This is a genomic window from Halohasta sp. A2 (assembly GCF_056175805.1).
On sequence record NZ_JAQFWV010000009.1, the window covers coordinates 1 to 56240 of the forward strand.

At 62.7% G+C, this 56240-nt stretch carries 55 protein-coding genes, 1 tRNA gene and 1 pseudogene (1 of these 57 running past the window's edge); 26 read left to right on the forward strand and 31 right to left on the reverse strand.

Annotated elements, in window-relative coordinates; translation table 11 throughout:
• Positions 1-269: 269 nt before the first annotated feature.
• On the reverse strand, positions 270-1184 hold the full coding sequence (locus O2S87_RS04375; RefSeq protein ID WP_475407585.1) for a serine/threonine-protein kinase RIO2: 915 nt from the start codon (positions 1182-1184) through the stop codon (positions 270-272).
• 168 nt (positions 1185-1352) lie between these two features.
• On the opposite strand from O2S87_RS04375, the gene O2S87_RS04380 reads away from it, so the two are divergent.
• Positions 1353-1520, forward strand: coding sequence for a hypothetical protein (locus tag O2S87_RS04380; protein WP_475407586.1), 168 nt, complete (start codon positions 1353-1355; stop codon positions 1518-1520).
• Positions 1517-2510: pseudogene (gene corA, locus O2S87_RS04385) on the forward strand (magnesium/cobalt transporter CorA). The gene O2S87_RS04380 and the pseudogene corA overlap by 4 nt, the downstream one beginning before the upstream one ends.
• Positions 2511-2528: 18 nt before the next feature.
• Here the strand turns inward: corA and O2S87_RS04390 are convergent.
• Both O2S87_RS04390 and O2S87_RS04395 read right to left on the reverse strand, forming a co-directional pair.
• Entirely contained in the window at positions 2529-4010 is a 1482-nt protein-coding gene (locus O2S87_RS04390) for an HPP family protein (protein WP_475407587.1), read from the reverse strand.
• A 129-nt stretch (positions 4011-4139) separates the two neighbouring features.
• Complete coding sequence (locus O2S87_RS04395; protein WP_475407588.1) at positions 4140-4601, reverse strand: DUF7575 domain-containing protein; 462 nt, start codon at positions 4599-4601, stop codon at positions 4140-4142.
• Between the two features lie 99 nt (positions 4602-4700).
• On the opposite strand from O2S87_RS04395, the gene O2S87_RS04400 reads away from it, so the two are divergent.
• Positions 4701-6461, forward strand: a complete 1761-nt coding sequence (locus O2S87_RS04400) for a DNA mismatch repair protein (protein ID WP_475407589.1) — start codon at positions 4701-4703, stop codon at positions 6459-6461.
• A gap of 18 nt (positions 6462-6479) precedes the next feature.
• Here the strand turns inward: O2S87_RS04400 and ileS are convergent, their stop codons facing one another.
• The gene (gene ileS / locus O2S87_RS04405) at positions 6480-9635 is read right to left on the reverse strand and encodes an isoleucine--tRNA ligase (RefSeq protein ID WP_475407590.1); all 3156 of its coding nucleotides are present in this window, start codon (positions 9633-9635) and stop codon (positions 6480-6482) included.
• Positions 9636-9740: 105 nt separating this feature from the next.
• On the reverse strand, positions 9741-10469 hold the full coding sequence (coxB, locus tag O2S87_RS04410) for a cytochrome c oxidase subunit II (protein WP_475407591.1): 729 nt from the start codon (positions 10467-10469) through the stop codon (positions 9741-9743).
• A 195-nt stretch (positions 10470-10664) separates the two neighbouring features.
• On the opposite strand from coxB, the gene O2S87_RS04415 reads away from it, so the two are divergent.
• From O2S87_RS04415 to O2S87_RS04425, 3 genes are read left to right on the forward strand one after another with little or no spacing between them, the layout of a single operon-like run.
• Positions 10665-12011, forward strand: a complete 1347-nt coding sequence (locus O2S87_RS04415; RefSeq protein WP_475407652.1) for a heme o synthase — start codon at positions 10665-10667, stop codon at positions 12009-12011.
• Positions 12008-12682: a DUF7546 family protein gene (locus tag O2S87_RS04420; RefSeq protein ID WP_475407592.1), complete on the forward strand. Its 675-nt coding sequence runs from the start codon at positions 12008-12010 to the stop codon at positions 12680-12682. The genes O2S87_RS04415 and O2S87_RS04420 overlap by 4 nt, the downstream gene beginning before the upstream one ends.
• A 35-nt stretch (positions 12683-12717) precedes the next feature.
• Complete coding sequence (locus tag O2S87_RS04425; RefSeq protein WP_475407593.1) at positions 12718-12951, forward strand: SelT/SelW/SelH family protein; 234 nt, start codon at positions 12718-12720, stop codon at positions 12949-12951.
• Positions 12952-12975: 24 nt separating this feature from the next.
• Here the strand turns inward: O2S87_RS04425 and O2S87_RS04430 are convergent, their stop codons facing one another.
• A complete protein-coding gene (locus tag O2S87_RS04430; RefSeq protein ID WP_475407594.1) occupies positions 12976-14484 on the reverse strand; it encodes a TrkH family potassium uptake protein in 1509 nt (502 codons plus the stop codon).
• A gap of 64 nt (positions 14485-14548) precedes the next feature.
• Positions 14549-15847 carry a histidine--tRNA ligase gene (gene hisS, locus O2S87_RS04435; RefSeq protein ID WP_475407595.1) on the reverse strand — a complete coding sequence of 433 codons (1299 nt, stop codon included), beginning with the start codon at positions 15845-15847 and terminating at the stop codon, positions 14549-14551.
• Positions 15848-16078: 231 nt separating this feature from the next.
• Here hisS and O2S87_RS04440 point away from each other — a divergent pair, with 231 nt between their 5' ends.
• Positions 16079-16549 (forward strand): hypothetical protein, encoded by a 471-nt coding sequence (locus O2S87_RS04440; RefSeq protein WP_475407596.1) that lies wholly within the window; start codon positions 16079-16081, stop codon positions 16547-16549.
• Between the two features lies 1 nt (position 16550).
• On the opposite strand, the gene O2S87_RS04445 is transcribed toward O2S87_RS04440, so the two are convergent.
• The 4 genes from O2S87_RS04445 to O2S87_RS04460 form a co-directional block, all read right to left on the reverse strand.
• The gene (locus O2S87_RS04445; protein WP_475407597.1) at positions 16551-17429 is read right to left on the reverse strand and encodes an EamA family transporter; all 879 of its coding nucleotides are present in this window, start codon (positions 17427-17429) and stop codon (positions 16551-16553) included.
• A gap of 115 nt (positions 17430-17544) precedes the next feature.
• Entirely contained in the window at positions 17545-18135 is a 591-nt protein-coding gene (locus O2S87_RS04450) for a DUF7411 family protein (protein ID WP_475407598.1), read from the reverse strand.
• 4 nt (positions 18136-18139) lie between these two features.
• Positions 18140-18496 (reverse strand): DNA-binding protein, encoded by a 357-nt coding sequence (locus O2S87_RS04455; protein ID WP_475407599.1) that lies wholly within the window; start codon positions 18494-18496, stop codon positions 18140-18142.
• A gap of 51 nt (positions 18497-18547) precedes the next feature.
• Positions 18548-19003, reverse strand: a complete 456-nt coding sequence (locus tag O2S87_RS04460; protein ID WP_475407600.1) for a 30S ribosomal protein S19e — start codon at positions 19001-19003, stop codon at positions 18548-18550.
• A gap of 147 nt (positions 19004-19150) precedes the next feature.
• On the opposite strand from O2S87_RS04460, the gene thiL reads away from it, so the two are divergent.
• Positions 19151-20017 carry a thiamine-phosphate kinase gene (thiL, locus tag O2S87_RS04465; RefSeq protein WP_475407601.1) on the forward strand — a complete coding sequence of 289 codons (867 nt, stop codon included), beginning with the start codon at positions 19151-19153 and terminating at the stop codon, positions 20015-20017.
• Between the two features lie 36 nt (positions 20018-20053).
• Here the strand turns inward: thiL and O2S87_RS04470 are convergent, their stop codons facing one another.
• From O2S87_RS04470 to O2S87_RS04480, 3 genes are all read right to left on the reverse strand, one after another.
• Positions 20054-21199 (reverse strand): site-2 protease family protein, encoded by a 1146-nt coding sequence (locus O2S87_RS04470; RefSeq protein WP_475407602.1) that lies wholly within the window; start codon positions 21197-21199, stop codon positions 20054-20056.
• Positions 21200-21323: 124 nt separating this feature from the next.
• Positions 21324-21596 carry a DUF7123 family protein gene (locus O2S87_RS04475; RefSeq protein WP_475407603.1) on the reverse strand — a complete coding sequence of 91 codons (273 nt, stop codon included), beginning with the start codon at positions 21594-21596 and terminating at the stop codon, positions 21324-21326.
• Between the two features lie 398 nt (positions 21597-21994).
• Entirely contained in the window at positions 21995-22792 is a 798-nt protein-coding gene (locus O2S87_RS04480) for a molybdopterin synthase (RefSeq protein WP_475407604.1), read from the reverse strand.
• A 128-nt stretch (positions 22793-22920) separates the two neighbouring features.
• On the opposite strand from O2S87_RS04480, the gene pyrH reads away from it, so the two are divergent.
• Genes pyrH through O2S87_RS04495 form a run of 3 tightly spaced genes read left to right on the forward strand, consistent with a single transcriptional unit; the run spans position 22921 to position 25503 of the window.
• Positions 22921-23640: a UMP kinase gene (gene pyrH / locus O2S87_RS04485; RefSeq protein ID WP_475407605.1), complete on the forward strand. Its 720-nt coding sequence runs from the start codon at positions 22921-22923 to the stop codon at positions 23638-23640.
• Between the two features lie 14 nt (positions 23641-23654).
• Positions 23655-25319 (forward strand): lysine--tRNA ligase, encoded by a 1665-nt coding sequence (gene lysS, locus O2S87_RS04490; protein WP_475407654.1) that lies wholly within the window; start codon positions 23655-23657, stop codon positions 25317-25319.
• A gap of 40 nt (positions 25320-25359) precedes the next feature.
• Positions 25360-25503 carry a DUF7573 domain-containing protein gene (locus O2S87_RS04495; protein WP_475407606.1) on the forward strand — a complete coding sequence of 48 codons (144 nt, stop codon included), beginning with the start codon at positions 25360-25362 and terminating at the stop codon, positions 25501-25503.
• Between the two features lie 23 nt (positions 25504-25526).
• On the opposite strand, the gene mutL is transcribed toward O2S87_RS04495, so the two are convergent.
• Together mutL and mutS are read right to left on the reverse strand one after the other, a co-directional pair.
• Positions 25527-27185, reverse strand: a complete 1659-nt coding sequence (gene mutL / locus O2S87_RS04500) for a DNA mismatch repair endonuclease MutL (protein WP_475407607.1) — start codon at positions 27183-27185, stop codon at positions 25527-25529.
• 52 nt (positions 27186-27237) lie between these two features.
• Entirely contained in the window at positions 27238-30057 is a 2820-nt protein-coding gene (gene mutS / locus O2S87_RS04505) for a DNA mismatch repair protein MutS (protein WP_475407608.1), read from the reverse strand.
• Between the two features lie 249 nt (positions 30058-30306).
• Between mutS and yciH the strand changes: the two genes are divergently transcribed.
• Together yciH and O2S87_RS04515 are read left to right on the forward strand one after the other, a co-directional pair.
• A complete protein-coding gene (yciH, locus tag O2S87_RS04510; RefSeq protein ID WP_475407609.1) occupies positions 30307-30600 on the forward strand; it encodes a stress response translation initiation inhibitor YciH in 294 nt (97 codons plus the stop codon).
• A gap of 133 nt (positions 30601-30733) precedes the next feature.
• Positions 30734-32548: a hypothetical protein gene (locus O2S87_RS04515; RefSeq protein WP_475407610.1), complete on the forward strand. Its 1815-nt coding sequence runs from the start codon at positions 30734-30736 to the stop codon at positions 32546-32548.
• Here the strand turns inward: O2S87_RS04515 and O2S87_RS04520 are convergent.
• Positions 32545-32901: a rhodanese-like domain-containing protein gene (locus O2S87_RS04520; protein ID WP_475407611.1), complete on the reverse strand. Its 357-nt coding sequence runs from the start codon at positions 32899-32901 to the stop codon at positions 32545-32547. The two genes, O2S87_RS04515 and O2S87_RS04520, sit on opposite strands and share 4 nt — an antisense overlap.
• Positions 32902-33061: 160 nt before the next feature.
• Here O2S87_RS04520 and O2S87_RS04525 point away from each other — a divergent pair, with 160 nt between their 5' ends.
• Positions 33062-33592 (forward strand): universal stress protein, encoded by a 531-nt coding sequence (locus tag O2S87_RS04525; RefSeq protein WP_475407612.1) that lies wholly within the window; start codon positions 33062-33064, stop codon positions 33590-33592.
• Here the strand turns inward: O2S87_RS04525 and O2S87_RS04530 are convergent.
• On the reverse strand, positions 33584-34144 hold the full coding sequence (locus O2S87_RS04530) for an NUDIX hydrolase (RefSeq protein ID WP_475407613.1): 561 nt from the start codon (positions 34142-34144) through the stop codon (positions 33584-33586). The two genes, O2S87_RS04525 and O2S87_RS04530, sit on opposite strands and share 9 nt — an antisense overlap.
• A complete protein-coding gene (locus tag O2S87_RS04535) occupies positions 34137-34544 on the reverse strand; it encodes a hypothetical protein (RefSeq protein ID WP_475407614.1) in 408 nt (135 codons plus the stop codon). Before O2S87_RS04535 ends, O2S87_RS04530 begins: the two co-directional genes overlap by 8 nt.
• A gap of 79 nt (positions 34545-34623) precedes the next feature.
• On the opposite strand from O2S87_RS04535, the gene O2S87_RS04540 reads away from it, so the two are divergent.
• Entirely contained in the window at positions 34624-35580 is a 957-nt protein-coding gene (locus O2S87_RS04540) for a DUF5787 family protein (protein ID WP_475407615.1), read from the forward strand.
• Positions 35581-35649: 69 nt separating this feature from the next.
• Here the strand turns inward: O2S87_RS04540 and O2S87_RS04545 are convergent, their stop codons facing one another.
• A complete protein-coding gene (locus O2S87_RS04545) occupies positions 35650-36003 on the reverse strand; it encodes a DUF8062 family protein (RefSeq protein ID WP_475407655.1) in 354 nt (117 codons plus the stop codon).
• A 157-nt stretch (positions 36004-36160) separates the two neighbouring features.
• Between O2S87_RS04545 and O2S87_RS04550 the strand changes: the two genes are divergently transcribed.
• Complete coding sequence (locus tag O2S87_RS04550; RefSeq protein ID WP_475407616.1) at positions 36161-36505, forward strand: four-helix bundle copper-binding protein; 345 nt, start codon at positions 36161-36163, stop codon at positions 36503-36505.
• A 319-nt stretch (positions 36506-36824) separates the two neighbouring features.
• On the opposite strand, the gene O2S87_RS04555 is transcribed toward O2S87_RS04550, so the two are convergent.
• Positions 36825-36898, reverse strand: a tRNA-Ile gene (locus O2S87_RS04555).
• A 110-nt stretch (positions 36899-37008) separates the two neighbouring features.
• Positions 37009-37608, reverse strand: a complete 600-nt coding sequence (locus O2S87_RS04560) for an FxsA family protein (protein ID WP_475407656.1) — start codon at positions 37606-37608, stop codon at positions 37009-37011.
• Positions 37609-37768: 160 nt separating this feature from the next.
• Between O2S87_RS04560 and O2S87_RS04565 the strand changes: the two genes are divergently transcribed.
• Both O2S87_RS04565 and O2S87_RS04570 read left to right on the forward strand, forming a co-directional pair.
• Positions 37769-39409, forward strand: coding sequence for a DUF255 domain-containing protein (locus O2S87_RS04565; RefSeq protein ID WP_475407617.1), 1641 nt, complete (start codon positions 37769-37771; stop codon positions 39407-39409).
• Positions 39410-39471: 62 nt separating this feature from the next.
• Positions 39472-40275: a TrmB family transcriptional regulator gene (locus O2S87_RS04570; RefSeq protein ID WP_475407618.1), complete on the forward strand. Its 804-nt coding sequence runs from the start codon at positions 39472-39474 to the stop codon at positions 40273-40275.
• 21 nt (positions 40276-40296) lie between these two features.
• Here the strand turns inward: O2S87_RS04570 and mptA are convergent, their stop codons facing one another.
• From mptA to O2S87_RS04585, 3 genes are all read right to left on the reverse strand, one after another.
• Positions 40297-41229 carry a GTP cyclohydrolase MptA gene (gene mptA, locus O2S87_RS04575; RefSeq protein WP_475407619.1) on the reverse strand — a complete coding sequence of 311 codons (933 nt, stop codon included), beginning with the start codon at positions 41227-41229 and terminating at the stop codon, positions 40297-40299.
• 110 nt (positions 41230-41339) lie between these two features.
• Positions 41340-41732, reverse strand: a complete 393-nt coding sequence (locus O2S87_RS04580) for a DUF7124 domain-containing protein (protein WP_475407657.1) — start codon at positions 41730-41732, stop codon at positions 41340-41342.
• A 72-nt stretch (positions 41733-41804) separates the two neighbouring features.
• Positions 41805-43043, reverse strand: coding sequence for an NAD(P)/FAD-dependent oxidoreductase (locus O2S87_RS04585; RefSeq protein ID WP_475407620.1), 1239 nt, complete (start codon positions 43041-43043; stop codon positions 41805-41807).
• A 167-nt stretch (positions 43044-43210) separates the two neighbouring features.
• Here O2S87_RS04585 and O2S87_RS04590 point away from each other — a divergent pair, with 167 nt between their 5' ends.
• From O2S87_RS04590 to carB, 5 genes are all read left to right on the forward strand, one after another.
• Positions 43211-43807: a DUF6149 family protein gene (locus O2S87_RS04590; protein ID WP_475407621.1), complete on the forward strand. Its 597-nt coding sequence runs from the start codon at positions 43211-43213 to the stop codon at positions 43805-43807.
• Between the two features lie 48 nt (positions 43808-43855).
• Positions 43856-44386: a DUF5815 family protein gene (locus O2S87_RS04595; protein WP_475407622.1), complete on the forward strand. Its 531-nt coding sequence runs from the start codon at positions 43856-43858 to the stop codon at positions 44384-44386.
• Positions 44387-44561: 175 nt separating this feature from the next.
• A complete protein-coding gene (locus O2S87_RS04600) occupies positions 44562-44786 on the forward strand; it encodes a hypothetical protein (RefSeq protein ID WP_475407623.1) in 225 nt (74 codons plus the stop codon).
• Positions 44787-45029: 243 nt separating this feature from the next.
• Positions 45030-45413 carry a hypothetical protein gene (locus tag O2S87_RS04605; RefSeq protein WP_475407624.1) on the forward strand — a complete coding sequence of 128 codons (384 nt, stop codon included), beginning with the start codon at positions 45030-45032 and terminating at the stop codon, positions 45411-45413.
• 123 nt (positions 45414-45536) lie between these two features.
• Positions 45537-48770, forward strand: a complete 3234-nt coding sequence (gene carB / locus O2S87_RS04610) for a carbamoyl-phosphate synthase large subunit (protein WP_475407625.1) — start codon at positions 45537-45539, stop codon at positions 48768-48770.
• A 69-nt stretch (positions 48771-48839) separates the two neighbouring features.
• On the opposite strand, the gene O2S87_RS04615 is transcribed toward carB, so the two are convergent.
• Positions 48840-49667: an NAD(+)/NADH kinase gene (locus tag O2S87_RS04615; protein ID WP_475407626.1), complete on the reverse strand. Its 828-nt coding sequence runs from the start codon at positions 49665-49667 to the stop codon at positions 48840-48842.
• 174 nt (positions 49668-49841) lie between these two features.
• On the opposite strand from O2S87_RS04615, the gene O2S87_RS04620 reads away from it, so the two are divergent.
• Entirely contained in the window at positions 49842-51335 is a 1494-nt protein-coding gene (locus tag O2S87_RS04620; RefSeq protein ID WP_475407627.1) for a KaiC domain-containing protein, read from the forward strand.
• A gap of 10 nt (positions 51336-51345) precedes the next feature.
• On the opposite strand, the gene O2S87_RS04625 is transcribed toward O2S87_RS04620, so the two are convergent.
• Positions 51346-52095, reverse strand: coding sequence for a hypothetical protein (locus O2S87_RS04625; RefSeq protein ID WP_475407628.1), 750 nt, complete (start codon positions 52093-52095; stop codon positions 51346-51348).
• The gene (locus O2S87_RS04630) at positions 52092-53456 is read right to left on the reverse strand and encodes a serine/threonine protein kinase (protein WP_475407629.1); all 1365 of its coding nucleotides are present in this window, start codon (positions 53454-53456) and stop codon (positions 52092-52094) included. Before O2S87_RS04630 ends, O2S87_RS04625 begins: the two co-directional genes overlap by 4 nt.
• Positions 53457-53662: 206 nt before the next feature.
• On the opposite strand from O2S87_RS04630, the gene O2S87_RS04635 reads away from it, so the two are divergent.
• Positions 53663-53950: a UPF0058 family protein gene (locus O2S87_RS04635; RefSeq protein ID WP_475407630.1), complete on the forward strand. Its 288-nt coding sequence runs from the start codon at positions 53663-53665 to the stop codon at positions 53948-53950.
• Positions 53951-53956: 6 nt separating this feature from the next.
• On the opposite strand, the gene O2S87_RS04640 is transcribed toward O2S87_RS04635, so the two are convergent.
• The 3 genes from O2S87_RS04640 to O2S87_RS04650 form a co-directional block, all read right to left on the reverse strand.
• Positions 53957-54658 (reverse strand): type I 3-dehydroquinate dehydratase, encoded by a 702-nt coding sequence (locus O2S87_RS04640; protein ID WP_475407631.1) that lies wholly within the window; start codon positions 54656-54658, stop codon positions 53957-53959.
• Positions 54659-54765: 107 nt separating this feature from the next.
• Positions 54766-55200: an FAD synthase family protein gene (locus O2S87_RS04645; protein WP_475407632.1), complete on the reverse strand. Its 435-nt coding sequence runs from the start codon at positions 55198-55200 to the stop codon at positions 54766-54768.
• Entirely contained in the window at positions 55197-55673 is a 477-nt protein-coding gene (locus O2S87_RS04650; RefSeq protein WP_475407633.1) for a Mov34/MPN/PAD-1 family protein, read from the reverse strand. The genes O2S87_RS04645 and O2S87_RS04650 overlap by 4 nt, the downstream gene beginning before the upstream one ends.
• A gap of 161 nt (positions 55674-55834) precedes the next feature.
• Between O2S87_RS04650 and han the strand changes: the two genes are divergently transcribed.
• Positions 55835-56240, forward strand: the beginning of a protein-coding gene (han, locus tag O2S87_RS04655) for a Hef-associated nuclease (RefSeq protein WP_475407634.1). 1493 nt of this gene lie beyond the right edge of the window; only the first 406 of its 1899 coding nucleotides appear in the window; it begins with the start codon at positions 55835-55837; the stop codon falls past the right edge of the window.

Consider the following 56240-nt stretch of genomic DNA (forward strand, 5'->3'; position numbering starts at 1 on the left):
TACACTGTCGTATTGTTGACCGCTTCGACTTCATATCGACAGAAGGCGTCCAATTGCATACAACTTTCACGGAAACTGGACGGAGAAAGCACCGAGAGTGCGATTAATTAGCGGCGCAACGAGGCAATTTTAGTTGGAACGTCGGTCTCATCGCGCCACGTCTTTGATGTACTGCTGTACGGGATTTTGAAACGTTGCGACTCACTGTGCAGCAGCGCTCAGTGCGAATTCCAGGGGTCGAAAAGATATTTGGTATAGCTGCGTATGGTTTATGAATCGGCATACGAGCGAATCGGCGCCAGCTCGTCGACAGCGATATCGGCTGCGAGAGCGCCCAAATTGGTTGAATGAGGGGTTTCAGCGGGATATTTCCGCCGGAAGTAGCTATAGATGTTTTTCAGGTCCCGAGCCAGCAGTTCGTCGCTGTTTGCGTGGTCGGTCGACACCGCCTGCGGCCAATCGAAGATCGTGATCCCTGACTCGTCGACGAAGACGTTGTACTCGCTCAAATCGGCGTGAACGTAGCCCGCCTGGTAGGCCGTAGCCAGTTCCTCGATGATGAGATCGAGAACGCCCACGACCTGTTCGGATTCGAGTCGCGCACGCGAGAGCTCCGCGCCGTCGAGTTTCTCCATGACGATTGCATGGCGGTTCTGGTCGACTGGGCGGGGAACCGACACGTCCGGATACAGCGACTCGAGCGCGTCGTACTCCGTTTCGGCGGCTTTTCGGGCGGTGTAGAGCCACGAGACGTGGTTGTGGTCCGAGGTGTACTCGCGCTCGCGGTCGACTTCGCGGAAGTTGGTATAGCCTTCACGGTGATATTTAAGTGCCAACGGCTGGAACGACATCGCCTCGTAGACGTCGCTTTCCTTGCCGACACCCAAGGGTGCGCCAACGCCGTCGATGGTGTCGCGCTCCGAGAACGTCCGCAAGGCGAGCGCATCGTACCCCTCGAACGTGAGCTGGTAGCCCTCGTACTGGATTGTTTTGCGCTGGATGAGCTCGTATTTCATACAGCGGTCGAGTCGGTAACTGATCTCCTCGCTCGTGAGGCTCGAATAGGTGGGTAGCTTCTCGCGCTGGACCCACTCGGAAAATCGCATTCCCTGTTCGACCCCGGATAAAAGATAGAAATCCTCGGGTTCGAGTTCCCGAAAGAACGCCGCCACGTTCTGAACCATATTCACTGGAGGCTCGCACGGCCTAAAAGCCCGACGAGTCGACCGATTCGGCTTTACTAAATGGTATGGTGCTATACTGAATTAGTTTGTTCGGTAGAGAACAACTCTCGTCGGCTGGCCGCTTTTCGGACCCACATCTTCTTTTGAATCGAACTGAACGGTACGGCTATGGATTCGGGGACTATAGCAGGAATCGGCCTTTTCGGGCTCGGACTCGTCGGCTACATCGCTGGCGCGTATCTCGCCTATCCCGGCCGAGAGCTGTCGCTGACCGCGATCATGGCGGGCATTGCACTCGCTGCGATCGGCAATGGGTCGACGGAGCATTCGCCATGAGTATTCGCGCGATGGTGTACACGGACGCTGGCGTCGAACAGTACGATGACGTGGCGGCTGCGCTGGCCGCCCCCGGCGGAACGTGGGTCCATACCGACGGCGTCGACGCGACCGACCGCGATCTACTCACCGACCGGTTCGGAATCCACCAGCTCGCCATCGAGGACATCCTTGACGAGGGGACACGACCGAAAACCGAGGAGTATGACAGCCACACGTTCGCCCTGCTAAAGACTGTCCGGCTCAGCCAGCGTGAGGACGTCGAGTTCCACAAGGAGGTCCAGAGCCACGCGGTCGGCTTTTTTATCGGGCCCGACTGGCTGGTGACGATGGCGGCGACCGACACCGCCGTCGATCCCGCGGCCGAGCGATGGCAGAAAAACGGCCAGCGGGTCGCCGACCGCGGCACTGATTTTCTCGCGTATCGCATCATGGATGCCATCGTCGACGACTACTTTGCCGTACTTTGCCGTGCTCGACGAGATCGAAGACGACATCGAGGCCGTCGAAGAGCGCGTCCTCGACGAACCCGACCCCCGAATCCTCGAAGACCTCAACGATGTCCGGCGGGATCTGCTGGCGTTTCGGAAGGTGGCGTGGCCCGCTCGTGAGTCGATGTCGCACCTTTCACGAGGGGATATTCCGCAGGTCGCCGACCAGAACGAGAAGTACTTTCGAGATGTCTATGATCACCTTGTGCAGGTGGTCGACCTCATCGAGACCTACCGGGATCTGACCGGTGGCTCACGGGATATCTACCTCAACGCCGTCTCACAGTCGACCAACGACGTGATGAAAACGCTAACTGTCGTGGCGACGATTTTCATACCGTTGACGTTCGTCGTCGGCGTCTACGGAATGAACTTCGCTGACGCTGCGTTTGCGATGCCGGAGCTGTCGTGGACCTACAGCTACCCTGCGGTGATGCTCGGGATGGGGGTGCTTGCCGGACTAATGGTGGTCCACTTCCGCCGCCTGGGCTGGATCTGACACAGCGTCCGGATCACTTCATCCGCGGTGGACGATAGCCAGATCGCAGTCAACGTCGCCGAGGCGCTCAAAGGTGGGCGTCGCAAGGAACCGCGAGACGGAACTTCGGTCGGTACTCGCGCCGAGAACCGTGAGATCGTAGTTTCGGGCGTTGGTCCGGAGGAACGACGTGACCGAACTATGGCTGATCCGTGTCTCGATTGGGTCGGAAAACGATTCGACGAGGGTGTCGAGTATGACCTCGGCGTCGCGTCGGTCCCCGTCCCCGATGCAGGTACAGGCACTGACCGATCCCTCGTTGTCGACGAGCCGGTGGGCAAAATCCAGCATCATGGTGGCCGTCTCGCCCGCTCCACGGACCATCACAAGCACGTGATGCCATTCGGTGCGGCCGGTCGACGGCCGGAAGACGATGGTGTCGGTCGACCCCTGCAGGATCGTCCGGACGAACGGACTCGGCTCACCGTCAGTCGACTCGTAGGGCGCGACGATCAGATCACAGTTTTCCAGCGTGGCGGTTTCGAGGATCGTCTCGCCAGCCGAGCCCTCGGCGGCAACGATGGCAAACTCACAGGGGATGTCGACTGCCTCGCTGACGACTGCTTGGAGGCGTTCGAGTCGCCCACGGTGGTAGTCGGTAAGTTCGGCCTCCGCGGTTTCGGTCGCCACCTCGTCGGTCGCCCCCTCTTCGGCGTCCTCGGTACCGACTTCGTCGGCGTCCTCGGCAACTATTTCGGCGGCGACCTCGGAGGCCGTCTGCTCGATTGTGTCCGTACTGACCGTCTGCATGAGGACGAGTCGACCGGCGTCGTGGGCCACCGCGAGTCGGGCGGCAAAGAGCACCAGCGACTCGGGATCGTTGCTCCGGATCGGGACGAGAATCTGGTCGTCGGCCTGCATCGAGTGAAAGAGGTATCGCGCGCGTTCCTCGTAGAGGTGATCGCGCCAGAGCACGAACACGCCCGCGACCAGTAGGCTGGAGACGAAGACGCCACCGACGAACGCCACCTGCTCGGCCCCGGTCACGAGCACCAACAGCGCCGACGAAAACGCCGAGGGCTCTTCGAGCGACAGCGCCCACGTCGACAGGCCGGTCAACAGGATAGTGAGGGCGGCCGCGCCTGCGGGGACCTCGAAGGGGTCGAGCGGTGCGGTCGTCCAGAACCGGACGCTGAATTCGAGGATGAGCCAGCCGACCAGCGCGCCCAACGAAAGCCCGCCGACGAACGTCCGTGGCGAGGAGTACCGGCCCTCGGGGTTCGAAAACAGTGTGTAGGCCCCTGACGCCAGCGGCGGGTACACCAGAAACGAGACTACCGGCGAGGCGTTGGCCAGCCACGTCACCGCCCCCACGAGCAGCGGGACGAAGACGAGCACCGATAGATGTAGCAGGTTTTGGGGGTGTTCGAGCCACCGGCGTACGGCCCGTAGCTCCCGGCGTTCGAATCGGTGGAGCCGCCGCCGGGCCGTGTGGTACCATTCGCCGAGGAGATCCAGCATTGATCCATGGTAGTCGACACACGGTCATGGACCTTTGGCTCGGAAACTATTGGCTCGCCGGCCAAATCTCTCGTCGACCAACACGGCGGCGACGTGGAGTCGACGAAAAGCCGACTCCAGCAGTCAGCATTAGCGCGAGTCGGACGCTGGTTTGGCGTGGTCAGCCGTCGACAGCGGCTCGGTACACCACGTACAGAAGTCGAGTTCACGATCGGTCGACCGGCCACAGTGGGGACACGAAAGGCCCTCACCGTCAGCGGCCGCTTCCGGATCGACGCCAGATGCCACCGCGGCCTCCTGTTGGTCGAGGTAGGCGACCAGGAGTGCGTCAATGACACTGAAGCCGACGATCACGAGCATTGGGACGTACACTTCAGTCGGAACTGAACTCACGTCGAGGGGGTCGATCGACTCCGGATTGGTCACGTAGACCGATGTCAGGGCGACACCGGCACCGATCGTCAGGAGAAACCAAAGTGCTGACCGACGCCACCGCTGAAGATAGGCGTGGCCGGTACCCGCAATACCGAAAAACGCGCCGACGAGCGCAAAAACTGCGGTGAGCAGCAGTTGCCGTCGTAGGTTGCTCATATGGGGTATACTACATCGACTGTGTTACACGCAAGTATTTGTATCGGATCGATTGCGTAAAGTGACAATCCCTAAGCCCCCCGCGTTCGAGCCTCGCGTATGCGACTCGAAGACTACTGGGGCGTGGGACCGAAAACCGCTGACCTGCTCCGGGAGTCGATCGGCGAGTCGACCGCCATCGCCGCTATCGATGGGGCCGATATCCGGACGCTCGCCGAGGCTGGCGTCCCACGCGGCCGCGCGGTCAGAATCCTCCGCCGCGCCAACGGCACCGCGGGTGTCGACGTTCTCGGAACGAGCGACACCCGAAACGTCTACGACGACCTGTTGACGCTTGCCAGTAGCTACGCGATCACCGACCACGCCGCCGACCGGATCCGCGTCATGACGCCGCTGACAGATACCGAAACAATCGAGCGGCGGCTCAACGACGTGCTGGACGCCAAGGCGGTCTGGCAGGGCCTTTCGACGTCCGAGCGCGACCGTCTCGTCGACGCCTTCGCGGCCTACGATGCCGCCGATGGCACCGACCGCGCCGCGGTCGACGCCGCCCTCGAACTCCGCGCGCTCGGCCTCGACGGCGCGACGTTCGACCGACTGGCCGACGTCGACGAGGCTGCACTCACTGAAGCTGCGGGCGCACTGGGTTACATCCGCGAGACCCCTGACGGGCCGACGGTCGTCAAGGGGGCCGACGACGAACTCGACCGCCTCCGGGCGCAACTCGAGGCGGCCCGCGAACTGAACAACGCCGCCTTCGACATTATCGACACCGTCCGCGACGGCGGCGTCCGGGACATGCAGGCGTTTCAGGGCGGCGTCGTCGACCACGTCGCAAGCGAGACCGACATCCCCCACACCACGATTCGGGGGGCCGCCCCCGACGAGGCGGTCGACGCCGCCGACTTCGTGAGCGCGACGCTCCGGAATCTCGTCGCGGACCTCGAATCCAACGTCGACGATCGCGAGAAGGACGTTATCGCCGACCTCCGGAGCCGAATCGAGACCGCCGACGAGGATGTGGCGACCGCGGTCGACGCCGTCGGCGAGATCGCCGTTTCACTCTCGCTGGGTCGCTTCGCCGCCGAGTACGACCTCCGGCGGCCGACGCTCGTCGACGACGGGCTGGCGGTGGTTGAGGCCCGAAACCTCTTTTTGTCGGGCGATATCCAGCCGATCACCTACGGCGTCGGCAGCCACGACCTGACCGACACGCCGCGGGTGCTCTCACCGCCGACGGGCGACCGTGTGACCGTTCTGACGGGGGCGAACTCCGGCGGGAAGACAACGCTGCTCGAAACGCTGTGTCAGGTCGCCCTGCTCACCGCGATGGGCCTGCCCGTGCCCGCCGACCAGGCGGAAGTGGGATTGTTCGATACGATCGTTTTCCACCGTCGGCACGCCTCGTTCAACGCCGGTGTACTGGAGTCGACGCTCAAGTCCATCGTCCCGCCGCTGACCACCGGAGGGCGGACACTCATGCTTGTCGACGAGTTCGAGGCGATCACCGAACCCGGACGCGCCGCCGACCTTTTAAATGGACTCGTCTCGCTGTCGGTCGACCAGTCGGCGCTGGGCGTCTACGTCACCCACCTCGCCGACGACCTGAGTCCGCTCCCCGAGACGGCCCGTATTGATGGGATCTTTGCGGAGGGACTGACGCCCGAGTTGAAGTTACGAGTTGACTACCAGCCGCGCTTCGGGACCGTGGGCAAGTCGACGCCGGAGTTAATCGTCTCGCGGCTCGTGGCGAACGCGACCGACCGGGCCGAGCGGGCCGGATTCGAGTCGCTGGCTGCGGCTGTGGGCGAGCAAGCAGTCCAGCGGACGCTTTCGGACGCGCAGTGGGACGAAACCTGAAAAGAAAAAACGCTGTTTTTATGCCGTCTGCTCGGCCGCCACCGCAATCCCGATCGTCACGTCGACACCTTCGATCTCCCACTCCTCAACGAGATCACCCGCTGCCTCTGGGTCGTCGACGAACTCGGCGGCTCGAACCTCCTCGCCGATGAGGTCGCGGTGATCGTCGACGAAGCCTTCAATTCTCGCGTCGTCGACGGTGAGCCCCACACGGATTTCGGCTTCGACGTCCAGATCCAGTTGTTTGCGCATTTCCTGAATCCGCCGGATCACGTCGCGGGCGTAGCCCTCGGATTCGAGTTCCTCAGTGAGCAGGGTGTCGACGTACACAGTTCCACCGTCGAACTCGGTCCCCGAGACGTGTTCCGGCGGCTCGCTGTGGTAGGCAACCATCTCATCGTCGAGTTCGACCGTTTCACCGTCGACTTCGATTCCGGCTTCGATCTCCTCGCGCGAGGCTCCCTCGACCGCCGCCATGACCTTCTGGGCGTCGGCACCGAAGGCGGGACCGATCTCGCCCATCTGTGGGTCGGCGAACTCCTGGAGTTCACCGAACTGTTCGGTGAGCTCGATTTCGCGGGCGTTGACCCGTTCTGCGAGCAGTTCGGAGAGGTGGTCGACCGCACGTTCGACGGCCTCGTCGTCGGTTTCGACGACGATCCGCGAGACGGGCCACCGGAGCTTACGACCGCCGCGCTGGCGGGCGTTGGCGGCGGCCTCCTCGACCGATCGAAGAACTGCCATGTCCGTCTCCAGTTCGGGGTCGTGGAGATCTTCGTCGACCGTTGGCCACGACAGGGCGTGAAGGGTGGTCTCACTACCGTCGACGATCTGGTACATCCGCTCGGTCATGTACGGCGTGAACGGCGCGAGCAGTCGGATAACCTCGTTCATCACGGTCGCAAGGGTTGCGTAGGCTCCGAGCTTCGACGGGGAGTCGCTGTCGTCCCACATCCGTTCGCGGGTCGCCTTGACGTAAAACCGCGAGACGTCTTCGGTGACGAAATCCAGAACCGTGTTGAGCGCGTCGTGGATGCGGTACTCCTCGAACGCTTCGGTCGCCTCGCGTTCGACGCCCTGCAAGCGCGAGAGTACCCATTCGTCGACGACGGTGAGTTCGCTCTCACTGAGGTCAGGATCGGCGGGGTCGTAGCCGTCGAGATCCATGTACGTGAGCGGGAAGCGGAACACGTTCCACAGGATATTCAGCCGACCGACCATGCTGCCGAGGCCGTCCCAGTCGAACGAGAGGTCGACGCCCTGCTGGTCGTGGCTCAACAGGTAGGCCCGAAGCGGATCGCGTCCGGCGCGCTCGATGGCCTCCTCGGGTGTCACGATGTTGCCGACCGATTTGGACATCTTGCGGCCGTCTTTGTCGTTGGCGAAGCCGTGCATCAGGACCTCCTTGTAAGGACTCTCGCCGAAGGCAGCGGTTCCCATCCCGAGTTGGGACCAGAACCACCCACGAGTCTGGTCGTGGGCCTCAATGATGAGGTTGGCGGGCCACAACTCTTCGAACTCCTGGATTTCGCCGGGGTAGCCGATGGTCCCCCATGTCGCCACCGACGAATCGAGCCAGACGTCGAAGACGTCCTCGATCCGGCGGTAGGTCGTGCCGTTTTCGGTGATTGTGAGACCGTCGACCGTCGGTCTGTGGAGGTCGACCTCCTGGGGGTCGACCTCCTGGTCGGCACGCTCGGCCAACTCCTCGCGGGTACCGATGACGAGCATCTCCTCTGTGAGGTCGGTCGACTCGCTGTCAGCATCTTCGGGAATCCAGATCGGGATCGGGATACCCCAGTAGCGTTGTCGAGAGACGTTCCAGTCGGGAGCGTTTTCGATGAAATCCCGGAATCGGTTGTCGCGGGCCCACTGGGGGTGCCACTCGGCGTCTTCGATGTTGTCCAGGAGTTCGTCTTTGATATCGGTGATCGAGATGAACCACTGGTCGGTCGTCAGCTGAATGATGTCAGTATCGCAGCGCCAACAGTGGCCATAGGAGTGTTCGTACGTCTCGCTCGCAAGGAGCGCGTCGTTGTCGTCGAGGTCCGCGATGATCTCGTCGTTGGCATCCCGGACGAACTGGCCCGCGTACTTGCCACCGGCGTCGGTGAACGTGCCGTCACCACGAACTGGGCAGAAGATGTCGAGACCGAGTTCCTGGCCGCGGTGGAAGTCCTCCTCACCGTGGCCCGGCGCGGAGTGAACCAGCCCGGTGCGGTCGGCCTCGACGAACTCGGCCGTGTACACCTCTCCCGCGCCCGCGAAGCTCGGGTGCTCGGGGACCTCCTCGGCCAGCGGGTGATCGTAGGTCCAGCCGACGAGTTCCGAGCCACTGAGTTCGGCTTCGATCTCGTAGTCGTCGTACCGCCCCTTGGCCAGTACGTCGTCGACACAGTCGGCGGCGATGTAGAGCACGTCCTCTCGGTCGCCCGTGGTGGCTCGGACCTTGTTGTACGCGAGCTCCTCGCCGACGCCGACGAAGGTGTTGGCGGGGACCGTCCACGGGGTGGTCGTCCAGATGACGAGGCTCCCCTCGCGCTCTGTGAGGGGGAACTTGACGTAGATCGAGGGGTCTTCGACCTGGCTGTACTCGACTTCGTTGTTGGCGATCCCGGTTTCACACCGCGGACACTGCGAGATCGAGCGTTTGCCCTGCTCGACGAGGCCGCGCTCGGCGACCTGCTTGAAGCCGTACCAGGCGGCCTCCATGTACTCGGGGTCGACCGTCTGGTACGGGTCGTCCCAGTTGAACCACGCGCCGATCGACTGGAAATCCTCGTCCATCGCCTCACGGTTCTCTTGGGCGAACGCCATACACTCCTCGATAAATGCCTCCATGCCGAACGCCTCGATATCCTGTTTGTTCTCGAAGCCGAGTTCCTCCTCGACTTTGACCTCGATCGGCAGGCCATGCATGTCGTAGCCCGGTCGGTCGGTGACATGGTGGCCGGTCATCCGTTTCTGGCGGATGACGGCGTCTTTCAGGGTTTTGTTCCAGGCCGTCCCGAGGTGCATCTGGCCGGAGGTGTACGGTGGGCCGTCGACGAAAAAGAAGGTCGGGTCCTCGGCGTGGGCCTCCTTGGTAGCCTCGTAGGCGTCGTGGTCGTCCCAGTAGGCTTCGACCGCCTTCTCAATGTCGGCGGGCGAGTACTGGTCGGTGACATCATCCATACTCGAACGGTGTTTTCGGGTGTATATCAAAACGGTGGTCCTGGCCCGCCAGCCGTCGACCGAGCCGCCACTGGGTAGTCAGTAGAACGGAAAATCGGGTCGGCGTTACTCGTCTTCTTCGCTCTGCTCGGCGAGCCAGTCGTCGTACTCGTCTTGGTCGACGACCTCGATGGTGAAGTACATCTGCGAGTGCGAGAGCCCACAGTACTCCGAACAGTAGCCCTGGTAGGAGCCTGTCTCGCCAGCGTTCGTCTTGATCGTCGAGTTCTGGTCGGGAATCGCGTCCTGCTTCAAGCCGAGATCGGGAACGTGGAAACCGTGGATGACGTCATCAGAGGTGACTTGGAAGTACAGATCCTGATCCTCGGGGACGACGATCGTTGGCCCCTCACCGCCACCCTCGACAGTGACGTTCTCGTCGGGGTACGTCATCGTCCAGCCCCACTGGTAGGCCTCGGCCTCGATGAGCACGTCGTTGTCGTTTGGCGCAACCTCCTCGTCACCAGCGCCGAACGTCACGTTCGGGTCGGCCATAACGCCGTAGGAGGCCACACCGACGAAAAGCAGGATGAATGCGGTTGCGACTGTCCAGGTGATTTCGAGCCGTCGGTTCTCTTTGGTCGGTTTGGGCTCGTCGTTGTCCTTGAACTTCAATACGGCGTAGATCAGGATCACCTCGACCAGCAGCGTGATCGGCAGGGCGATGTACAGCAGTTTGTTGTTCAACTCCGAGATCAGATCGGCCGAAACTGACTGCGCGGCAACCGGCTGGGCCAAGAGAACCAAAACGGCCGCCGACAACAGCGAAGCGAGTGCGAAACGCTTGGCGTTCATGCTGTTTCGAAGTTTGCATGGCCGACCTAAATACCTACTGACTTGCTACCTGTCGGCATCCTTACGGCGTTCACGCACACTGACTTGTCGACCCTCGAAACGGGGCTCCTATATATGCCGATACCCAAACTATCGGTAGTGACTTCGAGTACCCGATCACCGGATCGGTTTCCCGGCCTGCTGGCGGCGACAACGATGGGTGTCTACCTGCTTTTGACAGTCGGCGTGGCCACCGCACTCACCGACGCCGCCGCAGCGTGTACGGCGTGGCCAGCCTGCGGCACTGGCTGGTCGGTGCCGACCAGCGTCGACGGCTGGGTCGCCTTCGGCCACCGGATTGCCGCGGTCCTTGTCGGTCTCGGCGTACTCACAACGACCCTTGTCGCCTGGCGAACCGATACCAGTCGACGGGTTCGCGCCGCGCTCACGGTTGCGCTCGTACTGTACCCGGCACAGGCCGGTCTCGGTGCGCTCGTCGCGACCACCGGCGGCACCGAACTGCTTTCGCTCGTCCACTTGGGCGCTGGTGTACTGATTTTTGGAAACCTGCTGGCCGCGCTCGCGTGGTGGCTCGAAGCCGAAACCGGCGATCCTGAGGACGTGCCGGTGGGTCAGCCTGAGGCCGCCGAACCGCTTGACCCAACCGCGCGGCCACCGATTCCGACCGCTCGGGTAGCGCGTGCCAAAGCTACCCTGTTCGCCTACTTCCGGCTCATGAAACCGCGGCTGATGTGGCTGCTGTGTCTCGTTGCGGCCGCCGCGATGGCGCTCGCCGGGGGCCCCGGACTGACGGCGTACACGGCCGGGGCGACGCTCGTCGCTGGCTCGATCGCGATCGGTGCGTCGGGGACGTTCAATCACGTTCTCGAACGGGATGTCGACCGGCGGATGGCCCGAACCAACGACCGACCGCTGGCGACCGACCTCGTCCCAGTTCCCAACGCTGTCGCGTTCGGCCTGCTTTTGACCGTGATTTCAGTGGGCCTCTTTTGGACGATCAACTGGCTGGCCGCGGTGCTCGGCCTCGTCGCCATCGTCTTCTACAGCGTCGTCTACACGTTGATTTTAAAACCCAACACCGTCCAAAACACCGTCATCGGCGGCGCGGCCGGGGCCTTGCCCGCGCTGATCGGCTGGGCCGCGGTGACCGGCGAGATCGGCCTCGGTGGGCTCTTGCTGGCGACGCTTATCTTCCTGTGGACTCCCGCACACTTCTACAACCTCGCGCTCGCCTACAAGGACGACTACGCCCGCGGCGGCTTCCCGATGATGCCGGTCGTCCGCGGCGAGACGACGACCCGGCGACACATCCTCTGGTATCTAGGGGCGACGCTGCTCGCGGGCGTCGCGCTGGCGGTCACCGAACCGCTCGGCTGGCTCTACGTACTGACAGGCGTCGTTTTCGGCGGGCTCTTCCTCTGGCTGGTGATCCGGCTGCACTACGAGCAGACCGAGTCGGCCGCCTTCCGGGCGTTCCACGCCTCGAACGCGTATCTCGGCTTCGTGCTGTTGGCGATCGTCGTCGAAGGCCTCGCATTATGAGCCAACACCAGGGAATTTCGATCCCGATTCCAGCCGACCGTCGGCTCTACTGGGGTCTGTTTATAAACACGCTGCTGGTCGCACTCGGCCTCTACGTGCTGTTGACGCCCGCGAGCCTCTCGTCGCTCCGGCTCGTCGGCTACGGGCTGCTGTGGCTCACTGTCTCGGCATGGGTAATCAGCAATAGCAATCCAGCTCCCACATCACTCCGTGTTCGTCGACGGGCGGCGGCGGTAGCCACCGCCTACTTCGGCCTGTTGTTGTTCGCTGGCGGTGTCGTTGGTGTCGGAATCGGCGAGGCCGCGACAGGCTTTCGGATCGCCTGGCTTCCGTTCGGCTTCGGCCCGGCGATGCTGTACAGCGGGTCGTTTGTCACGATCAACCTCATTCCGATTTATCTGGTCGGCTACAGTGCGCTGGCGTATCTAGTGTACGTGACCGTGTTGGATACGGTCGGCTCGGCCGCCGCTGGTGTTATTGGCCTGTTTTCGTGCGTCTCGTGTTCGTGGCCCATAGTCGCCTCGTTGGCCTCGTCGATTACCGGTGGCAGCTCAATTCTGGTTGCCTCGGCGACGGAGATCTCCTATGGCGTCTCAACCGGCGTCTTCGTTCTCACCGCCGCGCTGTTGTACTGGCGGCCGGTCTGGCAGGGTCGACTCGTCGACCGGTAGGTGGCCTTTTCTCGCTGTCGGGCCAACGATAGGCCGTGACTACCGTCGAAATCGAGTACTGTGTTCCCTGTGGCATGCTGGATCGCGCACTGACCGTCGAAGAAGCCATCCTCCGGCAGTTCGGCGACCGACTCGACCGTGTTTCGCTGGTGACCGGTGACCACGGGATCTTCGTTGTTCGTGTCGACGGCAAGCAAGTTTTCGATAAGGAAACCGACGCCTTCGACGTCGAGGAGATTCTGCGGCTGATCCGACCGCACGTTCGGTAGGTCGGCCGCACGGAGGACCGTCGATCACGAGCGCCAGAAGGCGGGCGTCAGAAGGACGAGCACCGGAATGATCTCGATTCGACCGATCCACATCACGACGAACAGCGCGGCCTTCGTCGTCATCGGAAACACGTCGTAGGTGCCGTACGGGCCCGCGGGCCCGAACGCCGGTCCGATGTTGAGAAACGTTGACGCGGCCGTCCCGAGCGCGTCGAACTCGTCGAAGCCGGTTTCGTAGAGGCCGACCCGTGCGCCGTCGACCACGATCAGGACGGTCACCAAGAAGACGCCGACGACCGCCAAGAGCGTGTACGAGTAGATCCGTCGAATAGTGTCTTCGTCGACCGGGCTACCGCTCAATCGGACCGGCCGGATCGCCTCGGGGTGGATCACGGTGTACAGGTCTCGACGGAAGGCTTTGAAGACGACCAGCCAGCGGAAGGACTTGATCGAACACGTCGTCGAGCCGGCCATCCCGCCGAGGAACATACACATCAAAAGGAGGTGTTTGGCGAACGGCGACCAGAGATCGAAGTCGGCGTTGGCGTAGCCGGTCGTGGTGATGATCGACACGACATTAAATAGCGACTGGCGAACCGTGTCGACCGTCCCCTCGCCGGTCGGGTTGCCAGCCAACAGGAGGATGAGTGCCACCAGCGCCGAAAAGACAAGCACTGTCGAGAGGTAGAATCGGAACTCCTCGCTCTCTCGGAGTCGCTCGACGGTGCCGGTGAGCACGAAGTAAATGAGGACGAAACTGGTCGAGCCAAGAAACATCACCGGGATCAATACCCACTGGACGATCGGTGCAAACGCCTCGATACTGTCGGGTTCGGTTGAAAACCCCGCGGTTGAGACGCTGGTAAAGGCGTGGGCGATCGCGTTGTACAGCGTCATATTCGGTGCGAGCCCGACGAGATGGATGGCGTACAGCATCGCGATCGTCGCGAAGGTGAGTCCGAGATACAGTTTGCCGATCAGCCGGGCGGTGTCCTCGATGTGGTGGGTGAGCTTGTCGACGTTGTCGTACTGGGTTTCGGTCTCCATGAGCTGGGCGCCACCGACCGAGAGCCGCGAGAGGATTGCGGTCGCCAAAATCAAAATGCCGAGCCCACCGAGCCACTGGAGCATCTGTCGCCATATCATGATCGAGCGGGCGTGTATGTCGAACTCCCGGAGGACGGTTCCGCCGGTCGTCGTCAGCCCGCTCATCGACTCGAAGGCGGCGTTGATCGGGTGGGCGATCGTCCCTTGGCCAGCCAAAACGAACGGAATCGCCCCGATGAGTGCGACCAGAAGCCACGTCAGAGAGACCATGAGAAACGCCTCACGCGGGCCAAGTTTCGCGCCGTCTTCGAGCTGTTCGAAGCCCAGACCAAGCGCCAAGGTCGTGCCAATGGTGGCGACGAACGGCACGACCGACTCGCCGTAGTAGAGCCCGACGAGCAGGGGAAAACACAGTGGCACGGCAAGCCACTTGAGAACGCCGCCGGTGAGATTCAGACTATACCGCCACGAAACTCTGACGGGCATTTAGTTATCCATTACCTAACGTGTACCCTGCTACTGAAAGGTATCGGAACACACTCGCGATAGCTCACTCCCAGTCGCTGTAGGTCGGCCGGCTCAGATCGCCGGGAAAATCGTCGACCGGGGCGGTCGTCTGGTCGCCCGTTTCCATGTCTTTGAGGGTTAGCTCGCCGTTTTCGAGGTCGCGTTCGCCGACGATGACGACGGTTTCGGCGTTGATCGAGTCGGCGTACCCCATCTGTGCGCCGAAGCTCCGGTCCGACACGTCGCTTTCGACGACGTGGCCCAGTTCGCGGAGTTCACGAGCGACCGCGGCCGCAACGGCGCGCGTGTCGCCGACAGACAACACGTAGTAGTCAGTCGACGGGGCCTCGTCGGGCCAGACACCGGCGCGCTCACACAGCAGTTGGAGCGTGGCGTGGCCCGGTGCAACCCCGACCGCGGGCGTCGGCTGGCCGCCGAAGCTCTCGATGAGGTCGTCGTATCGGCCGCCGCCGAAGACCGACCGCGAGACCGTGCCGGTCGAGTCGAAACACTCGAAGACGACACCCGTGTAGTAATCGAGCCCGCGGGCAGTCTCCAGTGAGACCTCACAGTACTCGCGAACACCGAAGTCGTCGACGGCCGCAAGCACGGCCTGGAGGTTCGAAACGGCGTCGGCGACGCGGTCGGTTTCGGCGAACGCGACGAGGTCTTCGAGGTCGTCCGTTCCCAACAGATCGTCGAACGTCTCGGCCTGATCGTAGCGCAGTCCGGCCGCAACCAACAGGTCGTAGTACTCTTCGACGTCGATCTTGTCGCTTTTGTCGACCGCGCGAATCGCGGCTTCGGTGTCGACGTCGGCATCGAACGCATCGAGCAGACCGCCCAGAATGTCGCGGTGCGAGACGCGGAACTCGAAGTCCTCGCTCGTCAGGCCGAGATCGGTGAGCGCATCGGCTGCGAACGCGAGCACTTCGGCATCGGCTTCGGGTTCGCTTGATCCGAAGATGTCGACGTTGGTTTGGTAGAACTCCCGAAAACGTCCCTGTTGGACCTGTTCGTAGCGCCAAAACGGGCGCGTGGAGTACCATTTGATCGGTTTCGAGAGCGCCTGGCTTTTGGCGACAACCATTCGAGCGACCGTCGGGGTCAGTTCGGGCGTGAGCGTCACTTCGCGGCCACCCTTATCGGTAAACGCATAGAGCTCCTCGACGATTCCCTCGCCGGATTTGTCGACGTAGAGATGTGTCGATTCGAGCGCAGGGGTGGCGATTTCGCGGAAGCCATACCGGCTCGCGGCGGCCTCGACGGTGTCGATGACCTCGCGGCGGGCGGTCATCTCGTCGGGGTAGAAGTCACGAAACCCTTTGAGTCGGTCGTACATGCGCTGGGCTTGGCGGAGGCCGCGCTTCAAACCTGTCTTTTGATTCGACCCTGTTCGCCCGTCGACCGTCTCTCGGTGGTTCAGGTCTGTCCCCGCGACCAGTTTACCCCAGTAGCGACGGCCTACCAGTGAGTAGACTCCCTCTGCCCGGCTCGAAGGCGCTGTATAACCATGTAGTGTGATCCGGATTTTCACGTATCGCGTCGACTGACGGTCGACCCTTTCGCACTCATGAACAGGTTCCGGCTTACGACGGTCTTCACCCACGTGTGTCAGCGCCTTCGTGACTGGCTGGCAGGCGACGCAGCGTCGCTTGATTCGGTCGAACGTGTCCCCACCATCGGTGACTACAAAGTCGCCCTCGGTATCGAGCGTCGACTCCCAGACGGCTGGCGTGTCGAACGCGATCTGGTCCAGTTCGGCGACGAGTCGCTTGCCGAGGTCCTCCGGCTTACCGGTTCGGACGGCTACCGGATCACACTCAAACCAATCGATCTCCAGGCTCCAACCGACGCCATCGAACTCTACACACGCCAGTCACCGTTTGATGCGCGCACCCGGCGAGAGACGTTCGACTCGTTGTCGGCCGCCGTTCGCGCCGCCGCCGAACTTGCGTCGACACGCCAGGAGACGAGCCGACCGTCGGCCAGCCGGTCGACGGTTCGGGCGTCGAAAGGAAACCTCCATCTCTACGAAACGTAACTCAGAGGGCGATCATGCCGACACCGACAACGGCGAGCACCGCGGCCATGATCCGGATGCCGAAGTATCGTTCTTTGAGGATGATTCCGCCGAGTAAGACGGCGACGATCGCTTGGGCGTTGATGATCGGCGAGGCGATACTCGCCGGAACAAGCGCGAACGCAAGCGTCGTCAGGTGTTCGCCGACTGCGACAATCGCCCCGGCGGCGACGAACTTCGGGAGATCGGTTCCGACCGACGGCGGCGGCGACCGTGCCACCGAGGGGAGCAGTATGACCGAAACGGCGACAAACAACAGCGGGACCCACAGCGCGGTCGGAATGGCGAGCTCTTGCAGCGCGAGTCGTTTGCCGATATCGCCGAGGGCGAAACAGAAGGCGCTGACGAGCGCGAGCTGTGCGGCGCGCGAACTCGCTGCCCGTCTGAGTGGTTCGGCCAGCGAGCCGCCCTGAAAGTTGGCTATATAAACGGCGACGGTCGCAACGATAACGCCGCTGACCTGCAACGCCGTCAGAAACTGTCCGAGAAAGACTACCTCAATCGGAAGCACGAAGGCGGGAACGACCTTGTTGATCGGTGCGACGTACGACACGTCACCGATCGCCAGTGCCCGGAGGAACGCCACCATCGCCCCAGCGATCGTTCCGCCAGCCAACAACACGACTGCGAGATGTTCGAGCCCGAACGCCGACAGCGAGTCGACGATGCCACCGAACCCAAGTGAGTAGCCGAGAATGGGCAGATACCACACGAACGCCGAACTGTTGATAAGCACCGTCAACGTCGCCGCGGTATACCCCTGAAACGCCTGCTTGAGATAAAAGAGGTAAACCCCCCAGATCAGCGATGCAACGATTGCATACCCGATCCCAGGGTCCATTATTAAAAATTAACTACGACACCAGTAATTAACAGTTCGATACGTCTGCTGAAAAGTCGGTATACTGTCAGTCTACCCGAGAGGTGCTCCGGAACGTCGATGGGAGGCGTCAGTGCTATCGTCGACCGTGAACGTAGGTCTGCTCGTGGGCCGGAAAGACCTCACTGACGGCCTCGGCTCCGTGCCGGTCGGCGAGCAGCCGCCGGAGTTCGTCTTCGTAGTCGGCTTTTTGTACCTCCTCGCTCGGGCCGACTTCGACCTCGAAGGCGGCTTCGACGAGTCGGTCGACCGCGTGGCGGCCGAACCCCGAAAGCGGGGCGATGTAGTCGACGCCCCAGCGGTCCTCGATGCTCTGGGCGCTGGCCCGCGAGACGTTCGGCACCCGGTCGTCGCGCCGGGTGCCGTCGGCGATCGCGTCGACGTCGAGCGCGGCAACCGATTCGAGCGCGTGGTCGTGGACCTGCTGGATGCCGTTTCGAGGAAAGCCGTCGTCGGCCATCCGGTCGACGGCTTCGTTGGCAATCGCCGGATTGAGCGAGAGCCGTTCGAACGAAAAGCCGAGCGCGTCGGCGGCGCTTCGGGCGTGTTGCCAGTCGTCGGTCACTCCGAACGTCGCAGTCACGAGCCGGACATCGTAGAACTCGTCCAACACGAGTGCGGCGAGCGAGGAGTCTTTGCCCCCGCTGTACAGCAGTGCGAGCTGCATCTCGCTACCGCCGTCTGATATCGAAGGATTTCGACTCGGGCTGGAGTTCCTTGAGCAGGGATTTCATCTGAGTTTCGTCGATACGGTCCTGAATCCGGCCGCTCTGTGCCAGTGCGACGATCTGGCGTTCGACTTTCTCGGCGAAATCGGGTTTCGACATCTGGACGGCGTTGAGTCGCTGGCGGGCACCGTCGGTGAGATGCTGTTTCAACAGCGCCTGTTTTTGGGCATCGGCTCGCTGTTTGGCAGCCGCTTGGGCCTCCTGGTCTTCGGCAGAGCCGCCCTGTTGGCGCTGTTCGAGCTCTTTTCGTTTCTGCTCGCGGAGCGCTTCGAGCCGCTCGTCGTCGGGGCTGTTGCTCATGGGCTGGTATTTTCTGGCTGGCCCAAAAACGGTTTCGGAGCGGTCGAAAACCTAGGCGTAGCGCTCGAGTTCCGGCCGGTCGAGTGATTCGAACACGTCCTGTGCGACTTCGTCGAGGAACGAATCGCCGTCGGCGGTCGTTCGTCGACCCTCACCCTGTGCGGTCTGAACGAGCTCTTCGTCTTCGAGTTGGATCAGTACCTGTCGGATGATCTTTTTCGAGCCCGAGACGTGGTTTGCAGGCGCGACCGCATACCGGTTCGAGCCGCCTTTGGTGCCGCCGTACTCGGTGGCGAGCCGCTCGACGCCGATCGGTCCGTTGATCGCGACTTTTCGGAGCACGCTGGCGGCGCGTGTCTCCCAGAAGTCCTCCTGTTGTGGCGGCAGTTCACGGTCCTGGCCGGTTTTCGTGAATTCGACCCACTCTGGGGTTTCGAGGCGGTCGGCGAGCCGGTCGGCGAGCTCCTCGATGAACTCCTCGGCCGGGACGTCGTAGAGAGTTACCATGAAGCCTTGTTCCGGTTTGGGCTGTTTAAAGCCATCGTATTGCCGACGTACGGGTGTATGCGGGTGAGTCGCGTACGATCTCGGCCGCCGGGCTCGCCAATGCCACACGCTTTTGGTCGAGAGGTCGAAACGGGTGGACGGAATTCGATGGATGAAACCGCGGCCCTCCGACTGCTCGGTTCGGATCTCCCCCACGCCGGCGACGATGCCGCTATCGTCGGATCAATCGCGATCACCACCGACATGCTCCACGAGTCGACCGATTTCCCACCCGGAACCAGTCGGTACACCGTGGGCTGGCGGTCGGTAGCGGCCTCGCTGTCGGATCTCGCGGCGATGGGAGCCGACCCGACCGCGGTCGTCGCCGCCTACGCCGACGAGTCGTTCGTCGAGCGCGAGCTTCGGGCGTTCGTCGACGGTGCCCGTGACGTCTGTGTGGCCGTCGGCGCCGAGTACGTCGGTGGCGATCTCGACAATCACAGCGAGCTCACGGTGACGTCGACTGCGATCGGCGAAACCGACCGGCCCGTCTACCGATCGGGCGCGGCCGCTGGCGAACTGGTCTGTGTCACCGGGACGGTGGGTCGGAGCGCTGCGGCGCTCGAACTGTTCGACCGCGGCGAGACCGAGCGAGCCAACGAGCTGTTCCGGTTCGCCCCGCGAACGGCGACCGGTCGACGGCTGGCCACAAGCGCGACCGCGATGATGGACTCGAGCGACGGGCTCGCCCGGTCGCTCCACCAGCTTGCGGCCGCAAGCGACTGTGGCTTTGCGGTCGATCGCGACAGCGTCCCGATCGACTCTGCCGTCGACGACTGTGGGCTCGACCGCTGGGAGGCCGGTGTCCATTTCGGTGAGGATTTCGAACTCGTCTGTACGCTTCCCTCCGCGGCTGTTGAGGCCGTTCGGGCCGACGTTTCGCTACCACTGACGGTGATCGGCGAGGTGACTGGCCCGAAGTCGGGTGTGACAGTCGACGGTGAACCGCTTTCTGATCGCGGCTACACACACTGATCGGTCGATAGTGGACGAAACTGGTGCCTACGGCACTTAGCCCTGTATCTGGATCGGTACGAGCATGAAACAGAGCAACCCGAGGCCGAACGTTACCAACCCAATCACCAAGCGAGGAAGGCCGATCGAACTCTCGTCGACCGGGTCTGCCGGTCCATTAAAGGCGATAAACAGCGCGAACAAACCCCAGAATGCCCAGAGCCCGACTGATTCGTTGATCGACAACTCTCGGACGTAGTACAGGTAGCTGGCAAGTCCGAACAGCCCGGCCGGAACAAGGGCAGCAATCGTCTCTTGGCGCTGGCCGATCATCGCTCGGACCATGTGGCCGCCGTCGAGTTGGCCAACCGGCAGCAAATTAAGGAGAGTGAAAAACATCCCGACCCAGCCGCCGATAATCACCGGGTGCGGGCTGAGTCCCGGATCGCTGTAGCTCGTCTGTTCGCCGAGTAGGGAGGCAATAATGTCGAGTAGGGGCGGATTATTGAAGACGATCGACCTGCCGGACTGGCTCTGTTCGACGATCGCGGTCGGAATCTCGATTGGTCCGAGCGAGAGCCCAATGGCCGTGACGATAACGGTCGCTATCAACCCCGCGACCGGTCCACCGATCCCTATATCGAACAGCACCTTCCGACTTGGGATGCGTCCCCGCATCCGGATTACTGCCCCGAGCGTACCGAACGGGAAGACGAACGGGATGACGTAGGGCAACGAGACGTCGACGTCGTGGTAGCGACCCATCGCGTAGTGGCCGAGTTCGTGGGTTAACAGAACGCCGAGAACGGCCGCGGTAAACGGCCATGCCTGTAGCATTGTGGGCGGGTTCTCGATGATTTCGGCGATCGGCACGAAATACCAGCCGGAGGCTCCGACGAACAGCGTCGACAGTATCGTGGCGAAAAACATCGTAATGTTGAGCCACGGGAGTCCACCAGTCTCGTCCTCGTCCGACACCGGCTCGGCAACCAGCGCGGTCCCGATACTGTCTTCGGCGGTCGCGAGTTTGAGCTCGTACCCCGAGCGCTGAAACGCCGGCCACAGCTCGTTGAGAAGCCGCCGCTCGGGGACCAGCGGCTCGCCGTAGTAAATAATCCGACCGTTCTCGATCCGCACGTCGGTGAGACGGTACCACGTTTCGAGTTCGTCGGGGCGAGGAACGGCGGCCTCCGAGTCAGCCATCACGCTTGGTACGCGGTCGACCGTGATAAACTCCCGTTTTGTGCATCGAAACGGGTCGACTGCGATCTGGTTGGCTTACTGAAAACAGTTTCCGCGTGGCGGTCGAAGTGGTTGAATGCGTCGATCAGGCAGATTCGGTCGGCTCGACGTACCACGTGGTCGCCCCGGTGTAAGACCACGGCTCGATCGAGAGATCGGTCGCCGACTCGCGGAGCCGGACGATCAGCGCGCCGATCTCTTTCGGTGACAGCTCCACATCGTCAGCGATGAACTTGCTTTTGAAGTACCGATCGCCGCTGGCCGTGCGCTCGCGGAGGTACTGCCGGAGCAATTCTGCTTTCGGGTTGCCGTCGACTGGGTAGCGGGCGGTCTTCGAGGAGGATGTGGTTGCGCTCATGGTGAACCTCGATCCGCGCTTGTTCACCTGATCCGTTATATAACGCAGATCGTTGCGTTCGATTCACGGAATTTCATCTCGAACAACGATTATGAACGGTTCAGACTGCCGCAAAAACGGGCTGAATGTGACTGTTCAAAACGCTTCCCTTGACGTTTACATTCTTCACAACCGATTCTAATAGTATTGTTCACGCTGTAAAGCGTGATCGAAAGTTCCGGCCAACGCCGGTTGGTTGACCGAGTTTGTTCTCTTGTCGTGAATTAATTTCGGCTGTCTTTCCGTTCGGTCAATCTATCAACCGTCTTGCGCGCCCGGACACGCGTGTCGACTCACCGACATTCGTGCGATGAATGCTACCTCGACGGTCGCGCGCCGAATCACTCGGGTTCGACTGCTCACTCCGTTTCGTGAAGCCAGAACTCCTCGTCGGTTGTCGTCTCCTTTTTAAATATCGGGACTTCGGCTTTCAGTCGGTCGATCCCGTCTTCGACCGCCCGGAATGCCTCCTTTCGGTGGCCAGCCAACACCACGACGAAGACGATATCCTCGCCGTCGGTCATCCGGCCGACACGGTGGTGCAGTAACACCTCGAACACGCCCTCGCGCTCGGTTAGGTCCTCGCTAATCGCGGCCATCCGCGCGTCGGCCACCCGTTCGTAGCGTTCGAACGAGAGCTGTTCGGTCCGGGCGTCGTCCGGCGAATCCTTGGCGCGAACCCGGCCGGTAAACGTCGCGATCGCCCCCGACCGCTCGGCGTGCGGCGAGGCTTTAGCTCGCTCGACGAGCGTTTCGAGGGTGATGTGTGGCTCGCAGTGGTTGAGTGTGTCGACGAGCGAGTCGATATCCAGCGCGTCGGCCGTCGGTGCGGTCGCGACGACCTCGGCCGACGGTGTTGGCTCCGCTTCGCCGATGACCACCGTCGGCAGGCGGTGGTGTGCCAGCCCGGCGACGAGCGCGTAGTCGTAGCTCGGCGCGAGCGAATCGAGCAACTCAACCGCCGAACGGCCGCTGCCACTTGCTCTCCACCGACCGTCGCTGTCGACCTCAAACGCCGCCGGCTCGTCGGTTGAGCTCACCGAGTCGACGGTGTGGTCGACGGTTGCCACTCGCCGGCTCCCGGTGGCGGCCAATCGATCGGCCAATGTTGCGACGGCTGCGAGACAGCCATCGCCGATGATACAGAGCGTTTGCATAGCTCGACGAAGGGCGTCGTCGACCTTGAGTGTTGTACTGTCAGCGGGTCGTCGAAGTCATCTGTGGCGTCGTCGGCTGAGTACGTGGTTGGCAACCCTTAAGGCGAACTCGGAGTTATCCGAGAACAATGAGAGTCGTCCTTTCGATCGGTGGAAGCGTTCTCGCTCCGGAGCTCGATTCGAGCCGCGTCGCGGCCCACACGGCGGTCATTGAGTCGCTCGTTGAGGCCGGCTGTGAGCTCGGGATCGTCGTCGGCGGCGGCGGTATCGCTCGCGAATATATCACTACAGCCCGTGATCTCGGTGCGAACGAGGTCCAGCTCGACCAGCTCGGCATCGACGTCACTCGGATTAATGCCCGACTACTTATATCGGCTCTCGAATCCGACGTGCGTTCGACGCCCGCGACCGACTACGACGCCGCTGGCGATGCGCTCGGTCGCGGCGACATCTCGGTGATGGGTGGGATCACTCCGGGTCAGACAACCGATGCCGTGGCTGCGATCTTCGCCGAGTACGTCGACGCCGATCTTCTCGTGTACGCGACGAGCGCGGATGGCGTCTACGATGCGGACCCGAACACCGACCCCGACGCGATCAAGTACGCGACTATGTCGCCAGCCGAGTTGGTCGACGTCGTCGTGCCGATGAGCCGGGACGCTGGCGCTGCGGCACCGGTCGACATTCTGGCGGCCAAACTCATCGAGCGCTCGGGGATGCGGGCGATCGTGCTCGATGGCACCGACCCCGAAACGATCGAGTCGGCCGTGCTCCGCGGCGACCACACCGGCACCGACATCATCCCACAGGGAAGCACCGAACCGGCCACGTGGGTCGAAGCCGAATGAGCGAGCGAAACGAGATGACCGACACAGACAATCAGTCGGCCCACACGCTCGCGGCCGACAGGGGGGCCGACGAGCCGACACACCACGATTTCTGGGCCGACGAGGTCGCCGACGAGATTGAGGCGCGAGAGCCCACCGACCCTATCGTGGTCAAAGGCGGCGTCTCACCGTCGGGCGTCGCCCATCTGGGCAACATAAACGAAATCATGCGGGGCTTTTTCGTCGCTGAAGTCCTGCGCAATCGAGGCCACGAGGTCCGCCAGGTGTTCACGAGCGACGACAAGGACCCGCTCCGAAAGCTGCCCCGAAAACTCGCCGACAGGGACGGAACGATCGTCGGCCTCGGCGAGGTCGACGCGGGTGCGCTGGGCCGAAACCTCGGCAACCCCTACACCGACATCCCCGATCCCTTCGGCGAACGCGACTCCTATGCAGCCCACTTTGCGGCGCTTCTCGAAGCTGACGCCGATCGGCTCGGCGTGCCGATCGAGATGTATTCGAACACCGAACTGTACGCCGACGGCACGTTCGACCCCGTTGTTTCGCACGTTCTCGCCAACGCCGACACGGCTCGCGAGGTGCTCTCACAGTACCAGGCCAAAGTCGACGACGAGTACGTCCCCTTCAATCCGATCTGCGCCGAGTGTGGCAAACTCACCGAGACGGTCACCGCCATCGACCTCGAAAGCGAGACGGTCGACTACGTCTGTACGGATATGGACGTCGGCGGCGATACGATCGAGGGCTGTGGCCACGAGGGAACCGCCACCTTCCGCGACGGCAAACTGCCGTGGCGCTTCGAGTGGCCGGGCCAGTGGCAGGTTCTCGATGTCGACTTCGAGCCGTTCGGCAAGGACCACGCCGAAGGATCGTGGCCCTCTGGCGTCGACATCGCCGGGAACGTCCTCGAAATTGAGCCGCCCGTCCCGATGGTCTACGAGTGGTTCACGCTCAACGGCGAACCGCTCTCGTCGTCGGCTGGCAACATCGTCACCGTCACCGAACTGCTCGATCTGCTCGAACCCGAGATTATCCGCTACTTTTTCGCCCTGAATCCGAAGAAGGCGCGGGATCTCGACCTCTCGCGACTCGACCAGTTAGTCGACGACTACGACCGGTTTGAGAGTGCCTACTACGGCGAGGTGGCGGACGAATCGCTGACGGCGTTCGCCGAGGCGGCGTATCAGTACGTGGCAGAGGAGGTCACCGAGGACAAACCGATCCGCCTACCGTACACCTTCGCGGCCGTGCTCGGGATGGTCGACGACCGCGAGCTTCGACTCAAACTCGCCCGAGACGAGGGCCACATTCCAGCCGACGCAGACGACGCCACGATCGAGGCTGCACTCGCGCGCGTGGAGAAAGCCAGAGCCTGGGCCGAACAAATGGACAACGCCTACAATTACCGGCTCCAGACCGATCTCCCCGACACTGAGTTCGACGAGTCGGTTTCCGCCGCGCTCGACGCGCTGGCCGACGTCGTCGCGGCGGGTCACTCGGGCGAGGAGATACAGGCCGCCATCTACGATACTGCCCGCGAGTACGGCATCGAGATCGGCGACCTGTTTGAGGCCGGTTATCGGCTGTTTTTCGCCGAGACGCAAGGGCCACGACTCGGCGAGTTCCTCGGCGAACTCGAAACCGAGTTCGTAGTTAGACGGCTCCGGCGCGAGCGCTGAGCGACCGGCTGTTTTTATATACTGACTCGAAAGAAAAGGTATGACTGACACTGTCGACCCTGCGACCGTCACCTACCGCTGGCAGCCGGACGGAACTCCCTGCAGACGGTGTGGCACGCCGACCGACACACAGTGGCTCGACGACGGGGAGTTCGTCTGTCCCGACTGCAAATCGTGGGCGTAGGCGCTTACTAATTTATAAACGATCTATCGAAACCGCGTCGAGCCACGGTCGAACCCCGAGGCGAGCGTCGACTCGTCGATCGAACAGACGGTGGGTCGCCCGTGCGGGCAGGCGAACGGCTGTTCGCACTCGCCCAACCGCTCCAACAGCAGTGCGGCGTCGGACTGCGAGAGCCGATCACCCGCTTTGAGCGAGGGATGACAGGCCAGATCAGCCAAGAGCGATTCGCGTCGACTGGCGGGCCGTCGGCCGCTCGCAAGCCTATCTAGTGTTTCAACCAGCAGTTCTGTGTCGGCCACCCGGCCCAGCGGGGCCGGAAGCCCAGCGACACGGAGCGTTCGGCCACCGAACGGCTCGATATCGAATCCCAGTTCGGCGAGCAGTTCGGCGTGGGTTTCGGCGGCCGCCGCCGCTGGGGGCGAGACCGATACCGTCTCGGGCGGATCGATCGGCGCGGTCGGAACGCCCTCGGTTGCGACTGCGTCGCGGAGCCGTTCGTAGTTCACCCGTTCGTGGGCCGCGTGCTGGTCGACCACCAGCAGTTCGGCACCATCCTCACACAGGAGGTACAGGTCGCGAAACGGTCCGATAACCCGGATCTCACTGAACGGATCCGAGCGGTCGACGGTCGCCAGCGACGTTTCGAGATCGGTTGCGGCCTCGGCGGCGCGTCGAGCGTCAGCGGTCGTCAACGCCTCCGAGACGGCAGTTTCGACGCACTGCTCGATTCGCTCGCGGACGCGTAGTCCAACCTGCTGTTTCGCCGGATGGACGTTCGGGTCGACCGTCCGGGCCGGCGGCTCGATATCGATCGCCGCGATGGGATACCGCTCGCCGGGTATGAGCGAGCCGTAGCCTGCGACTACCGACCGACGGAGGCCGGAATCGACGACGGGTCGACCGTTGACAGAGATACGAACGTGATCCCGAGTCGACCGAGTAACCGATGGATAACAGCAGATCCCACGAACTGAGAGACGGTCGTCGCCGACACTGGTCAGGTGTTCGATGACGGTCGACCGGCTGGCCGTCTCGGCTGCGTACACTCCCAGCAGGGCGTCCTGATAACCGCCACCACTCGTCGAGAGGCTCTCGTTGTCGTCGTGCGTCAGTGAAAAGCTGACCGTGGGGCGCGCCAACGCGTACCGAGCGAGTAGCTCGCTGATCCGGCCGAACTCGGCGGCCGGACCGGCCAACGACTCACGACGGGCTGGGCGATCGGCGAACAGGTCGGTGACAGTAACAGTTGTCCCCTGTGCGCGACCCGCGTCTCTGATCGTTCGTTGTTCGTCGTCGACACGGAGTTTCGTGCCGAGCACACTACCGTCGTTGGTCACCAGTTCAAGCGTCGCGCAGTCAGCGATTGCCGCCAGCGCCTCGCCCCGAAAGCCGAGTGTCGAGACGCCAGCCAGATCGGTTCCGGTGTCGGCCGGGAGTTTGCTCGTGGCGTGGCGTTCGATCGCCCGTTCGGTATCAACCCGGGAGAGCCCACAGCCGTCGTCAGAAACTCGGATTCGGTCGGTTCCGTCGCCGTCGACGGTGACGTCGATCCGCTCGGCTCCGGCGTCGAGCGCGTTGTCGAGGAGTTCGGCGACCACACGGGCCGGTCGCGTGATCACCTCTCCGGCGGCGATCCGAGCGACCGTGGCCTCGTCGAGTCGGTGGATCGTTGGCCCGGACATCTGTTAGTCGAATCCAGCGCGCCAACCGATTTAGCCCCTTCGCCGATGGCTGTTATTTGAGTTCGGATCGGAGGTCGTCGAGGGTTGTGAGCGCCTCGATGGGCGTCATTTTCGCCACGTCAAGCGAGCGGAGCGCGACCGCGACGCGGACCATCGCTTCCTCGTCGAGCGGCGCATCGACCGCGGGATCGGGCGTTCCCTCGAAGAACTCCTCTTCGGGGTACGACGAGCGATCGTCGGGGGTGGGGTCCGACTCGAACGCCTCGTTGGGCGTAGACCGACGGTCGTTGTCCACCGCACCTGTCTGTTCGCTCGGCGAATCGGTGTCGGCGGATTGTGAGCCATCACGGTCGGCCTCCGGGCGCGCTTGGCTCTGGTGGTCTGCAGCCGTCGCATCCGTACTGGCTGTCGACGATGTCGTCGAGACGCCTGTTGGACTCGCTCCCGAGGCCGCGTCGACCGAGTTCACGACCGAGCGCGCGCGGTCGACGACCGTTTTCGGCACACCCGCCATCCGGGCGACCTCGATCCCGTAGGAGGCCGACGACGCCCCCGGTGCGACCCGGTGGAGGAACGTCACTTCGTTGCCGTCGCGGGTGGCCGCGAAATGGAGGTTGCACACGCCCTCGCGCTCGTCGGCGAGACTCGTCAGCCCGTGGTAGTGAGTCGCGAACAGCGTCATCGCGCCGAGTTCGTCGTGGATAAACTCGGTCGTCGCGCGGGCGATCGCCAGCCCGTCGGCGGTGCTGGTGCCTCGGCCGACTTCGTCGAGCAAGATCAGCGAGTTCTCGGTTCCGTCGTGGAGAATCTCGGTGAGTTCGCTCATCTCGCGCATGAACGTCGACTCGCCGCCAGCGATGTCGTCGCTCGCGCCGACGCGGGTGAAAATCCGGTCGAGAACCGGGAGTTCGGCGGCCTCGGCTGGAACGAAGCTGCCGATCTGGGCGAGCAGACAGGTCAGCGCGACCTGTCGCATGTAGGTCGACTTCCCGCTCATGTTCGGACCGGTGATGATCGCCACGTCTCCCTGGCTGAGGTCGGCGTCGTTGGGGACGAACGACTCTTGGGTGGTTTCGACGACCGGATGTCGACCGCCTTCGATCGAGAGTTCGGGTTCGGACGAGGCCGGGGTAAACGTGGGTCGGATGTAGTCGCTGTCGGCCGAAACGGTCGCGAGCGAACAGATCGCATCGAGTGCGGCAATCGCGCTCGCAAGTCGTTGAATCCGTTCGGTCTCAGCGGCCACTTCAGCGCGGACCGAACAGAACAGCTCGTATTCGAGGCTATCGGCGCGCTCGGCGGCCCCGAAGATCTCGTCTTCGCGAGCTTTGAGTTCCGGCGTGTAGAAGCGTTCGGCGTTTTTGAGCGTCTGTCGACGCGTGTAGTCGTCGGGGACGGCCTCGAGGTTCGGGTTCGTCACCTCGATGTAGTAGCCGTGAACCTGGTTGTGACCCACCGACAGTGAATCGATACCGGTCCGTTCACGTTCCGTTTGTTCGAGTTCGGCGACCCACTGTCGACCCGCTCGTTCGGTGGTCCGAAGCTCGTTGAGGTCCGTGTTGAACTCGGGTCGAATCACTCCGCCCTCGGTGAGTTCGGTCGGCGGGTCGTCGACGATGGCGGCGTCGATGAGCTCGGCGACGTCAGTCAGTGGGTCAAGCCGTTCGCGGTACGATCCGAGCGCGTCGAGTTCCGAGAGCGTTTCGGAGAGCTCCGGGACGATAGACAGCGTCGAGTAAAGCGACCGGAGATCACGTGCGTGGGCTCGTCCGCGAGAGATGCGACCGACGAGTCGTTCGAGGTCGTAGGCACCGGCTAACAGGTCGGTGAGTTCCTCGCGTCTCACCGAGGCGTCGGTGAGCGCTTCGACGGCATCAAGGCGGGTTTCGATCTCCCGACGGTCGACCAGCGGGCGGCGGAGCCACCGCGTGAGACAGCGTCGACCGAGCGCGGAGGCGGTTTCATCGATCACGTCGAACAGCGTTTCGCCCGCGCCCGGCCCGCGGTTGTCGAACAGTTCGAGGCTGCGGAGCGCCGCGGCATCCAATCGAAGATGGGCTCGCTGGTCGTATCGACGGATGCGCGCGACGTAATCGAGCGAACCCCTGTCGCCCTGCGTGTACTCGGCGTACGCCAGCACGGCCCCGCAGGCGCGACGTTCGGCCTCGGTCGGCAGTCGTTTCTCGGGCTCCGAAAGGTACTCCGAGAGTCGGTCGACCGCGGTGTCGTGGTCGAACAGCTCCGCGTCGAGTTCGGTTTCGAGCCAGCCGCCGGTCGTGTCGGCAGGCGAGACCGTCGGCGTCTCGGGAGCCACAAGCAGTTCGGCCGGTGCAATCCGGTCGAGTTCCTCTTCGACGCCTGCCCGGTCGGCAACGCTCGTGACGAAACACTCGCCGGTCGAGACGTCGACGGCGGCGATTCCGAGCGTTTCGTCGGCTTCGACGACGCTGGCAACGTAGTTCGTGGTGCCCGCAGCGAGTAGTTCCTCCTCGACGACCGTGCCCGGCGTGATGACGCGCGTGACCGCCCGGTCGACGAGCCCAGTCGCCTCGGCGGCCTCTTCGATTTGGTCGGCGATCGCGATGCGGTAGTCAGCGTCTACCAGCCGCGTGAGATAGGAGCTTGCGTTTTCGATCGGAATCCCGGCCATCGGATACGTGCCGGTCGAATCCTCGCGCTTGGTGAGCGTCACTTCACAGATCCGGGCGACTTCTTCGGCTGCCTCGCAGAAGGCTTCGTAAAAATCTCCGACTTGAAACAGCACGAGGGCATCGTCGTGGTCTGCGCACAGTTCCAAATACTGGCTCAACATCGGCGTGAGTTCCGCTTCTTTCTCGGCCATCGTCGACGGCGGCCCGGTGGCGGGTGGCATGAACGGTAGGCAGTACCCAACCGACATAAACGCCTCGCTAATATCAGTAAATAGAGACATACTCGAAATCAGATATCGGTCGAACAGTAGGAGAGGCGTAACAACGTTTCTAACGCGGACAGTCCGTTGTCTGAGACAATCGTAGCCGGAGGCTACCAGCGGTAGTGGCTGCTGATCGGCGTGGTGGGCGGCCGCAGGGCGGGATCTCCCGACACTGTTTAATATACCCGTCTTGTACGTTCGGATGTAATGTCGGAAGTCTGCTCGACGTGTGGATTGCCTGGTGAACTCTGCGTCTGCGAAGACGTCGCCAAAGAGTCTCAACAGATCAACATCCGCATCGACGAGCGCCGCTATGGAAAAGAGGTAACGGTCATTGAAGGATTCGACCCACGAGACGTCGACATGAGCAGTCTCTCGTCGGATCTCAAATCGAAGTTCGCCTGCGGCGGGACAGTCGAGGACGACTCGATCGAACTCCAAGGCAACCACCGCGGCCGCGTGGAGGACTTCCTCCGCGAGAAAGGCTTTACAGTCGCGTGACCGCCACCTAACGTCTGTCTCTGACGGCGCTGATTCTCGTTGTTCGTTGAGCGACCTGCTTTTTCTGACCCCTGACAACACAACATTCAAAAAAGCCTGAACAGCTATCAGGTGTTGGCTCCTCGGGGGAGCTATGCGAACTCCCGTCGTCGCCGGGCTAGTCGTCGTTTTACTCGTCGTTGGCTCGCTTGGCGTGCCGCTTTCGGCTGGTCAGCCAGTTTCGGCTGCTCAGTCATTTTCGTCCGACATCCCGTCGACCGTGTCTCCGACGTCGACTGACGAGGAGATCCGGCTGACGACACGTCTCGATCGGACGCCCGAGCGGTCCGGCGAGATCACTGCCACGGTCTCGTTTCGGTTTCCCGACCGTGTCACCGGTCTTTCGGCCCGCCTGCCGGAGGGGGCGACCGTCACCGACACAGACGGCTTTTCGGCTGACTCCGACCGCGAGTACGAGTGGGACGAACGCACTGACCGACCGTCGGTGACGTTCCGCGTGTCGGCCACCAGACGAACCGACCAGGACGGTCCGCTGGCTGAGGACGGTCGGTATCTGTTCGCCGACACCGACGAGTGGGCGCTCGTGACGATTCCCTCGACCGGCACCGAGTGGCGACAGATCGGCGAGGACCGACTCACGGTCGACCGCCGGACCGAGATCGAGGGCGAAGGCGTCGCTGGCGAGCGGATGGCGTTTCTCGGGGATCACGAGGTTGAGACACACACCGCCCACGGCCAGACGTTTCGGCTCGTGATCCCCGAGGCTGCCGATCTCGCCGAGCCGCCGAGTGAGATTTTCGACTCGCTGAGCCACGCCTCAGACACGCTCAGAGTCGGTGACCGCGACGAGGAGGTGTTTGTGATCGCCGCTCCCACCGACTCGGTCGACTGGGGGGTTCGCGGCGTCCAAACCGGCAATGCTGACATGTGGGTCCAAGACGACGAACGGCTCGATACGGCGACGAACGTCTGGGTTCACGAGTACGTTCACGCCAGACAGGACTTCGAGCCTGCGACCGAAACGCGGTGGCTCACCGAGGCGACCGCGAGCTACTACTCGGCGCTGGTGACCCTGCAGCAGGACCGTATCGACTTCGAGCAGTTCCAGCGTGCGCTCGATGCGGGTGCCGAGGACCCCCAGTCGACCGCGGTGCTCAGCGACCCCGACAGCTGGCAGAACAACGCCGAGTATTTAAAAGGAGCACTCGTCGTCGGTGAGATCGACCGCCTAGTGCGCGAGTCGACAGCGGGCGAATCGAACTTCGAGGACGTGTTCGCCGACGCGAACGGTCACGACCGCACGCTGAGCGAAGCCGCCTTCGAGGAGTCGGTTACTGCGGCCTCCGAGGCCGACGTCGGAGCCGAGTCGACGCGGTATGCGACGACCGACGCCGTCCCGACGGTGTGGGACGGCCAAACGCACGCCGAGACGTTCGGCCAAGCGCCCGCCGAGTTCCGCTTCGAACTCGCCGAGGCCGATCCGGTTCGCATCAGCGGCCCCGACCGCCCCGAATCCGTCTCGGGATCGACGATCGACCTGCTCGCTGGCGAAATGCTCGCGGTGAATATGACCGTCGAGAACGTCGGCGGTACGGTCGGCTTCTACGAGCTTCCGTTCCGCGTTAACGAGAGCCTAACAACCGAAAGCGGCCGGCTGCGGGCCGGTGAGACGGCCACTCACGAGTTCACGCACACGTTCGACGAACCGGGCACCTACACCGTCTCGGTCGGCGAACACCGGCTCGACGTTCGGGTCGACGAATCCGAGCCGGAGTCGAATTCGGTGTCGGAGTCGAACTCGGAGCCCGAAACGGATTCGGGTGACGAGCCGTCTTCGGCCGACGAGAGCCCACCATCGGTCGACGACGAGACCCCGGGGTTCGGCGTGCTTTCGGTCGTTACTGTCCTGTTCCTGCTATCGCTTGTCGCCCGTCGACGGGCTAGTTAAAAAGGAGCTTCTGGGCCCTCGTTGGCTGTGCGCTCGGATTCTGCTTCGAGATCGCCGTCCCACTCGGTGAGCCCGCCGTGCATGCTCTCGATACGTGCGCTTTCGGTACCCTCGTACGAACCGAGCAACCGGGCCGCCTGCACGCTGGCGTGGCCGTGTGGACATACCGTTACGATGTGGTCGGCGTCTTCGAGCGTCTCGACTCGTTGAGGGAGTTGCTCGAACGGAACGTTCTCGCTGCCGGGAATGTGGCCGCGTCGGAACGCCATCGCTGACCGAATGTCGACAATCCGTGGGGCCTCGGCCGTTTCTAACAATGTCTCGACCTCGGCGGGGCTGATTTCGCCGTCCATACCACTTTAAACCGGCCAGTTCGCATAAGTCCCTCGGCGTCCCCTTCGGCTGGCTATCCCTGGTCGACCGGTTACTACTCCTGCGGTGAGTGTGTGGTTCGCTGAAATATAGACAGTATGTTTACATATCTTTCGGTCGTAGTTCGGTGCGGAGCCCGTCATGTACGATTCCATCCTCTATCCAACCGACGGAAGCAAAGGCGCCGCTGTGGTGCTGGATCACGCCCGTGACATCGCCGAGACCTACGACGCGACGTTGCACGTCCTGTTTGTCGTCAACGCCGAACACACCGAATCGGGGATGGTGGTCCGGCGTGGCGACGACGGCGAATGGAAGTCGGGGATGGTCCCCCGCGAAGGAAAGACTGCAGGAGAGGGACACATGTCTCGGCACGAAGAAGACGAACGCGAGGGGATCGAACACCGCGGGCGGATGCTCGTCGACGAGGTGTCGTCGTGGCTGGCCGACCAGGGCGTCGAGTCCGTGACGTCGATCAAACACGGCGAGCCCGCCCAGGCAATCACCGAGTACGCAACAGAGAACGATATCGACCTCATCACGATAGGTACACACGGTCGACGGGGGCTCAGAAAGAAACTGATCGGGAGCGTCACCGAAGAAGTCGTCCGCCTCTCGGAGGTGCCGGTGCTGACCATCCGCCTTTCCGAATCGAACGACGTCTCAGAGTAACCCCTCGGTTTCGGCCAACAGCACGCCTTCGACCGTCGCATCGTTCGTCGGGTCGGCCCGTGCGACCGACAGCGCCTCGTCGACCGACACCGCTTTTGGGACCAGAAACTCGTTCGAATCCAATTCGCGAGCGACAGGTGTGAGATCCTCGGCGAACACGAAGCCACGGCGATGTCTGAGCACGCCGGTCGAACACCAGAACGTTTCGAGGAGCTTGGTCTCGGCCGGATCGAACCCCGTTTCCTCTCGGAGTTCTCGGGCGGCAGCCTCGCAGAAGGATTCGCCCGGTTCGACAATGCCTGCCGGCAGTTCCAACTGCGTCTGGCGGATCGTCGGTCGGTACTGCTCGACGAACAGCAGTTGATCGCCGGTTACGGCGACAATCACGACCGCGGGTGCGAGTTCGGCCCAATAGTACTTTTTCGTCGATCCATCCGGCTGTTCGACCAGATCGTAGCCACCGGTGTACCAGCCGGTTTCGTACTCGACGACGGACTCGATCACCGGCCAGTCGGGAGCCGAGAGCTCGGCGAGCGCGTGACGATCACGCATTCGACGCCTCCGACTCGCTTTCGATACTGACGCTGTATCGCTCGCCGTCGTCGACGACGATCACGCGTTCGCCACCGTCGCGGCTGGCGTCGGCATCCAACTGAGTGAGCGAATCACGCTCGTCGAACGGTGAGTGCGCGAAGTCGTCTTTAACTCCACCCAGTCCGCGCTGGTAGCCCTCCGACCGGCCGTCGTCAGCCTGGAGTGCCTCGGTCAGGTACGGATACCGCCGCTCGCTGATCTCCGAGATGTCGACTGCGGTGCCGTCGTCGTCGGACGGTGTCACTTCGAGATAGTAGTACGCGCCCGAGCCGAGATAGCTCGGCACGGCCCCCAACGCCAACAGGACGACCGCAACAAGCCCGACGACCACAAAGGCGATCCGCATGATTCGACGCATACCCGGCGTAGGGACCGCTGTGGGATACGGATTTCGACGGAGACGTGCGGTTTATTCTCTCGGCGTTCTACCTGCGTGTATGGAGTTTCGGTTCGAGGTGGCGCTCTGTAGCTGGCTCGAAACCAACACCGACTGGCTCGTCGCTCGCCAGCTCGGCGGGGCGGTCGCCTCGCCGGGCAGTCGGATCGTCGACGTCTGTGGGCTCAAACCCGGTGCCGAGTTCGACGCTCGAACGGCAATTACGACCCGTGAGATCCCCTCGCTGGCGATCGAAAGCGACGTGGGCGCGGGCGAGGCCGTTTTTTGGCGTGAGGCGTTCGACTGCTCGCCCGACCACGCCCGGAGCGTCATCGATCGGGCGGTCGAGTGTGGCTTTTTGGAGATCGAACGCCACTCGGGCCGGCGGTACGTTCGACAGACAACGCGGTATCCCGACTGGATCGGCGGGCTCGTCGGCATCGAAAACAAGCCCGATCTGGCCCAACCGGGCGATCTCGACCGCCAGCTCCGGATCGATATCTCGTTGGGCCTGTTCGACGAAGTGATTTTGGTGACCGAGAGCTACGTTACTCGGGCGCAACTCAACCGGCTTCCCGAGGCGGTCGGCGTCTGGCGGTTCGATCCCAACTCGGGCGAGCGAACGGTAATCCGCGAACCCACCTCGCTGGCGGTCGACGAACCCGGTGTCGAACTCCAGGCGAAACGGCCGCTTCGGACGGATATCGCGTTCGTGACGCCCGATGAAAAGGCCGAGAAACGACGCCGGATCGCCGAGCGGGCCTACGGCAAGGGGTGGCGAACCTACGAGTTTCCGCCGTGTCGACGCATCGAGCCGACCGAGGACGGCCGCCCCTACTGTTCGTGGCACGGCCGCGTGGTCGACCCGGCGGTCGACTGCGGACCGGCGTGTGTGGGATTCGACGAAGCCGAGCCGCCGGCAGTCGACCGTGCGGCGCTTCGCGACAGCCGGACGCCGTGGGTTCGCGATCCGTCGGGTGTCAGTCGAACCCAAAGCGGTCTCGACCGGTTTTTCTGATGGCGTAGGCAGTTGTCGATTGAGAGTAGGCAGTGTCGACCGAGAGTAGCCTGTGAGTAGCGTGAGTAGTCAGCGACTATCGGGGGTGACGATCGTGTCGAGATCGTCGGCGGCGTAGCTGAGTCGAACCGGGTGTGTCGTGTGGCGAGCGTGGGTTTCGGCCCAGCGTCGGGCCGGTTGTTCGTCGAGATACGCCTCGGCGTCGGGACACTGCTGGCAGTCGACGAGCCACGGCGAGACATCGTCGGGAAAGTGACCGGTGTGTCGTTTGTGGTCGAGCGCGAACTGTTCAAACGCCTGATTGCCCGCGTACAGCGTTTCGAGTTCGTAGGTCAGCGCCCAACTCCGGTCACACCGCGAACAACTGATCGTCGGGGTGTCGTCGACAGGGTCGACCGGGGTGTGATCGCTGTCGTCTGGCAAGGTCGGCACGCTTGCTCTACAAACCAGAGACGTATATGTATTGACTTGGGCGGTCGATCATCGATGTCGACGTACCGGTAGTGAATGTATGTTGGCAGTATCCCTGATCCAACTCGTCATAACGGCTGTGATTCATTCAGTGGATGGTTGAGATGCGATGGCAATCCAAGAGCTCCAACAGAAAAGCAGCGAGATGAGCGACTGTATAGACAACTGCTCGGAGGCCGCCCAGGCCTGCGAGGTGTGTGCGGACGCCTGCGCCGAGGAGGGCGAAGAGATGGCCCGATGTCTCCGGCTCTGTCGAGACGTGGCCGATCTCGCCTCGCTCCACGCCCGGTTTATGGCTCGCGAATCCGAGTTCCACGCCCAGCAGGCTTCGCTCGTCGCCGATGCCGCCGAAGCCTGCCGTGACGAGTGTGCCCAGCACGACATGGACCACTGCCAGACCTGTGCGGAGGTGCTCGAACCCGCGATCAAGAGCTGTCGGTCGATGGCTGCCTAAGGTGGTCGCGTAGGGACCGCCTACGTGTCGACTATTGGTCGACTAACAATTACCCCGCGGCCGGTTTGTCGAGGTACGCGACGGTAGTGTAGTAGAATCACGCGGCCGTTCCACGGTCGTAACGCAGTGTGCAACTCCTGCCCGTCGCATCGGTTGTTTTTATCCGTTAATCAGCCCTCCTGACTAACTCTGCAACTTTTCGTTAATTGGTAGTGTTAGATTCGAAATAGCTCTCAGACCGATCGCTATGCAGTGTAGAACCGGTAAGAATTGGCTGGGGAGGCGCGCCATTTTCTGTGCGGCCGAAGCCGCCACGAGATGGGTCGACACGGATTTGAACCGCGGGCCTCCCGGTTATCAGCCGAGCGCTCAACCTGACTGAGCTATCGACCCTGAGTGGCGCATTCTTTCGTAGCGCTGGGTTCTGTTTAACAGTTTCCTTTTGCCAGCGTTGCGTCAGTCGATTTCACGGCGCACCGTCGCACTTGCACCCCCCGCTCGTCCTACGAGTTCGACCGCGTTTCGCGTTCGGAGTCGTCCTCGTCGGCCCGCTCGAAGTCGACGTCGACGATGTCGTCGTCACCCTGGCCGTCGGTTGTATGGCTTTGAGTTCGGTCGCCGGTCGACTGGCCCATATCGAACGGGTTCTGGCCGTTGCCCGACGCCTGCTCGGGGTCGGGAAAGCCGAACGTCCAGACCTTGCCGGTGCCGAGCCCGCCGGTCTGCTTGTCGATGTAGGGGACGACCACCCACCGCTTGAGCGCGACCCGAATCGGATACCGCGTCGGCGGCAACACCAACAGAAAGCCGATGAGGTCGGTGACGAGCCCCGGCGTGAGCAGGAAGGCTCCCGAGGCGATCAGCAACCCCCCATCGAGCAGTTCGTCGGTCGGCGGCGAGCCGGCCGCCAGCTTGCGCTGGAACCGACCCAGGGTGTTGCGGCCCTCTGCGCGGACGAGGATCATTCCGATGAGGCCCGTCAGGACGACCAGTGCGACCGTCTGAAGCCACGTTAACAGTCCCCAGCCGACGATCGCCACGAGGACGAACGAGTCCGCAAGCGGGATGAGGAGCAACAGCGCGAGCAGATAGCGCGTTCGCATGCCCACCAGTTGTTTGCGACCGTCTATAACCTCTTTCGTCGACCACAGCCCGCCGTCTTCGGCCGCGGTGGCGGTGTCGTATATAAACTCCGGACCGTCTAGTCGACATCCCATGATCGGTGAGCGAAGCCCTTAGGCGACAGGCCGGCCGAACCCATATATGAACGAGTCGACCCGCGTCGAGTGGCGGTCCTGGGGCCCCGAGGCGTTCGCGGAGGCCGAGCGGACTGCCACGCCGATTCTGCTCTCGCTGACGGCGACCTGGTGCGGTGCGTGCCACGAGATGGACGCCCGAACCTACGCCGAGCCAGCCGTCGCGGCCAACATCAACGACAGTTTCGTCCCGATCCGCGTCGACGTCGATCGCCATCCGCGCGTTCGCGAACGGTACAACATGGGCAGCTTTCCGACCACCGCGTTTCTCACCCCGCAGGGCCGACTCATCTCGGGGGCAACCTATCTCGGCCCCGACGGAATGCGACAGGTCGTCGACCGCATTCGCGAGCTCTGGGCCGAAAAGGGAGCCAGCGCGGGCCGCGTGCCCCGCGCACTGAGCGACGAGCCGACCCCCAAAGGCGACCTCAGCGACCGAATCGAAGCGCACATCGCCGGCCAGCTCACCGAGAAATTCGACCCACAGTTCGGCGGCTGGGGTACCGACGCCAAGTTCCCCATGCCACGGACCATCGAATTCGCACTCAAACGCGAGCGCCAGCAGGCGCTCCAGACGCTTGATGCGGTCGCCCAACACCTCCACGACGGTGTCGACGGTGGCTTCTTCCGGTTCGCGACCAACCGCGACTGGTCGGACGTCCGCTACGAGAAAGTCCTGGCGACCAACGCCGCAGCGCTCCGGGCGTTCGCGAACGCCTATTTATATACTGGCGACGAGGCCTACCGCGAGCCGGCGGCCCGAACGGTCGACTACCTCACCGATACCCTCTGGACCGGCATCGCCGTCGGCGGGAGCCAGGGTCCCGGCCAGGGGGCGGCCTACTACGCGCTGTCGGCCGACGAACGCGCCGATCGCGAACCGCCGCGGACCGACCTCACCGTGTTCGCCGGGGCCAACGCCCACGCCGCTGATGCACTGCTCACCTACTACGCCTACACCGACGACGAGACCGCCCGCACGTACGCCGAACGGATTCTGGACGCGCTCGAAGACGAGTTGGTCGACACGGAGTCGGGCGTCGTCACCCACTTTCGGGCGGGCGACCGAACGGGCGAAACCCACCTGCTCGAAGACGTCGCGGGCGTCGTCAGCGGCTGGTGTCGCGCCCGCCAGGTTCTCGGTGATCGCCACTACGCCGAGGTCGCCCAACGCGTCGCCGACGAGGCCATCGACGAACTCCTGGTCGACGGTGCGTTCCGCGACGGCCCGGCCCGAGGCGACGGGCTCTGCGGTCGCCCACTGAATCCGATCGACAGTAGCGTCGAACTCGCCGGTGGGCTGTTGCATCTCGCGATTCTCACTGACGAACCCCGCTATCGCGAGGTCGCCACCGAGGCCATCGAGGCGTTCGCTGGCGCGTGGGACCGGATCGGTGTCCAGGTCGCGAGCTATGGAAGCGTTGCCGCCCGGCTCTCGCGCGGTGATCTCGTCATCGAGGTGGGCGGCGAGACCGGGTCGGACCTCCACCGCGCGGCGCTCAGAGTCGCCGACCACGAGGCGGTCGTGATCCCCAACGCCCCCGACGTCGACGCGGGCCACGCCGTTGTCCGTGGAACTGACCGGCCGCCGGCGACCGATCCCGAGATGCTCATGAAACAGGTCTCCGAGACCGTCGACGACCAGTAACTGTCTGCAATCCGGCAATAAACGTTCGGTGTGTTTTTACTCGCGGGCAGTGATCTGTCCGCATGCCAACCCTGCGTGATCTTGGTCTCTCGGAGTATGAGGCCCGATCTTATCGATCACTGCTCCGGACTGGACCGACAACCGCAAAAGAGTTGTCTCGGATCAGCGAGGTGCCGATGGGCAGAATATACGACGTGCTGAACAGTCTCGAACAACACCGGTTGGTCCGCAGTCAGGCCGCAGGCCGACCGAAAAAGTATGTCGCCGTCGAGCCCGAGGCCGCACTCGACCGACTGCTGGAGGTGAAACAACGCGAGCTCGACGAACAGGCCAAACAGTACGAGGCGATCGTCGACAGCCTCGTCGACGAGATCGACAGCGGCGAGTCGGTCGACGAAACGTTTTGGACGGCCGCGGTCGGCCCCGACGAGACGCTCGAACTGTTGCTCGAACGCGTCGCGGCGGCCGAATCCGAACTGATCTACGTGGCTGGCTCGCCGGCGTCGGGAATCGACATACGGAGTGCTACCGACCGCGTTGCCGGGAAACTCGAAGCCGCTCTCACGCGTGGCGTCGACATCGATCTCCTGTTGACGCCTTCGCTGGTGTCTGATCTGCCCGAAAGTACCGTCCAGCGCTACCACGGTCGGCTCGCGCAGTACGACAACTTCGCGGTTCGAACGTTCGACGGCGTCGACAGCACGTTCGCGCTGCTCGACGGTGTGGAAGTGTGTATCGAAGTCCCAAACCCACTGGATCCAACTGAATCGTTCGCGATGATAAATCTGAAAGACACCGCGTTTGCAACCGACATCCGAGCCGAATTCACACCACGTTGGGAACAGGCCGACCCGCTCGCAATCTGAGTTTTGTGGCCGCTGGGCAGATCAGACGTCGCCGTTGAGTTCGGCTCGAAGCTGGCCGAGCGTGACCTCGCGTTCGGCGTGGGCGTTGTGCTGGTGGATCGACTCGTCGTTCGACTGTTTGATCCGAATCACGGCCGAATCGTTGAGGTGGTCGAACTCCTCGACCGCGCCCTCGGCGAGCGCACGCACACAGTCCTCGACGAACTTGGCGTCCGAGTGGGCCTCGAAGGTCATGTGATCCTCGTCGGGTCGCTTGGCGAGGTTGTAGATCCGCGCGCTCATCGAATCGCGCGCGATGTCGATAAGATCTCCCAGGTCGACGTCCGGGCTTCCTTCGCTGGTCACAGTAAGTGTCGCGTGGCCGCGCTGGGAGTGGCCCGGCTGCGGGACCCGATCGAGGAACTCGTCGATGACCTCGCGGTCGACGTCGAGGTTCTGGAGTTCGTCGCGGGCACGTGACTCGGACATCCCCTGCGAGCAGGGACAGACCGTCATTCCCGTCACTTCCGCGCCGATCTCCTCGTGGGTTCCCTCGTCGGTCGCGGTCGCGCTGGCGATAATCGTCGCCGTGTTCTGGGTCGTCTTGTCGCTCGCCGGGGTCTGTTCTTTCGTGATGAGTTCGGCGGTCATCCGCACTTCTGCGGTCGACGTGTAATCGTGTTTGGCCAGCAGGCGTTCGGCCGCATCGCCGCAGACGTCTTCGACCCGGTAGGCTTCTGCTTCGGTGGCCTCTTCGAGAATCTCGTCGATGACCTCCATGTTCCTACTCATGTCGATTCCCTTTCGGCCGCCCGGCAGGTCGACGAACACTTCGAACTCGGCCATGAGAACGATCGGTCGCTTGCCGTTGCGGGCGAGTTTGACGAGTTTTTCGACACCGGTCACGCCAACCTGGCTGAGCCCGACGGCGACCTCGGGTCGTGTGGCCTGCACGTCAGGGAGCTGATGACTCATTACGTGTGGTAGGTGCGTGCGCTGATTAGGGCTTTCGATGAGCGAGAATTCTGCGGCTATCTGGGAAGGCAGCCTTAGGCTACCGGTCGTATCGTCGACCTACTTATATACTATGGCCAGTCGTCGCGCGTCTCTTCGGCGAAAAACTCCTCGTTGCTCTCGTCGTCGGCGAGTTCCCACTCGGCGGCCTCGGCGGCCTGCTCTAGGGGGAGGTACTCCCAGCCGGTCTGTTCGGCGATTGCGGCGTCCTCTTCGGAGGTGCCAATAAAGACGTGCCGCTCGGTGTCGAACTGCTCGGCGACGTTTTCGAGGCTTTCGGCGACGCCGCGTGGTCCCGAAAAGAAATCCTGGCGGACGCGGTGTTTCCGTGTAAAGTTCGTCACGACGTACGTTGGTTTCTCGCTGACGACACCGACGTACTTGGTCCACTGTCGGGCGTCGTTGAAGACGACGTTCGGGCTCGCCAACGCCTGGAGTGCGTCGAGTTCGAACGCCAGCGTCATCTCGCCGCTGCCGCTTGCACCGTTCATACGAAACGTAGCCTACCACCGCCAAAAACCGCTTCGTTTCAGTATCTACTGTTCTTGGGTTGCCGCGATGTCGTCGACGCTAAACTCCTCGTTGAGAAGGGCATCCGTCTGATCGCCGACGAACGTCTCGTTGCGCATGAGCTGTTTGAACCCGCTCTGGGGGGCGAGATCGCCGATCAGGACGCCACCGACGATCTTGCCGTCCTTGATCGCGATCCGACGCCACTCTGTGTCCGAATACTTCTTCGAGACCGACTCCTCGCCAAGCGTCGGATGGCCGAACGAGAGGAATGGGAAGTCGAAGTGCGTGATCGAGTACGACGACACCCAGCGGAACTCGTCGGTTTCGGGCTCGATCATGTTCTTGGCCGCAATCGTCCCTTGTTCTTTGGCCGACCCCCACGAGCCGTTCTGGGCGTGTTCGCCCAGGATCGTATCGTAAAAGCGCGTCAGGTCGCCCGCCGCGAAGATGTCCTCGGCGCTGGTTCGCATGTACTTGTCGACCACGACGCCGTTGTCGGTCTCGATCTCGAAGTCCTGGAGGAGTTCGAGGTTGAAATCCAAGCCGATGGCGATGCCGACGAACTCTGACTCGTAGCGGTCGCCGTTGGGGTCGACAGTGGCGACGACGTGGCCCGACTCGTCGGTCTCGAAGTGGTCGACGCCGCTTTCGAAGACCGGCGTCACGCCACGTTCGCGCATCGCGTCGTGCATGATCTCGGCACCCTCGATGTCGAGCGCGTAACGCCACCAGGAATCGCCGCGCATGAGGTAGTTGGCCTCGACCTCCTGGGCCCCGCAGATCGCCGCCAAGTCGATGCCGAGCAGCCCCGCGCCGACGATCGCTGCCGAGTCGGCCTGTTCGATGTGCTCGCGGATGTTTCTGGCATCCTGGAACGTCCAGAAGTGGTGAATTCCGTCGGCATCGGAGTTCTCGACCGGCAGCTGTGTGGGGGTGCCGCCGGTGGCGAGCAGGAGTTTGTCGTACTCGATGGTCTCGCCCGTGTGAGTCGACAGCGTGTGGGCCTCGGGGTCGATGTTCGTGACGAGCGTGTTGAGTTCGAGGTCGATTTCGCGGTCGTCGTACCAGCTTTCGTCGTGGATCGAAATCGGCGATTCGGGGAGTTTGCCCTTGGCGAACTCCTTGATCAGAATGCGATTGTAGAGGGCTTCGCCTTCGTCGGTGATGACGCTCACGTCGGCTTCGGGTGCTTCCTCGCGGAGGGTTTCAGCGGCGGAACTCCCCGCGATCCCATCGCCGATGATCACGTACGACTCAGTCATACACACGCGTTTGTAGGCTGGGGTAAAGTCGGTTGCTATCGGCGAAACGATTCGTGAGCGATTCGCGTGGCGCTCGAACGCCCTGCTGGCGGCCACACAAGCCGTGAGCCCCGACCGACCAGCCGACGTCGTGGCCTTCAAGACTGTCGACGCCCAACACGAAGCTGATGAAACTCCGTCAGAATCTCCGTCACTGGGCCGCGAAAAAGGCGCTGACAACGCCCGTTATCAAGGACGTGGCGATCGACAAACTCGTCGACATGCACACCAAGATCTTCCTGAAGAAGGCCGATGAATCGGCCCGCGAGGACCGTCGCGCACATCTCGACGGCTTTTTCGCAGCGACGATGCACACCTACGTCGCCGCGCTCGAAGCTGGGCTTTCGGAGGCCGAAGCCCGCGAAATCACCCACGTCCAGGCCAATTTTGATTTCTTTAACCACGGCTGGACCGAGATGATGGAGATTCCCGCCGAGGAGTTCGAAGAGCACTTCCGACGCTACGAGCGGTTTTTCAAACGCTACAGCATCTCGGTCGACGATCCTCTCGGCGAGTTCGCACCCGAAGGTGGCGTTCCGTCGGCACCCGAAACGCCCGACAAACGCGACCAGCCAGCCTACGAGAACGCGATCGCTGGCTTCGCTGACGACGTGTACGTTCAGGACGACTCGGGGACGGTCCACCGCGGTGGCGAGACCGACGAACCAGCGGACGTCGACCCCAGCGAGGCCCCTGGGCTCGACGCCGACACGGTCGAACGCTAACCACACCCAGAACGCGAGGCTTAACGGGCCGGCTTGACAAGGAAGCATATGGCAGAACCACGCGTCCCAGGCGGGCGCAGTGAGGTCCTCGAGCTCCCCTGTGGCGAGACGGTCACCATCGACAGCTTCGACCTCGGCATGCGGGAGTTCGACTGCGAGTGCGGGTCGACCCACGGCGTCGTGATGGATGTTCACCCACCCGACCGATTCCTCCCGGAGTTTCTGGTCGCGGTGCTACAGGAGGCGATCGAGACGACGAGCGCCGAGATGCCGGAGTTCGGGACCCCGCACCTGCTCGGGATCGTTCTCGAAGAGTTCCCAACCCAGGTGGTCGCCCACGACGCCACCGAAGACCACGACGTCGGCTTCGCGATGCTGTGGGTGACCGACTTCGACGCCCGTCGACTCCACGAACTGATCGTGGAACTCGTGATCGAACTGATGGAACACGCCGTTTCGCACGCCGACGACACCACCGCGCTCACCGAGTTCGAACAACAGATGCACGAGTTCTCGGTCCCCGAGTTCGTCGAGGAGTACCGTTCCCAGCGCGATCTCAGCGCGGACGATTTCCACTGACACTCCTTTTTGTTTATAAGCTAGCTCCCACATTACTGCCAGCCGTCGACTGAGCCGCTACGACGTCCGAGTTTGAAGCGCTGTTTGCTAAGGGTGCAAACCAGTGGGTCCGTTCCGGAATCGTCTGACAACTGTCATACATACGCTTAACACGGAGAATGTACAACCATGTACTATGCGGACGACACACACGGGAGTCGACTGCCTTCGACGTGTGTTAGCGGCTGCCGACGAGCCGATGACGGCCCGTGAAATCCTCGTTGCGTTTGAAACCCAAGACGAGTTCGATCAAGTACCGTTCGAGAGCCCGCACCAGATCGCGACCGTGTTGGGGCGATGGGCCGACCGTGAGGAGTTCGTCGTCTACCCCAGCCAACCCTACCGGTACCATCTCGACTGAGCGCCCGACGTCTTTGTATACAGCCACGATACCGAACCAAGCAACAGCCACTAGTGGGCGTGGTAGTCAGTGGCTACCGACACGTAGTGGGCCCCCTACCGTTGTGACGTTCTTTAAATTCTATATATGACTATGGGAATTGGTTCCTGAGGGTGTATACATCTCGAATAGTACGATACCGATACTATCAGTAAAATAGAACAATGTGTGTATCCAAGGGTCTCTGGTCCGTCGACACTGCCAATGGTCTCTGCAATTGTTCACTTCAGTGTTGGGTTTGTGAGTGTGTTGGCCGTGTTGTGGCTGCTTCCGCTCACACGGTACCGGCTGACGGGGGCGTTTCTTGGCGGGATTTGGGGGCTCGTTCCCGATCTGCGAAAAATCCTCGATGGAAGTGGCGCGGCAGCGTTCGAGGCGGTTCACGACAGCGCAACTGCCGACCTGTTTTTTTTCCACTACACACTCGACCAGCCGTTTTTCCGTGCGCTGGATATCGAGCTGACGTTCGTCGCACTCGCCTCGCTTGGGATCGCCTTTCTGCTGTACGACTGGCGGTACGGCCAGCGAACACCCTCTGAAAGCGTATTCGATTCGTCGACCGAACCCCCGACGACCGATTCCGACTGAAAAGGGGGGGTCCAGTCGGTGCTGTGGGTCGTGGTACCGAGCGACTTTCGAAATTCGGAAAATCGCTACGGATCTCGCAATTTATCGTCGGCCTTATTACGATGAGCGTACTCCAGCGGGATAATGAGTACCGAGACCGACGGCGAGGTCCATTCGACCGGCTCTCAGGAAACGCGTACGATTCTCTTGATCGGCAGCGGTCCGATCCAGATCGGTCAGGCCGCAGAGTTCGATTACTCGGGCGCGCAGGCCTGCCGGGCACTCCAAGAGGAGGGCGCGCGGGTCGTCCTCGTGAACTCGAATCCGGCGACGATCATGACCGACCCCGAGATGGCCGACGAGGTGTACATCGAGCCGATCAACACCGAAGCCATCACCGAGATCATCCGCACTGAACGGCCCGACGGCGTGATCGCCGGGCTGGGCGGTCAGACCGGGCTCAACGTCACCGCCGAACTCGCCGAGGAAGGCGTTCTCGACGAGTACGACGTCGACATCATGGGCACGCCGCTCGATACAATTTATGCGACCGAGGACCGCGACTTGTTCCGCCAGCGCATGCAGAAGATCGGCGAACCGGTCGCCCGCTCGACCACCATCTCGCTCGACGAGGACGAGTCGGTCACCGACTTCGACGAGGAGACCTTCCGCGGCCGCGTGAAGGACGCGGTCGACGATGTCGGCGGCCTCCCCGTGATCGCCCGGACGACCTACACCCTCGGCGGATCGGGGTCGGGGATCGTCGACGACTTCGAGAAACTCGTCGAACGCGTGCGCAAAGGACTCCGCCTCTCGCGCAACAGTGAAGTCCTCATCACCGAGTCGATCGCTGGCTGGGTCGAACTCGAATACGAGGTCATGCGCGATGCCGACGACTCCTGTATCATCATCTGCAACATGGAGAACATCGACCCGATGGGTATCCACACCGGCGAGTCGACGGTCGTCACGCCCTCGCAGGTGATCCCCGACGAGGGCCACCAAGCGATGCGCGATTCGGCGCTGAAGGTCATCCGCGAACTCGGCATCGAGGGCGGCTGTAACATCCAGCACGCTTGGCGCGACGACGGCACGCCCGGCGGCGAGTACCGCGTCGTCGAGGTCAACCCACGTGTCTCCCGTTCTTCCGCGCTGGCCTCGAAGGCGACTGGCTACCCGATCGCGCGTGTGACCGCCAAGGTCGCCCTCGGCAAGCGCCTCCACGAGATTACCAACGAGATCACCGGTGAGACGACCGCGGCCTTCGAGCCAGCGATCGACTACGTGGTGACGAAGGTCCCGCGGTGGCCCATCGACAAGTTCGACGATGTCGACTTCGAGTTGACGACGGCGATGAAATCGACCGGCGAGGCGATGGCGATCGGCTCGACGTTCGAGGAGTCGCTGATGAAGGCCCTGCGCTCGTCGGAGTACGACCCCGCCGTCGACTGGGCCGACGTCGACGACGAAACCCTGGAGAGCCGCTACATCGAACGACCGTCGCCCGACCGTCCGTACGCGATGTTCGAGGCGTTCGACCGCGGCTATACGGTCGACGAGATTATCGATCTCACAGGAATCGAGGAGTGGTACGTCGAACGGTTCAAGCGCGTCTCTGACGCCGCGACGGCCGCACAGGACGGCGAGTTCACCCCTGCGGCGACCGCAGGCTTCACCAACGACGAGATAGCCTCGATCGCCGACGGCGGCACGGCTGTGGGAACGGTCGAACAGGAAGTCCCTGGCCGCAACTACAAACAGGTCGACACCTGTGCGGGCGAGTTCGAAGCCGAAACGCCGTACTACTACTCGGCGCGTCTGCCGGAGTTCCATACGGGGCCACTCGTCGGCGACAAGGCCGCGGGCGAACTCAAAGTCGACAAAGCAACCGAAAGCATCGTCGTGGTTGGCGGCGGGCCGATCCGCATCGGCCAGGGTGTCGAGTTCGACTACTGTTCGGTCCACGCGATTCAGGCACTCCGTGAGATGGCCATCGAGGCCCACGTCGTCAACAACAACCCCGAGACGGTCTCGACGGATTACGACACCTCTGACGGCCTCTTTTTCGATCCGATCTCTGCCGAGGAGGTCGCCGACGTGATCGAAGCGACCGGTGCGGACGGGGTGATGGTCCAGTTCGGTGGCCAGACCTCCGTGAACATCGGCGAGCCCCTGCAGGACGAGATCGACCGCCGGGAGCTCGATTGCGAGATCATGGGCACCACGGTCGAAGCGATGGACCTCGCGGAGGACCGCGACCGATTCAACGCACTGATGGACGAGCTGGGTATCGCCCAGCCCGAGGGTGGGACTGCGACCTCCGAGACCGAAGCCCTCGAACTGGCCCACGAGATCGGCTACCCCGTCCTCGTGCGTCCGAGCTACGTGCTGGGTGGGCGGGCGATGCGGGTCGTCCACGACGACGCCGAACTCGAACACTACATCGAAGAGGCCGTTCGCGTCTCGCCGGACAAGCCCATTCTCGTCGACCAGTTCCTTGACGACGCAGTCGAACTGGATGTCGACGCTGTCGCCGATGGCGAAGACGTCCTGATCGGCGGCATCATGGAGCACGTCGAGACGGCGGGGGTCCACTCCGGCGACTCGGCGTGTATGATCCCGCCGCGCTCGCTCAGCGAGGAGACACTGGCCCGCGTGCGCGAAGTGACCGAAGGAATCGCCGAGGCGCTCGAAACGGTCGGGCTGCTCAATGTCCAGTTGGCCGTCAAAGAGGGCGAGGTGTACGTTTTGGAAGCCAATCCGCGCTCGTCGCGGACCGTCCCGTTCGTCTCGAAGGCGACAGGCGTCCCGATCGCCAAACTCGCCGCGAAAGTGATGACTGGCACCACGCTCGCCGAACTGGGGGTCGACGAACAGATCCCCGACCAAACGAGCGTCAAGGAGGTCGTCCTGCCGTTCGACCGCCTGCAGGGGTCGGACCCACGACTCGGCCCTGAGATGAAATCCACCGGCGAGGTGATGGGTAGTGCCGACACCTTCGGCAAAGCCTACGCCAAAGCCCAGGACGCCACCGGCAAACCGATTCCCGCGTCTGGTGTTGTCGCCATCGACCTCTCGGACGAGGCGTTCCCTGACCCCGACACCGACGAAGGCGAGGCTCTCGTCGCAGGGTTCGGCGAGTTCTTCGAATTCTGTGAGGCCGTCGACCTCGTAGACGCCGCCCGCAAAGGCGAAGTCGACCTGATCATTTCGCGGGACCGCAACCTGCTCGAAGTCGCCGTCGAAGAGGATATCACCTACTTCTCGACGGCCGCCAGCGCGAACGCGGCACTCGAAGCCCTACGTGCGGCCGACGAACCGATCGACGTGGTCTCGATTGCCGACCGTCCGAAACGCGTCGCCCAGTGGGGCAAGTAGACGAACCGCTCCGAACAGTAGTCAATAGCTAATCGGTTTTTATTCGCAGTAGTCGGTGTCTACTCCCCCTTACGAGAGCTTGCCGAGCGCCTCGAAGAAATCAGCGACCGGCCCGGCGAGTCGAACCGGTGGTTCGGCTCTCGAAACCTGGATCTCACAGGGAACGTCGAGTTCATGCGGTCGACGCCCATCACTCACGACGACGACGTGGTCGGCGTCGTCGACCGACACCGTCACCTTGCAGTCACCCGCGACGACCAGCGGCGGCATCGCCTCAGTTCCGCACATTTCGTTGATGATGAGGCCGTTGATCGAGGGGTGGACCAGTGGCCCGTTCTCGCTGAGGTTGTAGGCCGAACTCCCCGTGGGGGTGGCGATCAGGATGCCGTCGGCGTGGCCGCCGGTGTAGTGCGACCCGTCGACGGCCACTTCGAACGTCGCGCCGCCGCCGTGGCCCCGCCGTGGTCCCGTGACGACGATCTCGTTGACCGCCGGAATGCTTTCCCAGTCGCCACAGTCGGCGCTGAGCCGAGGCGCCTCGCGGACTTCTTGTGTGCCGTCGCGCAGCGAGTCGACCTCCTCGCGGACGGCGTCGACTGCCGTCTCGGGTGTCACCGCGTTCAAAAAGCCGACCTCGCCGAGATTAACTCCGAGAATGGGCGTCCCGCCCGCCGCACGTGCGGCAAACAGAAAGGTGCCGTCGCCACCGATCGAGACGACGAGATCGCAGGCGTCGAACCGGTCGACAGCAGTTCCGGCTTCGGGTTCATCGACCGCCGCCGCGGTCGCCTCGTCGAGTCGGCAGTCGACGCCGGTGGGAGTCAGTGTGCGTCGAATCTCTGCGGCGAGCCTGGCCGCTCGGTTGTTGCCCCGCTGTGCGACGATTCCGACGTCCATGCAGTCGGATTGTGAGCCGCCATCAAAAGCCCTCCGTCAACAGCCCACGCCGCGATCCCACACGAACATTCATACTTGCGGACAGTCTTGAAGGGATTATGAATGGTCAACCACTGCGGGTGTCGCTCGTGGCCGGGGGTTCGACACGAGTCGTCAGTCAGGTGGGTGAGCAACATGAGTGACGACTGGTTCGAGAAGGGGGTTCGTGAAATCGCCGCAGAAACTGATGACGAGGACGAGACCGTCGTACTAGCGAGCAGACGGAAACGGGCCAACGGCAAAAACGACGACGTCGAGGAGAGCGAACAGGACGCTGATGAGACTGAACAGGACGCCGAAAAGACCGAACTGGACACTGATTTCGCCGACGAGGTCACTGAATCTCCGGATTTGGACGCCGAGGCCACGACTGATCCGGTAGCTACTGATACTGTAGCGTCAGTCGACGCTGAGCCAGACACTGATTCTGCGGACTGGCAGCACGACGCCGACAAAGCCGACACCAACGCCGACTTCGGAGACGAATCCATTGACGATGACCCGTTAAACCGGTCTGCCGACTCGCCGAACACCATGGACGAGTCCTCGGAAGACGCGTTCGGGTTCGGTCCTACCGATGGGTCGGAGTCGCCACCCCAGCCGACCGATCAGCTCGATTCGGTCACGGACGTTCCTGACGAACCGTCGACGGCTGATACCAACTTCGGTGCGGGAGAGGAGCCGTCAACCGCTGACTCGCCAGCCGACGACCTGTCGACCGCTGACCCGCCAGCCGACGACCCGACCCCGGAGGATTCCGACGATCCGTTCGGATTCAGATCGAGCGGTGGTGGTGATGGTGGTGGAGCGTCGAGCCCGGCGATGGATAACGCGGGCGACGAGTTCGGGTTCGGAGCCTTCGGTGGCGGGGGCGGTGGCTCAGCGCCAGCATCGTCGCCAGAGGAGTTCGACGACGAGGAGTTCAAGTCGGCGATAGAGCGTATCGATCTCGGTATCGAAGGGTTGGATAACATGATTCTCGGTGGTGTCCCCAAACGATCGTTGATCGGTGTGATTGGCGGGGCCGGTACCGGAAAAACGACGTTCGGCCTCCAGTTTCTGAACGAGGCGCTCCGAAACGGCGAGCGGGCAGTGTTTATTACGCTCGAACAGACGAAAGAGGCCGTTGTCTCGACCGCCGAAGAGAAGGGCTGGCCGTTCGGCCAGTACGTAGAGAAGGGGAAGCTCGCGGTCGTCGTGCTCGATCCCGTCGAGATGGCCAACAGTCTCGCGAGCATTCGGGGCGACATCTCGCGGTTGATCCGGGAGTTCGATGCCACACGGCTCGTGCTCGATTCGGTCTCGCTGCTCGAGATGATGTACGACCACCCGGCCAGGCGGCGCAGCGAGGTGTTCGACTTCACTCGCTCGCTGAAAGACGCCGGTGTGACGACGCTGCTTACCTCGGAAGCCAGCGCCGATACCTCGTACGCCTCGCGCTACGGCGCGGTCGAATACCTCACTGACGCGGTGTTCGTCCTCCGGTACGTCCGAACCTCAAACTTCGAGGAGACCCGGCTGGCGATCGAGATCCAGAAAATCCGGGATGCCAACCATTCACGCGAAACGAAACCCTACGACCTCACCGACGAAGGGATGAGCGTCCACCGGCAGGCCAACATCTTCTGACTGTCCGTCTCTACGTGCTAATATCGGTGACGTTCTGTTTGAGTCGCGTCGACAACACCAACAGGAACGTGATGCTCATTACCGTCAGCACGCTTGCAACCCCTTCGACGAGCGCGGGCTGGATGCCGACGACGACTCCGACCTCGACCGCGCTCGCCCCACCGGCACTCAACAGGATGGCGATGATGTAGGTCAACATCGTGTCCAAGACGGTTCGGCGGGCCATCGCTGCACCCCTGATGCCCACTGCAAACGAGACGCCGTACAGCGTAAACGCGATGCTTGCTCCAAGTTGGACGACGCGGGCGACGTCGACCAGCCCGATCAGGATGATCGCCATGAACTCGACGAAGACGACGATCAGAAAGCCCGCCTCGATATACCGAATACTTTCGATCGGGAGCCGTGCGGCCAACCCGTCGGACTGCTGTGGCGACTCATAGTAGAACTCTCGCATCGCCAGCGCGAGAAAGATAATAAAGAACAGCTGGCAGACGCGTCGGACCGCCCCGACCACCCCAACGTCGGCGGTCGCGACGCCGGCGGCGGCGACCGTTTCGGCGGTCGCGGTGATCGCATACAGCGCGCCGACAACGCCCGCCAGAAAGACGTAGTCCCACATTTCGGAGTTGATCGTTCGTCGACGCGAGTTTTGAACCGTGTAGTAGGCCAAACTGGTCGACGCGACGAACAAGAGAAGAGACGTCACCAGCCGCGTGATAATCACCGTTCCTTCGGGGTCGGCCAACACCGAGCTCATGCCGAGCCTCCTCCGAGGGCGTGTGTAAGTTCGGCCCGAAAATCGTGGACGGTGTCGTACCGGTAGAGCTTGGATTTTCGAAGGGCTTTCGAGACAACGATGTCGACCGACTCGGAAATAGCCCCGTTGAAATGGCTAACTGGCAGGGGCGTCTCTTCGACGGCTTTTCGCAGCGTCATCCCCGGCTGATCGACGAACGGCGGCTGTCCGGCCAACAGTTCGTAGACAATCAGCCCGAGGTGGTAGATGTCGGTCGAGGCGTCGATCCCGCCGAACTGATCGGGGTCGACCTGCTCGGGGGCCGCATACGCCGGCGGGACGCCCATCGGAAGCGCGCTAAGCTGGCAGAGCAGTTGCGAGACCCCCCAGTTGCTCACCTTCGGATAGTTCCAGATGTGGTCCTCGTAGCTCCGGCTGAACAGCACGTTTCGCGGCGTGAGTCCGCCGTGAATCACGCCCGAGCTGTGGGCGTGACACACCGCGTCGACGATCCGGTTGATAATCCAGCGTCGTTCCCGGCGGGAGATCGATCCGATCCGCTCGCTGAGCCGCTGGCCCTCCTGATACTCAACGACGAACCACGGCGTGGGAATCGTCCCGTAGGCGACCACCGGCACGATGGCGTCGTGGTCGTCGACCGACTGCCACTCGCTGATCCGCTGGGAGAACCGCTCGTCGAACGCTTTCGGGGTACGGTGTCGGAGCTGTTTATATAGTGCAGTGTGGGTGCCGCTGTTGGTTTCGTAGGTCACCTGCCAGAGCGTGACATGGCTACCCGCTCCTTCGGAGCCGACCGGCTCGAACGCCTCGCGTCGAGCGTCGATCGCCGGCGGTGTTGGTGGTGGCTCAGTGGGTGGCCGACCACGCCGGTCGCGTTCGTACGAGGGGTTCTGGGTCGGTTCGTTCGTGGGCGCAACCGCGCCGAGGCCCTCGTACTCGGAGGTATCGCCGACCGATGAGATCACTGAGCCAGCGGCCGAGGGGTCATAGTCCTCGATCACCGAAATCACTCGTTTTTCGAGCGCATCGTCGTCCAGATCGAGCTCGTCGATGGCCTCTCTGACCAGTCTCGGATACTCGGATTCGATATACCCCAGTGCCCGGATGATGTCCGCGTGGGTCGACTGCGGCTGACTCGCCAACAGCGAGGCGAGCGCCCGTACCGAGCCCAACACGATTTCGGGATAGCTCGAGACGACGAGCCCGAGTGTCCACGAGCCGGTCAGTCGAACCGTTTTGTCCCTGCTTTCGAGGAGCTGAAGCACCTGTTCTACCTGCTCGGAGCCGAACGACTCGGGCTCGCTGATCGCTGTTCGCAACAGCGTCTCGGTTGCCCGGTGTTTGGTCTCCGAACGCGTCATTACCCTATGTTAATAATTCTGGGACTTATAATTTCCTTGTAGGATTCTCTGGGCCCCAATCGGGTCACAGTCGACGATTGAGGTATCGGAGTCCGCGATTGGATCAAAAATAATACTCGAAAATTCAACTCAGAAAATATCATAATTCTTGTTTGTCGGTCGGCACTCACAAGAGGTTTACCTGTCTTGAGAGCCACCTAACAGGTGTGAAGAAAACCGAGCTCGTCCACCTCCACGCGCTCTTGGTGCTTCTTTCCGAGCGGTTCGTCGACCGGGGGCTGGTCGACCGATCGTATTTCGAGCCGTATGCGGAACTCGGTGTGACGCCGGTCTCCTTTCGGGCTCGTCGGGATCGACACGAAGAGGCCGTTCTCATCCTTGGCGCTCTGCTGGCAGCCGCGGTCAGCGACGATCGCGAGCCGCCGAGCAACGTCGAGAGCCTGCGAGTCGAATCGGACTCTCCTTCCTCGCCGTCGCGGTCCTCGCAGTCCTAGTCGCACTCACTCCAGGTCGTCGACCAGCCGTCGAAGCGTCGCCAGATCGTACTGTCCCGGCGCGGTCGCGCCAGCCGGGTCGACCGGCGCGTAGCCGATCGCCGAACCGTACACCGGTGCAACCGCCCGCGTGTGCTGGCCCGCCTCGCCCATTGCCATCGTGGCAACGGTTCGACCAGCTTCGACAGCCCGATGGGTCGCCGACAGCACCGCCAGCGCGTCGCTTCGGTCAGTGGCGGTCACCGCGAGCTTGCCGACATCGCCCTCGTCGCTGGCTCTTCTTAAACGTTCGAGCAGTCCGTCGACCGCGGGTGTTGACTCGAAGTCGTGGACCGAGGCGATGACAGCGACATTCGTCTCACGGGCAGACTCGCGCAGTTCGCGCGCTTTGTCGGTCGCCGCTTCGGGGACACTGCCGTCAAGTGCGCCGAGTTCCAGATCGACCGCCCCCACCGCGTCGTGAGCGAGTGCTGATTCGAGCGTGTCGAGTCGACGTGTTTCGTCGGCAGCCTCGCCGCCTTCCCACGTGGCGCGGTTGGTGACGATCAGGGGCAACTCGCCGTCGTAGGCTGCGAGTTGGTCAAGCGGCTCGGAAGCGAGATCGAGTCGGAACTCAACGGCATCTGCATCTTTGCGGGCTGCAGGCTCCGCCGAGAGGTCGTCGGTTGCGGCCGCCAGCACGAACGAGTCGAAATCGAGCGTTGACATACCATGCAGTTCTCGGCAACCCGCAAAACAGCACCGTTAGACAGTGGCTACTTATACCGGCCGTAACGGCTGGCAGCCGCGTCGTTCGACGATCTGGGTGGCACTGATCAGCCGCGCCGTTCGAGAATCCGGTCGACGATCCGCCCGGTCGACAACAGTTCGTCAGGGTGGTTCTCACGGGCCGACGCCCGCTCGATGCGGCAGTCGATCCCGCGGTCGGCGAGCGCCTCGCCGATGGCCTCGGCGTCGTGGTGCTGGTCGTAGCCCAACACGATCACGTCGGGTTCGATCTCCTCGATCGGCACGAAGATGTCCTCGGGGTGGCCGAGTCGGGCGTGGTCGACGACGTCGAGCGCCCGAACCATCTCGACGCGCTGGCGGTCAGAGAGAATCGGCGGGGCCTTGTGGGTGACGTTCTCGCTGCGGGCGACGATCACGTGGAGTTTGTCGCCGTAGCTCGCGGCGTCTTCGAGATAGTGGACGTGGCCCGGATGCAGGATGTCGAACGTGCCCTGGGCGACCACGCGCGTTGGTCGGCTCACAGTTCCTCGTCGATGTCTTGCTGCGTGAAATCGAAAAACTCCTCTTCGGGCAGTCGGACGTCGAGTACATCGAGCGAGCGAGGCTCGCCGTTGCTGTCGAAGACCTGCCAGTCACCCCAGCCGTAGGGCGCGCCGATGATGATGTGGACATCGCCCGCATAGAACGTGCCGAGGTCGGCGTCGCTCGGCCGCAGCACGCCGTTTGGATGCGAATGCACCGAGCCGACCGACTTGATGTCGTTGGGAACCATGTCCGTTTGGACCGTCGCGCTCACCGGATTCGAGGTTGTGCCGGGAATGACGAGCACGTCGGTAATGACCTGGCCCTTCGTGTCGAGACCGAGTTTTCGGGCATCCTCGGCCCGGAGAAAGCCCATATATTCGTTTGGGTGGGTCGCTTCGGAGGCTTCGAGCGCGAACTCCATGGTATCGCGTGCGATGCCGAGAATCTCACTCGATCGAAAGAACCGCATTACCTGCGTTCGGGTCGGCGTCCATCTAAGCATTCCGACCTGTCGACCCCGCGCTGGCGCTCGATGACTCCGCTTTGGTACCCATCGACGGCCGGTCGTCCGTCATCGGGTCGGCGAGTCAAGATAATAAGCTTAACACGTCGGTCGCTCATAGGTCGGGTATGACCGACGATACCGCCGGGGAGTCCGGCGAGCGGGACGATTCGCGTCCCGTCGTCTTCGATCTCGCGCCCAACTGCACGCTTGCAGACGTTGAAGTGGGTGCGAACTATCACGCCGTCGTCAACGGTGTTGTTGCCTACGGCGTTTTCGTTGACATCTCCGACTCCGTCTCCGGCCTCGTTCACGAATCGAACCTCGACCGAAGCTACAACGTCGGCGACCGCCTCGTTGTCGAACTCGAAGAGCGCAAAGAAAACGGCGATGTCGCCTTCGACATCCCCGATATCGAGAACTATCGAACCGAGGTCGTCGACCACGAGCCCGACATCACGTCGATCGACGCGCTCGAAACCGGCAGCGACGCGACGATCGAAGGCTCGGTCGTCCAGATCAAACAGACCGGCG

Bases quoted from the DNA above. Each gene is read 5' to 3' on its own strand.
- O2S87_RS04600 (WP_475407623.1), top strand. From the start codon at position 44,562: ATGCGGACGACACACACGGGAGTCGACTGCCTTCGACGTGTGTTAGCG.
- O2S87_RS04475 (WP_475407603.1), bottom strand. From the start codon at position 21,596: ATGAGCGCAACCACATCCTCCTCGAAGACCGCCCGCTACCCAGTCGAC.
- ileS (WP_475407590.1), bottom strand. From the start codon at position 9,635: ATGGATGATGTCACCGACCAGTACTCGCCCGCCGACATTGAGAAGGCG.
- O2S87_RS04625 (WP_475407628.1), bottom strand. From the start codon at position 52,095: ATGAGCTCGGTGTTGGCCGACCCCGAAGGAACGGTGATTATCACGCGG.
- O2S87_RS04460 (WP_475407600.1), bottom strand. From the start codon at position 19,003: ATGGTAACTCTCTACGACGTCCCGGCCGAGGAGTTCATCGAGGAGCTC.
- O2S87_RS04605 (WP_475407624.1), top strand. From the start codon at position 45,030: ATGGTCTCTGCAATTGTTCACTTCAGTGTTGGGTTTGTGAGTGTGTTG.
- O2S87_RS04515 (WP_475407610.1), top strand. From the start codon at position 30,734: ATGCGAACTCCCGTCGTCGCCGGGCTAGTCGTCGTTTTACTCGTCGTT.
- O2S87_RS04535 (WP_475407614.1), bottom strand. From the start codon at position 34,544: ATGCGTCGAATCATGCGGATCGCCTTTGTGGTCGTCGGGCTTGTTGCG.
- O2S87_RS04420 (WP_475407592.1), top strand. From the start codon at position 12,008: ATGAGCCAACACCAGGGAATTTCGATCCCGATTCCAGCCGACCGTCGG.
- O2S87_RS04395 (WP_475407588.1), bottom strand. From the start codon at position 4,601: ATGAGCAACCTACGACGGCAACTGCTGCTCACCGCAGTTTTTGCGCTC.
- O2S87_RS04450 (WP_475407598.1), bottom strand. From the start codon at position 18,135: ATGCAGCTCGCACTGCTGTACAGCGGGGGCAAAGACTCCTCGCTCGCC.
- O2S87_RS04470 (WP_475407602.1), bottom strand. From the start codon at position 21,199: ATGGCTGACTCGGAGGCCGCCGTTCCTCGCCCCGACGAACTCGAAACG.
- O2S87_RS04565 (WP_475407617.1), top strand. From the start codon at position 37,769: ATGAACGAGTCGACCCGCGTCGAGTGGCGGTCCTGGGGCCCCGAGGCG.
- coxB (WP_475407591.1), bottom strand. From the start codon at position 10,469: ATGAACGCCAAGCGTTTCGCACTCGCTTCGCTGTTGTCGGCGGCCGTT.
- O2S87_RS04530 (WP_475407613.1), bottom strand. From the start codon at position 34,144: ATGCGTGATCGTCACGCGCTCGCCGAGCTCTCGGCTCCCGACTGGCCG.
- O2S87_RS04590 (WP_475407621.1), top strand. From the start codon at position 43,211: ATGAAACTCCGTCAGAATCTCCGTCACTGGGCCGCGAAAAAGGCGCTG.
- mutS (WP_475407608.1), bottom strand. From the start codon at position 30,057: ATGCCACCCGCCACCGGGCCGCCGTCGACGATGGCCGAGAAAGAAGCG.
- O2S87_RS04495 (WP_475407606.1), top strand. From the start codon at position 25,360: ATGACTGACACTGTCGACCCTGCGACCGTCACCTACCGCTGGCAGCCG.
- O2S87_RS04525 (WP_475407612.1), top strand. From the start codon at position 33,062: ATGTACGATTCCATCCTCTATCCAACCGACGGAAGCAAAGGCGCCGCT.
- O2S87_RS04400 (WP_475407589.1), top strand. From the start codon at position 4,701: ATGCGACTCGAAGACTACTGGGGCGTGGGACCGAAAACCGCTGACCTG.
- carB (WP_475407625.1), top strand. From the start codon at position 45,537: ATGAGTACCGAGACCGACGGCGAGGTCCATTCGACCGGCTCTCAGGAA.
- O2S87_RS04580 (WP_475407657.1), bottom strand. From the start codon at position 41,732: ATGACGCTGGCGTTCGAACTCGACGCACTCCAGGCGTTGGCGAGCCCG.
- O2S87_RS04375 (WP_475407585.1), bottom strand. From the start codon at position 1,184: ATGGTTCAGAACGTGGCGGCGTTCTTTCGGGAACTCGAACCCGAGGAT.
- O2S87_RS04640 (WP_475407631.1), bottom strand. From the start codon at position 54,658: ATGTCAACGCTCGATTTCGACTCGTTCGTGCTGGCGGCCGCAACCGAC.
- O2S87_RS04560 (WP_475407656.1), bottom strand. From the start codon at position 37,608: ATGCGAACGCGCTATCTGCTCGCGCTGTTGCTCCTCATCCCGCTTGCG.
- O2S87_RS04620 (WP_475407627.1), top strand. From the start codon at position 49,842: ATGAGTGACGACTGGTTCGAGAAGGGGGTTCGTGAAATCGCCGCAGAA.
- O2S87_RS04595 (WP_475407622.1), top strand. From the start codon at position 43,856: ATGGCAGAACCACGCGTCCCAGGCGGGCGCAGTGAGGTCCTCGAGCTC.
- lysS (WP_475407654.1), top strand. From the start codon at position 23,655: ATGACCGACACAGACAATCAGTCGGCCCACACGCTCGCGGCCGACAGG.
- O2S87_RS04380 (WP_475407586.1), top strand. From the start codon at position 1,353: ATGGATTCGGGGACTATAGCAGGAATCGGCCTTTTCGGGCTCGGACTC.
- O2S87_RS04615 (WP_475407626.1), bottom strand. From the start codon at position 49,667: ATGGACGTCGGAATCGTCGCACAGCGGGGCAACAACCGAGCGGCCAGG.
- O2S87_RS04480 (WP_475407604.1), bottom strand. From the start codon at position 22,792: ATGCAAACGCTCTGTATCATCGGCGATGGCTGTCTCGCAGCCGTCGCA.
- yciH (WP_475407609.1), top strand. From the start codon at position 30,307: ATGTCGGAAGTCTGCTCGACGTGTGGATTGCCTGGTGAACTCTGCGTC.
- O2S87_RS04455 (WP_475407599.1), bottom strand. From the start codon at position 18,496: ATGAGCAACAGCCCCGACGACGAGCGGCTCGAAGCGCTCCGCGAGCAG.
- O2S87_RS04440 (WP_475407596.1), top strand. From the start codon at position 16,079: ATGAACAGGTTCCGGCTTACGACGGTCTTCACCCACGTGTGTCAGCGC.
- pyrH (WP_475407605.1), top strand. From the start codon at position 22,921: ATGAGAGTCGTCCTTTCGATCGGTGGAAGCGTTCTCGCTCCGGAGCTC.
- O2S87_RS04630 (WP_475407629.1), bottom strand. From the start codon at position 53,456: ATGACGCGTTCGGAGACCAAACACCGGGCAACCGAGACGCTGTTGCGA.
- O2S87_RS04570 (WP_475407618.1), top strand. From the start codon at position 39,472: ATGCCAACCCTGCGTGATCTTGGTCTCTCGGAGTATGAGGCCCGATCT.
- thiL (WP_475407601.1), top strand. From the start codon at position 19,151: ATGGATGAAACCGCGGCCCTCCGACTGCTCGGTTCGGATCTCCCCCAC.
- O2S87_RS04550 (WP_475407616.1), top strand. From the start codon at position 36,161: ATGGCAATCCAAGAGCTCCAACAGAAAAGCAGCGAGATGAGCGACTGT.
- O2S87_RS04520 (WP_475407611.1), bottom strand. From the start codon at position 32,901: ATGGACGGCGAAATCAGCCCCGCCGAGGTCGAGACATTGTTAGAAACG.
- O2S87_RS04430 (WP_475407594.1), bottom strand. From the start codon at position 14,484: ATGCCCGTCAGAGTTTCGTGGCGGTATAGTCTGAATCTCACCGGCGGC.
- mptA (WP_475407619.1), bottom strand. From the start codon at position 41,229: ATGAGTCATCAGCTCCCTGACGTGCAGGCCACACGACCCGAGGTCGCC.
- hisS (WP_475407595.1), bottom strand. From the start codon at position 15,847: ATGTACGACCGACTCAAAGGGTTTCGTGACTTCTACCCCGACGAGATG.
- O2S87_RS04540 (WP_475407615.1), top strand. From the start codon at position 34,624: ATGGAGTTTCGGTTCGAGGTGGCGCTCTGTAGCTGGCTCGAAACCAAC.
- O2S87_RS04585 (WP_475407620.1), bottom strand. From the start codon at position 43,043: ATGACTGAGTCGTACGTGATCATCGGCGATGGGATCGCGGGGAGTTCC.
- O2S87_RS04390 (WP_475407587.1), bottom strand. From the start codon at position 4,010: ATGCTGGATCTCCTCGGCGAATGGTACCACACGGCCCGGCGGCGGCTC.
- O2S87_RS04445 (WP_475407597.1), bottom strand. From the start codon at position 17,429: ATGGACCCTGGGATCGGGTATGCAATCGTTGCATCGCTGATCTGGGGG.
- O2S87_RS04415 (WP_475407652.1), top strand. From the start codon at position 10,665: ATGGGTGTCTACCTGCTTTTGACAGTCGGCGTGGCCACCGCACTCACC.
- mutL (WP_475407607.1), bottom strand. From the start codon at position 27,185: ATGTCCGGGCCAACGATCCACCGACTCGACGAGGCCACGGTCGCTCGG.
- O2S87_RS04650 (WP_475407633.1), bottom strand. From the start codon at position 55,673: ATGCGGTTCTTTCGATCGAGTGAGATTCTCGGCATCGCACGCGATACC.